We start from the raw sequence: 57671 nt of genomic DNA, 5'->3' as shown, positions 1-57671 counted from the left end.
CCATCAGCACGAGGTCGGTCGCAGTCACGCCTTCCTTGAGCTTGCCGGTCAGCTTGAAGCCGATGACTTCCGGCAGCAGCATGGAGACCGGCTGGCCGAGCATGGCCGCTTCAGCTTCGATGCCGCCCACGCCCCAGCCGAGAACGCCGAGGCCGTTGATCATGGTCGTGTGGCTGTCCGTGCCGACACAGGTATCCGGGTAGGCGATGATCTCGCCGTCTTCTTCCTTGGTCCAGACCGTCTGGCCCAGATATTCCAGATTGACCTGATGACAGATGCCGGTGCCGGGCGGCACGACGCGGAAGTTCTTGAACGCCTGCTGGCCCCACTTGAGGAAGCGGTAGCGCTCGCCGTTGCGCTGGTATTCCAGTTCGACGTTGCGGGCAAAGGCGGTCGGCGTGCCGAATTCGTCGACGATGACGGAGTGGTCGATGACGAGGTCGACGGGAACGAGCGGGTTGATCTTCTCCGGGTCGCCGCCGAGCGAGACCATCGCGTCACGCATGGCCGCAAGGTCGACGACGGCGGGAACGCCGGTGAAGTCCTGCATCAGCACACGCGCCGGGCGATAGGCGATCTCGTTTTCGACCGTGCCCTTGTTGGAAAGCCAGTCGACGACGGTCAGGATTTGCTCCTTGGTGACCGAGCGGCCGTCCTCGAAGCGCAGCAGGTTCTCCAGAAGCACCTTCATCGAATAAGGCAGCTTCGAGACGCCCGCGAGGCCGTTCGCCTCAGCCTTCGGCAGGCTGTAATACACATAGTCGGTGCCGTTGACCGTAAGGGTCGAACGACAATTGAAACTGTCTAGGGATTTGGACACTTTATACCCCGTCTCGTCTGGCGCCAGAAAGCTGACGTACGAACGCCCTTGCGCTGTTTAAGCGCGTTATGGGATGCGGGTACGGTCATTTCCGCTGTCCGTACGCGGAATTCATTCCGTGTTCGGCGCTTGGATGAAATTCACGCCGACCGCTGGCGTGTTGCGGGCGTTATAGATAATTTCTAAGAAACGTTCCAGAGCACCAATAGGCAAATCGGGACAATTTTTTTGCGTTGCGACCAAGGTCGTAAAGGGAAAGTGAACAGTCATGCGGCTCGTCGCCGAAGGGTTGAGCGCCAGGCGCGGCGAAGACCTGATTTTCCAGGACATTTCCTTTGAAATCGCCAGCGGCGAGGCGTTGGTCGTCAAGGGCGCCAACGGCTCCGGCAAGTCCACCCTGCTGCGCGTTCTGGCCGGCCTCCTGCCTGCCGAAAAGGGCTCCGCGAAACTCCTTGCTGCAGCGCAACCGGTGGAGCGTCTGAGCGAGGCTGCGCATTATCTCGGTCATCGTAATGCGATGAAGCGCGAACTGACCGTCGAGGAGAATCTGTCCTTCTGGAAAGCCTTTTTCGGCGATTTCGCCGGCGGTACCGGCGTCTCCGTCGACGAAGCCGCCGAATCGGTCGGCCTGGGCGGCATCGTGCACCTGCCCTTCGGCTATCTCTCCGCCGGCCAGCAGCGCCGCATGGCGATGGCCAAGCTCCTCGTCGCCTGGCGCCCGGTCTGGATCCTCGACGAACCGACAGCAGCCCTCGATGCCGCCGCGGAAGAAATGTTTGCCGGCCTCGTCACCGCCCATCTTCAGCGCGGCGGCATCGCGATCGCCGCGACGCATCAGCCACTGGGGTTGGAGGGGGTGAAGGAGTTGCGGATGACGGGATTTGCCGGGGTGACGGAGGATATGTGGTGACGACGGCGGTTATGGCTACCCCCCTCTGCCCTGCCGGGCATCTCCCCCTCAAGGGGGGAGATTGGCTAGGACCCTCGTTTTCGCTTCAATCGCGACATTTCGGATGGGCGAAACCTCTCCGCGATTCGATCTCCCCCCTTAAGGGGGAGATGCCCGGCAGGGCAGAGGGGGGTGAGCCACAACCGCATTGCCCGGAGACCGGCGCATGATCGCCCTTCTCGCCCGCGACCTCAAACTCTCGGTCCGTGCCGGCGGCGGCGCCTTGATCGGCGTGCTGTTCTTCATGACCGTCGTCGCCGTCATTCCCTTTGGCGTCGGCCCTGACCTCAACCTTCTCGCGCGCATCGGTCCCGCAATCCTGTGGATCGGCGCGCTGCTCGCCTCGCTGCTCGGCCTCGACCGGCTGTTCCAGGCAGAGCGCGAGGATGGTTCACTCGATCTCATCCTGATGCAGGAAACGCCGCTGGTGCTGACGGTCTTCGTCAAATGCGTCGCGCACTGGATCGCGACCGGCCTGCCGCTCGTCATCGCCTCGCCGCTGCTCGGCCTGTTCATGAACATGGACGAGGTGGCGATCGGCGCGACGACGCTGACGCTTCTGGCCGGCACGCCGGCCATCACCTTCATCGGGGCGGCCGGCGCCGGCATTGCCGTGGCGCTGCCGCGCGGCGGGCTGCTTGTCTCCATCCTCGTTCTGCCGCTCGCCATTCCTGTGCTGATCTTCGGCGTCAGCGCGGTCTATGCGGCCATCCAGGAACCGGCGCCCTTTCTCCCGCCCTTCCTCATCCTTGTGGCGCTCAACCTGTTCTTCGCCGTCATCGGCCCGGTCGCGGCGGCTGCGGCACTTCGCCTTTCCAGCGACTGACACAAATGTGATTGCTGCAGATCAATTGAAGCCGAGGGGATTGCGCGTTAAAGAACCATCATGAGCGAACCGAGCCTTGCCATCCGCAAATTCAGCGATCTCGCCAACCCGACGCGGTTTCTGGCGCTGGTCGCCACCGTCTGGCCATGGCTTGCCGGGCTGACGCTCTGTCTGTTCGCGGTCGGGCTCTATCTGTCCTTCACCACCACGGGCGATTACCAGCAGGGCGAGACGGTTCGCATCATGTATGTGCATGTGCCGGCCGCCTGGCTCTCGATGATGTGCTACACGGTCATGGCGCTCTCGGCGCTTGGCACGCTCGTCTGGCGCCATCCGCTGGCCGATGTCTCGGCCAAGGCGGCCGCGCCCATCGGCGCCGCGTTCACGCTCCTTGCCCTCGTCACCGGTTCGCTCTGGGGTAAGCCGATGTGGGGCACCTGGTGGGTGTGGGATGCGCGCCTCACCTCGGTCTTCGTGCTGTTTCTAATGTATCTCGGCCTTATCGCGCTCAACCGCGCCATGGATGACCCGACGCGCGCCGCCAAGGTCAGCGCCGTGCTCATCCTCGTCGGCTTCGTCAACATTCCGATCATCAAGTTTTCCGTTGAATGGTGGAACACGCTGCACCAGCCGGCAAGCGTCGTGCGCATGGGCGGCCCGACCATCGATCCGGAATTCCTGTGGCCGCTTCTGGTGATGGCGATCGCCTTCTCCCTGCTGTTCTTCACGCTGCATATCCTGGCGATGCGCAACGAAATCCTGCGCCGCCGGATCGCCGTTCTGCGCCGCCATGCCGCCCGCGCGGCCGGAGACGCCGCATGAGCCACGCCTTCTACGTAACGGCCTCCTACATCGCCGCCTTTGCCGTCACCTTCGGCCTCATCGGCTGGGTCTTCATCGACCATCGCGGCCGCCATCACGAGCTGGAGCGTCTGGAAGCCGCCGGCATCCGCCGCCGCTCGGCGCGCGCAGAGGAAACCCGATGAGCGAAACGCAAGGCAATGCCGGAGGCGCCGGTAAGCGCACGCGTCTCATCCTCGCCGCGCTGCCGCTTGCGATCTTCCTCGGTCTGGCGCTGATCTTCTGGACGCAGCTCAATTCCGGCCGCGACATTTCGGAAATCCCCTCGGCGCTGATCGGCACCAAGGCGCCCTTCCGCGAGCTCGATCCGCTCTCCGGCGCCACACGGGACGGCGTGCCCGTGCCGGCGCTGACCAAGGAGACCGGCAAGGGCAAGCTGACGCTCGTCAACTTCTGGGCCTCCTGGTGCGTGCCCTGCCGGCAGGAGCATCCTGTGATCCTCGAACTTTCGAAGGATCCGCGCCTCACCGTCGTCGGCGTGAACTACAAGGACGGCGCGGAAAATGCGCTGCGCTTCCTGGGCGAGCTCGGCAACCCCTTCTCCGCCATCGGCCTCGATCCCGTGGGAAAAATGGCGATCGACTGGGGTGTCTACGGCATCCCGGAAAGCTACCTCGTCGGTCCCGACGGGACGATCCTCTACAAGCGCGTCGGGCCCTTCGACGACAAGAGCCTCAAGAACGGCCTCTATCCGGCGATCGAAAAGGCGCTGGGCACGCCCGCGAAGAAGGGCTGACCTCGCCGGTTACGGCAGGGTCTTCGGCGTCATGAAGGCGGTGAGCCACCCGGCACCAGGCGCGACATCGGCCCATCGCTCGCTATCGAAACGGATCACCGCGAGCCCTGCGGTCGGATATTTCGACCGCAGCCGGACGACGGTATCCGCATCGCCTTCCGGCGCCAGCAGCATCGCCAGATCCTCCAAACCCGGATTGTGCCCGATGACAAGCAACGTCCCGCTCCCCTGCGGCGCCGCGTGGATGGCCGCAAGGATCGCGGCCGGTTCGGCCTCATAGATCGAGGCGACGGTCTGCGACGGGCAGGCCCTGCCAAACGCCGGCGTGACCAGCGCCCAGGTCTCGTGCGTGCGCCGCGCGGACGAGACCAGCGCGACATCCGGCTCGAGGCCTACCCCGGCCATATAGGCGCCCATGCGCGGCGCATCGCGGCGGCCACGCTCGGCGAGCGGCCGGTCGTGATCCTCCACGCCGTCGGGCCAGGCGGATTTTGCATGTCGGAGCAGAAGAAGGGTTTTCATCGAGAAGTTCGGCCTTCAAACGCAAAAGGCCGGCATCGCGCCGGCCTTTATTCTTGGGAATTTCGAACGCCTCAGCGGCATTTTTCGATCTGCTTCAGCGCGGCCGAGATGCCCGACAGCGAGTAGGAATAGGCCGTACCGGTGCCGCGGCGCGACTTCGCCTGCACCTGCATGTCCTTGCCGGTCTTCATGGCGTTGACGAGCGCCGGCTCTTCGGCGGCGTTTTCCACCCAGGCCGAGTTGCCCTTGGTGAACATCACGAAGGTGCGGCCGTCGATGACGACGTTGACCTTGGAGTTCTCCTGCAGCGGATAGCCCATCATCGCCTGCGGCTCGTAGCTGATGTTCTGGCCGGGGCGCTGCGAGACGAGGAAGAAGACATCGCCGTGATCGACGCCGGGGGGCGTCTTGTCCTTCGGCACGGACAGAACGTAGCAGACCTTGCCGCCATTCGCCTGATACGAATAGGCACCCCAGGCGTTGAACTGCTGAATGCGCGTCGGCGTCTGGGCCGAGGCAACGCCTGCGGTCGCGATGACGAGGGCGAGGGCGGTTGCGAGCTTTCTTACGAACATGTTTTCCTGCCGGTTGTCTTGCCAGTGATTGCCGGCCGAAGGCAGAAGCCTGCCATGCCGGTGTCGGCCATGCATGATGACGATTTGGTTCATTTTGACTTAATTCAGGTTACCAAACCGTCAACATGCGTTCATTAAACGAGGGTCTTGCGTACCGCACCGGGACAAATTTGCGTTGAAAACCACCGCCACCCTTGCCGGAAAGGCCGAGTGTCCGCAGTCCCCATGCGGTGAGATAGATCCTGTCGAAATTCACTAATGGCAGAACGATTAGGGCAAGAATTTGACCCGCGCAGTTGCGGGTCAAACAGTCACAACCGGATTAGCCCGCAGGCTGCATCTCCGGCTCGTCCTCGAGCGCCTTGTCGGCGGAGATGTAGTGGTCTTCACGGATATGGCCGCGAATGGCGGCAAAGGCAGCCGTCAGCACCGCGATGTCGTCGGAAAAGCCGACAAGCACGAAGAAATCCGGGATACCGTCAAGCGGCAGAACGAAATAGGCAAGTGCTGCCAGGAGGATACCGCGAACCTTGGCGGGCGTGCGCGAATCGAGCGCACAATAGTAGGCAGCAACGAGATCGCGAGAGAACGGCACCTGGCGCATCGCACGTTTCAAAACCGGCCAGAACCGCTTCTTGATGCGGGTTTCCTGACGCTCCTGCTCGTCCTTGTCGCCGGGCAACAGGATCTCGCCGATCTTCACATCATCCATTCAAGGCCTCCCTCGGGTGGCAGCCGGCAAAGCCCGGCGCGAAAACATATGGGGATGTCTTGACGCCGCTTCAACTCTTCGTGCGGAGCGCCGCCGCCTTCTCCATGGCGGTCGCCATTTTGAAATCCAGTTCAGTCAGGCCGCCCGCATCATGGTTCGTCAGGCGGACGTCCACGCGGTTGTAGACGTTGAACCATTCCGGGTGGTGATTGAATTTTTCCGCCGCCAGCGCCGCCTCGGTCATGAAGCCGAAGGCCTCGCGAAACGACTGGAACTTGAATGTCTTCTTGATGGCTATACGATCGTCCGACCGCGTCCAGCCTTCTAGCCCATCCAGCGCTTCGGAAATGGCGGCTTCGTCCAGTTTTTCCTGTTTCATGGCGCCCTCGCTCTTCCGTATCCTACCCTATGAAAACGGCGCCCGAAGGCGCCGTTTTCCTTTGCCCGGAAATACGGTCAAACGAAGAACTGGCCGCCATTTGCCGAAATCGTCGAGCCGGTGATGAAGCCGGCATCGTCGGAAGCGAGGAAGACCACGACCCGCGCGATTTCTTCGGGCTCGCCGAGACGGCCGACTGGGATCTGCGGGATGATCCGCTCGTTCAGCACCTTTTCCGGGATGGCGCGCACCATTTCCGTGCCGATATAGCCGGGGCAGATGGCGTTGACCGTGATGCCCTTGGCGGCGCCCTCCTGGGCGAGCGCCTTGGTGAAGCCGAGGTCGCCGGCCTTGGCGGCGGAATAGTTCGCCTGGCCCATCTGGCCCTTCTGGCCGTTGATCGAGGAAATGTTGATGACGCGGCCGAAGCTGCGGTCGCGCATGCCCGTCCAGACCGGATGGGTCATGTTGAACAGACCCGTCAGGTTGGTGTTGATGACGGCGCCCCACTGGTCGGGCGTCATCTTGTGGAACATCGCATCCTTGGTGATGCCGGCATTGTTGACGAGGATCTCGACGGGGCCGAGATCGGCCTCAACTTTGGCAATGCCCTCGACGCAGGATTCGTAGCTTGCGACGTCCCACTTGTAGACGGGAATGCCGGTCTCCGCCTTGAAGGCGTTGGCGGCATCGTCATTGCCGGCATAACTTGCAGCCACCTTGTATCCCGCCGCCTTCAGCGCCATGGAAATGGCGGCACCGATGCCGCGCGATCCCCCAGTTACCAATGCTACCCTGCTCATGTGGCTCACTCCCCTAGTCTGTTTTTTGAGTCGACCTGACGCCCCGCCGGCGGCAGGTCATGGCAAAGCAGAATGTCAGTCGATGATCAGAGCGTTTCCGCAAAACCGCTACGCGCTTTTGCGGATATTGCTCAGAGGCTCTCGACGCACATCGCCACGCCCATGCCGCCGCCGATGCAGAGCGTGGCGAGGCCCTTGCGGGCGCCGCGACGCTTCATCTCGAAGAGGAGCGTGTTGAGGATGCGGGCACCGGATGCACCGATCGGATGACCGATGGCGATGGCGCCGCCATTGACGTTGACGATATCGGGATTCCAGCCGAGATCCTTGTTGACCGCGCAGGCCTGAGCCGCGAAGGCCTCATTGGCTTCCACGAGGTCGAGATCGCCGATCTTCCAGCCGGCGCGCTCGAGCGCCTTGCGCGAGGCCGGGATCGGGCCGGTGCCCATGACCTTGGGATCGACGCCGACCGTCGCCCAGGAGACGATGCGGGCGAGCGGCTGGATACCGCGGCGCGAGGCCTCGGCCTCGCTCATCAGCAGCGCTGCGGCGGCACCGTCGTTGAGACCGGACGCATTGCCGGCCGTCACGGTGCCTTCCTTGTCGAAGGCGGGGCGAAGTTTGGCCATCTGGTCGAGCGTCGCGCCATGGCGGATATATTCGTCGGCATCGACGGTCACGTCGCCCTTGCGGCCCTTGACGATGAAGGGAACGATTTCATCCCTGAAACGGCCGTCCTTCTGCGCGGCCTCGGCCTTGTTCTGCGAGGAGACGGCAAAGGCGTCCTGCTCGTCGCGCGACAGCTGCCACTGCTTGGCGACGTTTTCCGCCGTCGTGCCCATGTGGTAGCCATAGAAGGCGTCGGTCAGACCGTCCTTGATCATCGTGTCGACCATTTTGAAGTCGCCCATCTTCACGCCGCCGCGCAGATGCGCGCAGTGCGGGGCAAGCGACATGGATTCCATGCCGCCCGCCACGATGATGCTGGCATCGCCGGTGGCGATCTGCTGCATGCCGAGAGCGACGGCACGAAGACCCGAGCCGCAAAGCTGGTTCATACCCCAGGCCGTCGCTTCCTGCGGCAGGCCGGCCTTCATGGCGGCCTGGCGGGCCGGGTTCTGCCCTTCGCCTGCCTGAAGCACCTGGCCGAGAATCACCTCGTTCACCTCGCCCGCCGCAACACCCGTGCGCTCCAGAACCGCCGAAATGACCGTCGCCCCGAGTTCGTGGGCGGGCGTGTTGGCGAAGGCTCCGTTGAAGGACCCGACCGCGGTGCGGGCGGCGCTGGCGATGACGATGGACGGGGTGCTCATGGTGTGCTTCCTCAATTCTGCGACCGGGTGGTCGGTCTTGGAACCGGCCCGGCGCACGAACGGCGCGAGCCGGCGGTTCTCCCGAAATCAAAACTGGCAAAGCGAAGGGGGAGAGTCAAACGGGATATCCGGCCTCGCTAAAATTTCATGTCCGCGACATGCAGCATGAAATTCCATGTTGCGCAGCATTCCTCGCCGCATCGCACAATTCGATTGTCAGCCGCCGTCTTTTTGCGGATACTCTCGCCGACCAAAAAAGAAATGGAAATACGGGGATGAGGAGACCCTAATGGCCAGGAACGACGGTCAGATCGTCATCAAGAAATATGCGAACCGGCGCCTCTACAACACCGGCACGAGCACCTATGTGACGCTCGACGATCTCGCGGTCATGGTGAAGAAGGGCGAGGACTTCACCGTGCAGGATGCCAAATCCGGCGAGGACATCACCCATTCGGTGCTCACCCAGATCATTTTCGAGCAGGAATCCAAGACCGGCAACACGCTTCTGCCGATCTCGTTCCTGCGTCAGCTGATCTCCTATTACGGCGACCAGATGCAGATGGTCGTGCCGAGCTACCTCGAGCACTCCATGCAGGCCTTCACCGAGCAGCAATCGGCGATGCGCGAGCAGATCAGCAAGACCTTGGGCGATACGCCGCTCGGCAAGAACCTGCAGGTGCCGATGGCCCTCATCGAGGAAACGACCCGGCGCAACACGGAACTCTTCCAGCAGGCGATGAAGATGTTCACGCCTTTCGCCGCAGCCGCGCCGCCGAAGGAGACGCGCAAGGCCGAGCCGAAGGATCTCGACGAGCTGAAGGAACAGCTGCGCGCGCTCCAGACCAAGCTCGACAATCTGAGCTGAGAACAGGCCGAGCTGACAGAAACGGCTGGCGCGGGCTCGCCCCGCGCCGCCTCAGAGCCCGATGGAGACGTCGCGGCCCGCCGTGCGGATCGACACCGCAAAGCCTGCGATGACATCGATGAACGTGATCGTCATCAGGATGAAGAAGATTTGCGTCGCCGCCCCCTGCACCAGCAGGAATTCGACGAGAAACACCACGAACAGCACCATCGACAGCATGTGATCGAGCAGCGCGCGCGCGCCCGGCCGCGTGGCCTTCAGGATCTCCACGAAGAGCAGCACGAGGGCGATGAAGATCAGGAGATCGCCTAACGCCATGGTCCAGGTCGTGCCCGAGAGCATGTTGACCGCCAGAACCTCACTGTCGAGAACGGCAACGCCGCCATCGCCGAACAGGCCCGTCATGGCGAGGTTGTAGAGGGCGAAGGGGATGATCAGCAGCGGTATGGCCAAAAGCATCGGCAAAAACTCCGGGTAAGCGCCGGGCTGGCGGCTTTCAGACGGTCTTAGCCCAAGATTCGGCACAAGAAAATGTCGACGCGCCGGAAACGACAGGGCCAAAAGAAAAGGCCCGGGAAAATCCCAGGCCTTGATCTCAGCGGATGCCGAAAGCGCTTATGCGCTTTCCTTCGGCGTCAGAACCTGGCGACCGCGGTACATGCCGGTCTTCAGGTCGATGTGGTGCGGGCGGCGCAGTTCGCCCGAGTTCTTGTCTTCGACGTAGGTCGAACCCTTCAGAGCGTCTGCGGAACGGCGCATACCGCGCTTGGACGGGCTCGTTTTTCTTTTCGGTACAGCCATTTCACTACTCCACTTATCGGGCAAACACATCCTGACGCCACCGAATGGCTGACAAGGATATGTCGTTATTTCGGAAATTTGGCCGGCTTATACACAGCAAAAGCCCGCTTGACCAGTCCTCGTGCCGTTTTTTTCGACTCTGGGCGTCAGACCTCGTCTTCCGGGACGATCCAGGGCTCGGCTTCCGCCGCCGCCTGCCACTTTCGCCAGGCCGGATGCGCCTTCATGCGCGCCATATAGGCGAGTACCGTCTCGTCCTGCGTCAGGCAATAGGCGTCAAAGCGGCTGACCACGGGCGCATACATCGCATCGGCCGCCGAAAACGCGCCGAACAGGAACGGGCCGCCGGAGCGGGCAAGGGCATCCTTCCAGATCGTCTCGATCCGCGCGACATCGTCCGTCACGCCATCCGGCATATCGATGGCGCCCGGCTTGCGGCGGATGTTCATCGGGCAGGCGTTGCGGATGGCGCGGAAGCCCGAAAGCATCTCCATCGAGATCGATCGCGCCTCGGCGCGGGCCGCCGCATCCTGAGGCCAAAGACCCTTTTCGGGAAAAAGCTCGGCGATATATTCGATGATGGCGAGCGATTCCCACACCCGGACCGCACCATGGTGCAGCACCGGCACCTTGCCGGTCGGCGAGAGGTTGCGAAACAGCGGGTTTCCGGCGGCGAAATCGAAGGGGATCACCTTGTCCGTGAAGGGCACGCCCGCCGCTTCCAGCGCGATCCATGGCCGGAAGGACCAAGAGGAATAGTTTTTGTTGCCGATATAGAGGACGAGGTCTGGCATTTGAAGCTCCTTGCAAGCCTCGGACCCTAGGGCTTCAACACGGACGGCACCAATGAAAAGGCCTGAACTCAGTCATAAAGGCATTTGATATAATCGCCCGAGCCGCTCGCCCGCCGCTCGATGAGCCGCGCCAGCCGCTGCAGCCCGCGCCCCGGCTTGCCGGCATTGCGCTCGATCGGATTGGGCAACGAGACGGCGAGAAGGGCGGCCTGGCGGCGCGAAAGCTTGGCGGCGGGCACCTTGAAATGATGCTGGGCAGCCGCCTCAATGCCGTAGATGCCCGGCCCCCATTCGGCGATGTTGAGATAGATCTCCATCAGCCGGCGCTTGCTCCAGACGAAATCCGCCGCAACCGCCAGCGGCAGTTCCATCGCCTTGCGCAGGAAGGAGCGGCCGTTCCACAGGAACAGGTTCTTGGCCGTCTGCATGGGAATGGTGCTGGCGCCGCGCGTCTGCTCACCGGCCAGCGCCTCGTTGACGACGGCGCGCATCTGGCCCCAGTCGACGCCGGCATGGCGGCAATACTGCCCGTCCTCGGACATCATCACCGACTGCACGAGATTGGGCGAGATATCCTCGAACTCCACCCATTGCCGATCATAGCCGCGCAAAAGCACGAGATCGCGCAGCATCAGCGTGGAGACGGGACGGATGAAATCGATCGCATAGAGCACGATCAGCACATAGGGCAGCGCCACGAATGCCATGAGAGCAAGAGTGATCCGTCGCCAGTTCCGGCGCAGGCGGGTCATCCAACCCTCCTTCTCACCGGTCTCTGCCTCCGAATGATCCGTCTCTGCCCGTGTTTCCGGTACGATGTCCAAGTGCCGGCGCCCATCCTTGCGTCGCTGCGCCTTCATACCGTCCCGGCTTGCCAAAAACCAGCGCTCCCCCGCGATTCTTTGCCGCCGTCCCGTCCTTCCCGTTGCCTCTGCCGGACGCCCATGCCAAAGAGCGGCCATGAGCGCACGTCAACAGGAATTCCAGGCCCGCCTGAAGGGCAACGCCGAAGCGGTGGAAACGCTGCTGGCCGACCTGCTGTCCGGCGAAAAACAGCCGGACGAGATCGCCCGCCCCGAACGCCTGATGGCCGCCATGCGCCATGGCGTGCTGAACGGCGGCAAGCGCCTGCGGCCCTTCCTCGTCATCGAATCGGCGGCCCTCTTCCCCGATGTCGCGCGCGAAACGGCGCTGCGCATCGGTGCGGCGCTCGAATGCATCCATTGCTATTCGCTGGTGCATGACGACCTGCCGGCGATGGACGACGACGACCTGCGCCGCGGCCAGCCGACCGTGCACATCGCCTTCGATGAGGCGGCCGCGATCCTCGCCGGCGATAGTCTGCTGACACTCGCCTTCGATATCGTCGCAGCCCCGGAAACGCGCCTGCCGGATGCCACCAAGACGGCGCTCATCCTGGCACTCGCGCGCGCCGCCGGCATCGGCGGCATGGCCGGCGGCCAGATGCTCGATCTGGCAGCGGAGAAAACGGCCCCGGATGAGGACGGCATCGTCACGCTCCAAGCGATGAAGACCGGCGCATTGCTGCGCTTCGCCTGCGAGGCCGGCGCGATCATCGCCGGCGCTTCCGTCGACGAACGGCGGGCGTTGCGCCGCTATGGCGAGACCGTGGGCCTCGCGTTCCAGATCGCCGACGACCTGCTCGATCTCACCGCCGATGCCGCAACCATGGGCAAGGCGACGGGCAAGGATGCCGACCGCGGCAAGGCGACGCTCGTGTCGCGCCGCGGTCAGGCCTGGGCGGAAAGCCGTCTGCAAGAGCTTGTAACGGAGGCCGAGGCGCTTCTTGCGCCGTTCAGCCATCGGGCCGGAATCCTGATCGAAACCGCCCACTTCATTGCCAATCGCAGGAACTGACGTCATGAGCAAATTCTGGTCGCCGATCGTCGCCACGCTCAAGCCCTATGTCGCAGGCGAACAGCCGCGCATTCAAAACCTCACCAAGCTCAACACCAACGAAAACCCCTACGGCCCCTCGCCCAAGGCGATCGCCGCCATGCAGGCCGCCGTCGCCGACAGCCTGAAACTCTATCCGGACCCCTCGGCGCTGGCGTTGCGCCAGTCGATCGCCCGTTTCTACGGCGTCGATGCGGACGAAGTCTTCGTCGGGAACGGTTCGGACGAGGTGCTAGCGCACGCCTTCGTCGCCCTTCTCAAGCACGACAAGCCGCTCGCCTATCCCGATATCACCTACAGCTTCTACCCGACCTATTGCCGACTCTTCGGTATCGAGTCTGTCGAAATCCCGCTGAAGGACGATTTCACCATCGATCTTGCGGATTATGAGCGGTCCTGCGGCGCCATCATCCTCCCGAACCCCAATGCGCCGACCGGCATCGGCCTGCCGCTGTCCGCCATCGAAAAGCTGGTCGCCGAGCACCCGGACCAGCCCGTCGTGATCGACGAGGCTTACATCGACTTCGGCGGCGAGAGCGCGATCCCGCTGACGAAGAAATATGACAACCTGCTCGTCGTGCACACGCTGTCGAAATCCCGCTCGCTCGCCGGCCTGCGCGTCGGCTATGCCATCGGCCAGCGCCCGCTGATCGATGCGCTGGAGCGCGTCAAGGACAGCTTCAACTCCTATCCGCTCGACCGCGTCGCGCAGGCGGGTGCCGCTGCTGCCCTGGACGACCGGGAGTGGTTCGACGAGACACGCGGCAAGGTCATCGAGACCCGCGAGCGCGTCACCGGCGCCTTGCGCCAGCGCGGCTTCGAGGTACTGCCCTCGCAGGCCAATTTCGTCTTCGCCCGCCACCCGGCCCATAGCGGCGAGACGCTCGCCAAGAGCCTGCGCGACCGCGCCGTGCTGGTGCGCCACTTCGCCAAGCCCCGCATCTCGGACTTTCTGCGCATCACCATCGGCACCGCCGAGGAATGCGACCGGCTGATCGCGGCGATCGAAGAGATCGTCTGAAGTCGCAGTCGCCTCTGGCACGGCCCCTCATCCGGCCTGCCGGCCACCTTCTCCCCGCAAGCGGGGAGAAGGAGATATGCCCCGCCGGTTTGGCAAAATTCTGCACCTGCGTGGGGCACATTCCCTCTCCCCGCCCGCGGGGAGAGGGTTAGGGTGAGGGCAAGCCCACGCGCCGGCAGGGACATGTGGTGCAATTCTCCGGCTTGGAGCGGAAAAGCCGATCGATTATCGTTCGCTGAAATAGCAGCGGTGAACCATGACCGACCTCACGCCCTATCTGCCGCAACTCGCCGTCGCCTGGACGGCCTATTTCATCGCGACGGCCTCGCCGGGGCCGGCGATCATCGCGATCATCGCCACCTCAATCAGCCAGGGCAGGCGGGCCGGGCTGGCACTGGCTTCCGGCGTGCTGACCGGTTCCTATATCTGGGCGATCCTCACCGCATCGGGCCTGTCCGCCCTCATCCGCACCTATGGCGAAGCGCTGATCGTCCTGAAGATCGTCGGCGGCTGCTACCTGCTGTGGCTCGCCTGGAATGCGTATCGCGCCGCCCGCAGGAGCGAGGAGACCTACCGCGCCCAGATGGCGGCGATGCCGGCCCTTTCACCGCGCCGGCAGTATCTCAAGGGCCTCGGCATCCACATCACCAATCCCAAGGCGATCTTCAACTGGATCATGCTGACATCGCTCGGCATGCCGCCGGGCGCGCCCGGCGGCGTCATGGCGACCTTCATCGCCGGCTGCATGATCTTGGGGGTCTGCGTCTTCCTTGGCTTTGCGCTGGTCTTTTCGCTCGGCCCGGTGCACCGCGCCTATCTCAAGTCGCGCCGCGCCATCGAAGGCGTGATGGCCGCCTTCTTCGCCTTTGCCGGGTTCAAGCTTTTGACGACACGGCTCTGAGCCGCGCCAGGAAAAGTATCACGCGGTTTTCCGTCCGGCGCGGCGGCTAGAGTTTGTCAGGGAAAAGTGGGAACCGGTTTTCCCGAAAAGACAAACGAAAACAAAAGAATCTAGAGTCTGTCAGGTTCAGAATGAACCTGACAGACTCTAGAAAACTTACTCGGCAGCGGCCTGGCCCTGCCCGTAGCGCTTCTCGATATAGTCGTTGACCAGCGTCTCGAATTCGCCGGCGATATTGGTGCCGCGCAGCGTCATCGCCTTCTTGCCGTCGACATAGACGGGGGCGATGGGGAGTTCGCCGGTGCCCGGAAGCGAAATGCCGATATCGGCATGTTTGCTCTCGCCCGGCCCGTTAACGATGCAGCCCATGACGGCAACCTTGAGGCCTTCGACGCCGGGATATTTTTCCCGCCAGACCGGCATGTTCTTACGGATGTCGTCCTGGATCTTCTGCGCCAGCTCCTGGAAGACCGTCGAGGTCGTGCGTCCGCAACCCGGACAGGCGGCGACGACGGGAATGAACTGGCGGAAACCCATGACCTGCAGAAGCTCCTGCGCCACCTGCACCTCGCGGGTGCGGTCGCCGCCGGGCTCCGGCGTCAACGAGATGCGGATCGTATCGCCGATGCCCTGCTGCATGAGAATGCCGAGCGAGGCGGAGGAAGCAACGATGCCCTTGGTGCCCATGCCGGCCTCGGTGAGGCCGAGATGCAGCGCGTGATCGGAGCGCGACGACAGCATCGCATAGACGGCGATGAGGTCCTGCACGGCGGAAACCTTGGCCGAGAGGATGATGCGGCTCCTCGGCAGGCCGATCTCTTCGGCCAGTTCAGCCGAGAGCAGCGCCGACTGGCAGATCGCCTCGCGCATCACCTGCTGGGCCGTGAGCGGAAAACCCTTGTCCTGGTTCTCGTCCATTAGCCGGGTCAAGAGCTCTTGGTCGAGCGAACCCCAGTTGACGCCGATGCGCACCGGCTTGTCGTAACGGATCGCCGTCTCGACGATGGCCGAGAACTGCCGGTCCTTCTTCTCCTTGAAGCCGACATTGCCCGGATTGATGCGGTATTTTGCCAGCGCCTCGGCGCAGGCCGGGTGATCGGCGAGCAGCTTGTGGCCGATATAGTGGAAGTCGCCGACCAGCGGCACGTCGAGACCGAGACGCTCCAGCCGTTCGCGGATCTTCGGCACGGCCGCCGCACTCTCGTCGCGATCGACGGTGATGCGCACGATCTCGGAGCCGGCGCGATGCAGGGCGGCGACCTGCGCCACCGTGCCGTCGATATCGGCGGTATCCGTATTGGTCATCGACTGGACGACGACGGGCGCACCGCCGCCGACAAGCACGCCGCCGACGTCGACACCGACGGAGCGGCGGCGCGGCTTCGGTTCAAAATCGAAGGAAAAGGACATTTTGGAGCCTCTTGCTCGAAAAGCGGCCAGCGCACGCAGGGCGCGGCCTTTGCCCTCAGGTGGATCAGGAAACCTGGCTTGTCAACTGCAAGGGCGAGCACGCGCGACGATTTGATCGCCGCGCGCGGTCCATCTCAATGGTGCTCGCGCACGTCCGCATGAATCGCGTGGCGCGACAGGAGGAGCACGACGATGAAGAGCACCGGAAGCAGCGTGAAGATGATGGCAAAGCCAGTATGCTCGGCGATGAAGCCGATGATCGACGGTGCGAAGAGCGAGCCGGAATAGCCCATGACGGTGGCGACCGACAGCGCCACGCCCTGCGCGAAGCCCGGCAGGTTGCCGGCCGCGGAAAAGGCGATCGGCACCATGTTGGAAATGCCCACGCCGCAGAGCGCGAAACCGATCATCGCCACATAGGCATTCGGTGCCTGCCCGGCGATGACCATGCCGATGATCGCCATGACCGTGCAAAACCGCAGTGTTTTGACCGCGCCAAAACGGTCGCGCACATGGTCGCCGGCAAAGCGCATGACAGCCATGGTGAGCGAGAAGGCACCGAAGGCAAAACCGGAAAGCGCCAGCGACGCGCCGAGTTCGTCACGCATATAGAGCGCACCCCAATCGAGGATCGCGCCTTCCGGCACCATGGAAAACAGTGCCATGATACCGATTAGCCAAGGCAGCAAGGTCATCGGCAGACGCACCTTCTGGCGCTCCTCGCTCGGATGCGGCGCATCGTGCAACACGAAGGGCCAGATGAAAACGAGCGCGATGATGCCGAGCCCCGTCAGCAACAGCGCATGGCCCATCACACCCATCGTCTCGATGAGGAAACCACCGGTGGACGCGCCGATGAAGGCGCCGAGGCTCCAGAAGGCGTGGCAGGACGACATGATCGCCCGGCGCATCGACTTTTCCACCTCGACGGCATTGCCATTCATCGAGACGTCCATCGCGCCCATCAGACCGCCGAAAAAGAAGATCGCGACGGCACCGACCAGAATGGTCGGCGCAATCGAAAGCAGCAGCATGGTCGTGAGGAAGAGGATCGTTGCGCCCTTCACCGTGCGCGTCGTGCCGAAATGCGCAATCAGGATACCGGCGATCGGCATCAGCACCAGCGAGCCGATGCCGAAGCACATGATCATCAGGCCGAGGCCCGATTCGGAGAGATCGAGGCGGCTGGCGAATTCCGGGATTTTTGGCGCCCAGGCACCGGCAAAGGTGCCGTTCAGCAGAAACAGGCCGGAGACGGCAAGCCGCGTCGAGGGGAAATAGGTCTTTGCGAAGGATTTGCCGGAAACGGCAGTGTCGGGCGTCATCTTGGGAGTTCCATTGCTTGGGAGGGCTAGCTGGCCCGGAAGGTTTCGATGCCGGCGCCTGCCAGCGCTGCGGCTTCCGCGTCGTCCGCATCGGCCTCGATGACGGCGCGCGTAACGCGGGAAAGCGGCACGACCGAATAGGGCGCCGCGGTGGAAAGCTTGTCGTTGGTGACGGCGATGAGCACGGACTTGCTGCGCGAGGCGAGGAAGCGCTTGAATTCGGCATCCTCGAAGGAATAGGCGGTGACGCCCGCTTCCGCATCGATGCCGCAGACGCCGAGCACCAGGATATCGGGGCGGAAGGCCTCCGCATCACGCAGCGCCTTCGCGCCCACCGCACCGCCGACGGCCGGATCGATCACGCCGCCGAGCTGGATCGTCCGGATATCGCGTTCGAGCACAGCAGCTGCAATGGCGGGCGCGTTGGTCACCACCGTCATGTCGGCGCCGACGGGCAGCGCGCGGGCGAGAGCGAGATTGGTGCTGCCGGCATCGAGAAACACATTGGAGCCGGCCGGAAGGAGCGCCGCAGCCGATATTGCCAGCGCCGCCTTGCGCTCGCCACCGATCGCGATGCGCTCGGTCATCGAGACCTGCGACTGCGAGATGCGCAAGGCACCGCCATAGACGCGGCGGCAGAGGCCCGCCGAGGCCATCTCGCGCAAATCCCGCCGGATCGTGTCTTCCGACACGCCGAGCTCCTGCGCCAGCTCCGCCGCGATCACCCGCCCCGAAAGATCGAGCCGCGTGCGAATGAGCGCCTGCCGCTCGCCGAGAAGAAGATCCTGAACCGACACCGCATCACCAAACCATGCATGATTGCGCTATAATGCGCACAATCAGGCATGAACGTCAATGAATGCGGGTGATCACATTTGTTACTTACGGTATCGTGCCCGGATACTCCGTCGCCGAAGGCTCGTTTTCCGCGCCGTCTCCCAGTGCGCGCTGCATGAAGACCGTGTCCAGCCAGCGCCCGTGCTTGAAGCCCGTCGCGGTCATGCGACCGGAATGCTCGAAGCCGGCGGCGCTGTGTACAGCAATAGAGGCCGGATGCGCGCCGCCGATGACGGCCACCATCTGGCGGAAGCCGAGATCGGTGCAGCGGCGGATGAGCTCGGCGAGCAGCGCCTTGCCGACGCCCTTGCCGCGCGCTTCCGGCGCCAGATAGACCGAATCCTCGACCAGCCAGCGGTAGGCCGGCCGCGTGCGGAAGGCCGAGGCATAGGCATAACCGAGGATGAGGCCGGTCTGCTCGACGGCGACGATATAGGGATAGCCCTTGCCGGTGATGGCGGTGAAACGTGCCTCCATCTCGTCGAGCGAGGGCGGATCGATCTCGTAGCTCGCGACCCCGTTCAACACGGATTCGCGGTAGATCTCGGTAAAGGCGGCGATGTCGCCGAGGCCGGCGGTGCGGATGATGAAGCTCATGGAAGCCAACATTTGTTGAACAATTCCGCCGCGTTGTGCGTCCGCCTCTGCCGGAAAGCAAGACGAAAAAGGGGATGGGGTTAATCCCCATCCCCTCCATTCAGGCTTTCAAGTCTTGAGCCGGTCAGGCACCGTAGACGATCAGCAGGTCCTTGGCGTCGATCTGGTCGCCGGCGCGCACCAGCACTTCCGAGATCGTGCCGTCCTTCTCCGCATGCAGCGCCGTTTCCATCTTCATCGCTTCGATGGAGAGCAGCACGTCGCCGGCCTTAACCGACTGTCCGGCAGAAACCGAGACCGTCGAGATGACGCCCGGCATCGGCGCGCCGAGATGGGCGGCATTGCCGTTGTCGGCCTTGCGGCGCACGGCCGAGGTTGCGGCGCGGTTGCGATCCGGCACCTTGATGAGGCGCGGCTGGCCGTTCAGTTCGAAGAACACCTTCACCATGCCCTGCGAATCGGGCTCGCTGATCGCCTGATGCAGGATGACGAGGGAAACCCCCTTTTCCAGCTCCGGCTGGAGCTCCTCGCCCGGCGCAAGCCCGTAGAAATAGGCGGGCGTCGGCAGGACGCTGACGGGACCATAGGTATCGACGGCCAGCGCATAATCGGTGAAAACCTTCGGATACATGAGGTAGGAGGCGAATTCGAAGTCGTCGACCGGGCGCTCCAGCTTGTCCTCGATCGCCTTGCGCTCGGCCTCGAGATCGGCCGGGGGCAAAAGCGAACCGGGAACGGCGGTGTAGGGTTCTTCACCCTTCAGCGCCTTCTTCTGGAGCGCCGCCGGCCAGCCGCCCGGAGGCTGACCAAGATCACCCTTCAACATGGAGACGACCGAATCCGGGAAGGCGATGTCGCGCGCCGGGTTTTCGACGTCGGCGACGGTAAGGTCCTGGCTTACCATCATCAGCGCCATGTCGCCGACCACCTTGGAGGACGGCGTCACCTTGACGATATCGCCGAACATCTGGTTGGCATCGGCATAGGCCTGGGCGACCTTGTGCCACTTGGTCTCCAGACCGAGCGAGCGGGCCTGTTCCTTGAGATTGGTGAACTGACCGCCCGGCATTTCATGCAGGTAGACCTCCGAGGCCGGCCCCTTGAGGTCGCTTTCGAAGGCGGCGTACTGGAAGCGCACGGCCTCCCAGTAGAAGGAAATGCGGCGGATCCATTCCGGATCGAGACCCGGATCGCGCTCGGAGCCGCGTAGCGCTTCGACGATCGAGCCGAGGCAAGGCTGCGACGTGTTGCCCGACAGCGCGTCCATCGCCGCATCCACGACATCGACGCCGGCATCGACGGCGGCCAGCACGGTCGCGGCCGCGATGCCCGACGTGTCATGCGTGTGGAAGTGGATCGGCAGGTCGGTCGCCTCGCGCAGCGCCTTGAACAGCACGCGGGCGGCGGCGGGCTTCAGCAGGCCCGCCATGTCCTTCAGCGCGATCATATGCGCGCCGGCGTTTTCCAGCTCGCCGGCAAGGCTGGTGTAGTATTTCAGGTCGTATTTCGGGCGGGCGGAATTCAGGAGATCGCCGGTATAGCAGATCGTCGCCTCGCAAATGCGGCCCTCTTCCGCCACCGCGTCCATCGAGACGCGCATATTGTCGACCCAGTTCAGGCAGTCGAAGACGCGGAAGACGTCGATGCCGCCTTTGGCCGCCTGGCGCACGAAATACTTCACGACATTGTCGGGATAGTTCTTGTAGCCGACGCCGTTTGCGCCACGCAGCAGCATCTGGAGCAGCAGGTTCGGCGCGTCTTCGCGGATACGGGCGAGACGCTCCCACGGGTCTTCCGTCAGGAAGCGCATGGAGACGTCGAAGGTCGCGCCGCCCCAGCATTCCAGCGAGAAGAGCTGCGGAAGCGCCCGCGCATAGGTGCCGGCGACGCGCGCGATGTCATGCGTGCGCATGCGGGTGGCGAGCAGCGACTGGTGCGCGTCGCGCATCGTCGTGTCGGTCAGCAGGACCTGCTTCTGTCCGCGTAGCCATTCGGCGAATTTCTTCGGGCCAAGTTCGTCGAGCTTCTGCTTGGTGCCATCGGGAATATCGCCGTTGATATAGGGCACGACGGGCTTGGCGACATCCGACGGCGGCTTCGGACGGCCCTTGGCCTCCGGATGGCCGTTGACGGTGACGTCGGCGATGTAGGTCAGGAGCTTCGTCGCACGGTCCTGGCGCTTCACCTGCTGGAAGAGTTCCGGCGTCGTATCGATGAAGCGCGTCGTGTAGGTATTGGTGCGGAAGGCCTCGTGACCGATGATCGCCTCGAGAAAGGTGAGGTTGGTCGCCACACCGCGAATACGGAATTCCCGCAACGCGCGGTCCATGCGGGTGATGGCTTCCGCCGCCGTGCTGCCCGAGGCCGTGACCTTGACGAGCAGCGGATCGTAATAGCGGGTGATATAGGCACCGGTATAAGCCGTGCCGCCGTCGAGACGGATGCCGAAGCCGGCTGCCGAGCGATAGCCGGTAATGCGGCCGTAGTCTGGGATGAAGTTCTGCTCCGGGTCCTCGGTGGTGATGCGGCACTGCAGCGCATGGCCGTTGAGGCGGATATTTTCCTGTGCCGGAACGCCGGATTCGGGCGTGCCGATCGCCTCGCCGTCGAGGATGTGGATCTGCGCCTTGACGATGTCGATGCCCGTCACGACCTCCGTGACGGTGTGCTCGACCTGGATGCGCGGGTTCACTTCGATGAAGTAGAACTTGCCGCTCTCAACATCCATCAGATACTCGACCGTGCCGGCGCCGACATAATTCGTCGCCTGACCGATCTTCAGCGAATAGTTGGCAAGTTCCTGGCGCTGCGCCTCGGTGAGATAGGGGGCCGGCGCGCGCTCGACGACCTTCTGGTTGCGGCGCTGGATGGAGCAGTCACGCTCAAAGAGATGCACGACATTGCCGTGGGTATCGCCGAGGATCTGGCTCTCGACGTGGCGGGCGCGCTCGACGAGCTTTTCGAGATAGACCTCGTCCTTGCCGAAGGCGGCCTTCGCCTCGCGCTTGGCTTCTGTCACCTCGCGAATGAGGTCCTTCGGATCGCGGATGGCGCGCATGCCGCGGCCGCCGCCGCCCCAGGAGGCCTTAAGCATGACGGGATAGCCGATCTCGGCGGCGAGACGATGGATTTCGGCCTCGTCATCGGGCAGCGGATCGGTGGCTGGCACGACCGGCACGCCGACGGAGATCGCCAGATTGCGCGCGGCGACCTTGTTGCCGAGCTGGCGCATGGTGGCCGGGCGCGGACCGATGAAAGTGATACCGGCGGCATCGCAGGCATCGACGAATTCCGGGCTTTCCGAAAGAAGGCCGTAACCGGGATGGATCGCGTCCGCGCCCGAAAGCTTGGCGACACGGATGACTTCCTCGATCGACAGGTAGCTCTCGATGGGGCCGAGATTGCGCGTCAGATGCGGGCCGCGGCCGATCTGGTAGCTCTCGTCCGCCTTGAAGCGGTGCAGCGCCAGTTTGTCCTCTTCCGCCCATATCGCAACTGTTTTCAGACCGAGTTCATTGGCCGCGCGGAACACGCGGATGGCGATTTCGGATCGGTTGGCGACAAGGATCTTGGAAATGGGCAAGTCGAACTCCTCAAGACTTGGAAAACGGGAAATGCTGCACCCGCGAAGAGAATTATTAGCGGCTAATTTCCAAAGTGCAATTTTGTAGTCGTCATGGAACAAAAGATTTGCGCCGCAGGAAATAATCCAGCCGCCCGCCCAGAGCGGTTTTCCGCCGCAGATTGTTTTAAAACAAGCAGTTGATATTCAGGGGTGAAAGGCCCGTCTTACGAGACGAGGCCGAGCCGGAAGGCGATGGCGACGGCATGGTGACGATTGCGCGCACCGAGCTTCTCCTGGATGCCGTTCATGTACCAGTCGACCGTATGGCTGGAAATGCCGAGAACCTTACCGATGTCAGGCGACGTCATGCCTTCGGCCAGAAGGCTCAGCGCCTCCATTTCGCGGCGCGTCAATTCGACGTCGACGATGGCCGAGAGACGCGCCGCCATGTCGGGATCGGCGATATGGATCAGCTTCCAGTAGAGCCGCCGGGCAATGCTGTCGAAAAGGCCAAGCTCGATGCTTTCAAGCTCGACTGGCTTGCCGCACAGGCTGAGACTGCCGACAAGGCCGCGTCGGCCGTGTACGGGGAAGATATAACCATCTTCCAGCCCGTTCTGCCGTGCATCCACCATCATGCGCTCCATGCGCTTGCGGTGCGGACTGGTGCGAAAGGCGCTCAGCGTATCGCGCCAGCGGAAGCCGGTCTGCGCATGGCCGAGATAGCGCACGGTCGGATCCACCTGCATGTAGCGCTTTCGAAGATAGGTTTCCGGCCAATCCTGCGGCCAGCGTCCGGCAAGGATGAGGCTCGACAGGGTCTCGACCGGCTTCGGCGCCTGGTTCAGCCAGTAATAATCGAAACCGTACCGCGTCAGCAGACGCTCGAATTCGGCCGTTGTCTCCTCACGACCGCGCAACTCGTCGATCAGTGCAAGGAACTGCACCAGCAAGTTGATCTTCATATGCCCTGCGCGGGAAGCGCCCCATTCCAATTCGGAGAAATAACCGGCCCTGTTCAGGCCAGTCATGTCCCATTCATGTTACCCCGCATACACTTGGCAGGATCGAATGATGAAAATCAATCGGATAAGGACGTCACGGCGCGCAATTCTCAAGTCATCACGCAACATTTCATAGGAGTCATGAAATTTGCGCGGCCGTGAAGAACTTTCGCCCCTTGCGCTGCTTAATGCCCATAGCGAAGGGATCGAGGGTGCGTGTATCGCACTGCACAACAGGTTTTGCCCGGAAAGGCCGCATTCGTGTCTTTGTTTCAGGTCTATGCACGGGCGCTCAGCTATCTGAGCGTCTATAAGCTCAGGGTTGGCTCGGTCGTTGCCGCCAACGTCGTGCTCGCCGTGATCGCCATTGCCGAACCGATCCTGTTCGGCCGTATCGTCGATGCCATCTCCACCAAGGGCAATGTCACGCCGATGTTGCTGATGTGGGCGGGCTTCGGCCTGTTCAACACCATCGCCTTCGTGCTCGTCGCCCGCGAGGCCGACCGGCTGGCCCATGGCCGCCGCGCCAGCCTCCTGACGGAAGCCTTCGGCCGCATCATTTCCATGCCGCTCGCCTGGCACAGCCAGCGCGGCACTTCCAATGCGCTTCACACGCTGCTGCGCGCCTGCGAGACGCTGTTCGGCCTCTGGCTCGAATTCATGCGCACGCATCTGGCCACCGCCGTGGCGCTCGTCCTGCTCGTGCCGACCGCCTTCATGATGGACTACCGTCTCTCGCTGGTGCTCGTCGTTCTCGGCGCGCTGTATGTGCTGATCGGCAAGGTGGTGATGAACCGTACCCGCGAGGGCCAGGCCTCGGTCGAGAACCACTATCACACCGTTTTCTCGCATGTGTCGGACTCGATCAGCAACGTTTCGGTCGTGCACAGCTATAACCGCATCGAAGCGGAGACGCGCGAGTTGAAGCGCTTTGCCGAGCGGTTGATCAATGCCCAGTATCCTGTCCTCGACTGGTGGGCGCTCGCCAGCGCGCTGAACCGCATCGCCTCGACCATTTCGATGATGACCATCCTCGTCATCGGCACCGTTCTGGTGCAGCGCGGCGAGATCAAGGTGGGTGACGTCATCGCCTTCATCGGCTTCGCCGGCCTGCTCATCGGTCGCCTCGACCAGATGAAGGCTTTCGTCACGCAGATCTTCGAGGCCCGCTCGAAGCTCGAGGACTTCTTCACGCTGGAAGACGCTGTCAAGGAACGCGAGGAGCCGGCAGGCGCCGGCGATCTCGGCGACGTCAAGGGCCGCGTCGAGTTCCGCAATATCAGCTTCGACTTCGCCAATGCCACCCAGGGCGTGCGCGATGTCTCGTTCACCGCCGAGGCCGGCCAGACGGTCGCCATCGTCGGCCCGACGGGCGCCGGCAAGACGACGCTGGTCAACCTCTTGCAGCGCGTCTACGAGCCACAGTCCGGCCAGATCCTCATCGACGGCGTCGATATCTCGACGGTGACGCGCAAGTCGCTGCGCCGCTCGATCGCCACCGTCTTCCAGGATGCGGGCCTGCTCAACCGCTCGATCTCCGAGAATATCCGTCTCGGCCGCGAGGGCGCGACGGAAGAGGAGATCATGGCTGCGGCTGAGGCGGCGGCGGCGAACGACTTCATCGTCTCGCGCCAGAGCGGCTACGACACCCATGTCGGCGAGCGCGGCAACCGCCTGTCGGGCGGCGAACGCCAGCGTATCGCGATCGCCCGCGCCATCCTCAAGAACGCACCGATCCTGGTGCTCGACGAGGCGACCAGCGCGCTCGACGTGGAGACGGAAGCCCGTGTGAAGGCGGCGATCGACCAGCTGCGCCGCAACCGCACGACCTTCATCATCGCGCACCGCCTCTCGACGGTCCGCGAGGCCGATCTGGTGGTCTTCATGGATCACGGCAAAATCGCCGAAATGGGCACGTTCAACGATCTCAGCCACAGCAACGGCCGCTTCGCCGCCCTGCTGCGCGCCAGCGGCATCCTGACGGACGACGACGTGCGCAAGAGCCATACGGCGGCCTGAGCCTTCAAGGCCAGCGGCTTCGGGCTTAACGCCCCTTCTAACCGGCAGGGCCTCGCACGCCCTGCCGTTTTGCGTTGGTGCTGGCGATCACGGCGGCCTGCCAGTCGAGATAGCGCGCATAGACGAAATGCAGCGCGATGCCGGCCAGCGCATAGAGCGTGCCGATGACCGGGTTCTTGCCCGTGACGAACATCATCACCTGCCCGACCATCGCGAGGATCGTTCCGAAGATAAAGACGGCGAGCGAATGCCGGCCGACGGCCACCAGCGGATGAGAGAGCGGCAGCGCCGCCCAGTTCGACAGGACCGGGATCGTCGCCACCAGATAGGCGCCGGCCAGCACATGCAGGAGGCGGGTCGTGGAGAGGAAGGTCTTGTCGAAGCCGGTCAGCACGGCCGGCAGGCCGTAAGAGAAATCGATGTTCCACCAGGAGAACACGACCCACAGCATCGAGACGAAGAGATAGGCGCCAGACAGCGCCGTCAGCAGGGCATTGCGCGGAATGCCTGCCCGCTTCGCCCTGAGCACGCCCACGAAGCCGGTGACGAAGAGGAACTGCCAGGACAGCGGGTTGAGGAACCATTTTCCGTCGTCGAGGAAGTTGGACGGCGCGATCTGCCAGATGCCGGCGCAAAGCCAGAGCGTGCCGGAGACGGCAAGCAAAAGCAGGGCGCTTTGCCGGTAGAGCCAGAGAAAGCCCGGCAGCATCAGGAACAGCACGGCATACATCGAGAGGATGTTGTTGTAGCCGAACTGGTGGCCGAGCAGCACCATGCTGACGACGCCCTGCTCCGTGCGGTCGACGACGGCGCGCAGGTTGATTTCCGAGATCAGGTCCGGCCGCTCGAACCACAGGGCGCCGCCCGCGAAGATCGCGAAAGTCAGGATGCTCGTCATGATATGGGCGACGTAGAGCGTCAGCGCCCGGCGCAGGATGCGCAGCGTGACCGCCAGCCGCTCGCCGACGGCAAAACGCGCGCCGTAGGCAAGCCCCACCGACATGCCGGAAATCAGCACGAAGGCCTCGGCCGAGTCGGAAAAACCGAAATTCTTGTGCGTTAGGTGTTCCAGATACTGGCCCGGAACGTGGTTGACGAAAATCGTCAGGAGGGCAATGGCCCTGAAAACATCGAGGCGCGTGTCGCGTTGCCGCGGCACGGCGCCCGTCAGTCCAGCTTTGTCTGTCATGTCAGTCTGATCCACATCTGGGATCAGAGCAAATAACCCTCGTTTGAAGATTTGATGACGGTGCCGTTCACATTTGCGACCCATCCACCATCGTCACCCCGATCAACGCGGATAGTGACCTTCTTGCCATCAATGGTGAGCGTCGCGCCATAGCCGTTCCAGGAGGAAGGCAGGGCCGGATTGACGAAGAGGCGACCGCCTTCCTTGCGGATGCCGAGGATGCCCTCGACGGCCGCGCGGTAGAGGAGACCCGCCGAGCCGGTATACCAGCTCCAACCGCCCTGCCCGGTGCGCTCGCCTTCACCATAGACGTCGGCGGCGACCACGTAGGGCTCGACACGATAGCGTTCGGCCGCATCCGGATCGAGCGCATGCTTGACCGGGTTGAGGATATCGAAGCAGGCAAAGGCATCGTCCGCCCGGCCCTGGCGCGCCAGAGCCAGCACGACCCAGGTCGCGGCATGGGTATATTGCCCGCCGTTTTCGCGCACACCCGGCGGATAGGCCTTGATGTAGCCGGGATCCTGCGGCGTCTCGGTAAGCGGCGGGGTGAACAGGCGGATGATGCCGTTTTCCCGATCGACGAGATTTTCCAGCACGGCGTCCATCGCCTGACGCGAGCGCTCCGCATCGCCCTCGCCGGAGAGAACGCTCCAACTTTGTGCGATGGAATCAATCCGGCATTCGGCGCTTTCGGCAGAACCGAGCGGCGTGCCGTCGTCGAAATAACCACGGCGATAATAGCTGCCATCCCAGCCCGCCGTTTCCAGCGCCTGCTTGAGGCGGCCGAGATGGCCTTCCCAAGCTTCCGCGCGACCACTATCCCCACGCTCGCGGGCAATAGCGCTGAAGCCGCGCAAGGTGCCGGCCAGGAACCAGCCGAGCCAGACGCTGGTGCCGCGGCCGGCTTCGCCGACGCGGTTCATGCCGTCGTTCCAATCACCGCCGAGGATGAGCGGCAGGCCGTTTTCACCGGTCCGCCTGATCGCAAGATCGAGCGCACGGGCGCAATGCTCGTAGAGCGAGGCCTCTTCGGAGGCGCGGCCCGGCTTGTAGAAGGAATCGTGCTGTCCCTCGGCAAGCGGCTGGCCCTCGATGAAGGCGAGCTTTTCGTCGAGCACGGCACGGTCGCCGGAGGTGCGGCAGTAATAGTCCACCGCATGGGCGAGCCAGACCACGTCGTCGGAGATCGTGGTGCGCACGCCGGCGCCGCTGTCGGGCAGCCACCAATGCTGCACGTCGCCCTCGACGAACTGGCGCGAGGCGGCATTGAGGATCTGCCGGCGGGCAAGTTCCGGCCGGTGCAGCACGAAGGCCAGCGTGTCCTGCAATTGGTCGCGGAAGCCATAGGCGCCGCTTGCCTGATAGAAGGCGGAGCGTGCCATGATGCGGCAACCGAGCGCCTGGTAGGGCAGCCAGTCATTGACCATGCGGTCGAGCGCGGCATCGGGCGTCTTCACCTGCAGCGTGCCGGTGAAGTCTTCCCAGAAGGCCCGCACCGCTGCCATGACGGCATCGAAATCGGCCGCGCGGCTCTTCTCGGCCAGCGCCTTGGCGCTGTCCGCGTCCGCTGTGTCGCCGAGCACAAACAGTAGTTCGCGCTTCTCGCCGGGCTTCAGCACGATATCGACGGACAGTGCCGCGCAGGGATCCCCCATGCCGTCGGCCGCGCTCGAAAGCGCAAGGCCGGTCGCAAGCGCCGCAGGCGAGGCGATATCGCCCTTGCCGATGAAGTCGCGGCGCTTGGCCGTGAAGCCCGCCAACGGCGCATCCACGGCAAAGAAGCTGCTCCGGCCGGCAAAATCGAAGCTGTAGGGATTGGTGGCGAAAAGCGCGCCGCTCTCCTCGTCATGACTGGTCAGCACGAAGGGCGCCGTCTTGGCGGGATTGTTGCCAAGCACCCATTCGATATAGCCGAACACCGAGAGATTGCGTTCCGTGTCGCCGGTATTCTTCACGACGAGGCGCGAATATTTGACCGGATCCTCGGGATCGACCGTCTGCACCAGATCGAGCTCGATACCGTCCTCCCAGCTGCGGAAGGCGGTATAGCCGAGGCCGTGCCAGGTTTCGAACTTCACCGACGGACGCTGCGACAGCGCCGCAAAGGGTGTCATCACCGTTCCGCGGTCACGATCACGCACATAGAAGGCCTCGCCCGGACGGTTGACGACCGGGTCGTTGGTCCAGGGCGTCAGCTGGAAATCGCGCGAATTGCGGCTCCAGGTAAAGCCCGCGCCCTCCGCCGAAACGTGGAAGCCGAATTCCTTGTTGGCGATGACGTTGATCCACGGCTGGGGCGTCGCCGCCCCGCCGCGCAGGCGCACGGCATATTCACGGCGATCGGCGTTGAAGCCACCGAACCCGTTCCAGAAGGTCAGGCCTTCGCCATCGATCGCGACCGGCTCGGCGGCCGCAGGGGCCGCCAGCTTTGGCGTGACGATTTCGGTCTTCGTCTCCTCCTCGCTGCGCGGCGTGGAGAAGAGCGTCGCCATGCGGGTGATCTGATCGGAAAGCGTGCCGTTGCGGGCATGGAAGACCGCACGGGCGGTGGCCAGCAGCGCCTGCCAGGTAGCAACTTCCATCAGATCACGGCGCACCGCGAAGATATGCTGGCGCATGCCGTCGGATTGGCCGCGCAGGCGCAGGTTCTCGCACATCTGGTCGAGCGTATGCTGCATGTCCTGGGCGTAAGAGGAGGCGCGCTCGTTGAGGATGACCAGATCGGCCGTCACGCCGCGGTGGCGCAGATACTCCTGCGCGCGCAGCGCCTCACGGGCGACGTCGAGATCGATATCGTCGTTGATGCGCAGAACGAAGATCGGGAAATCGCCCGAAATCGCCAGCGGCCACAGCGCCGACTGGGCTGTCAGCCCGGTCTGGATCGTGCCGGCATCCGCACGCAGGTGCATGTCGGGATAGGTGAGGTAGCGGCCAAGCGTCTGGAAGCTCGCCGCCTCCTGCGAAGTCACGCCGATATGGCGCATATGCACCTGCGAGCGTGTCCAGGCATGGATCATTTCCTGGTTGAAGCTCTCCGGATGACGGTAGAGGTCGATGGCGGCATCCACCTCGGCGCGACTGGGGGCGGCAATCGTCCAGAAAATGACCTTGACCTTCTTGCCGGCAGGCACGCGCACCACGCGGCGCAAGGCGAGTACCGGATCGAGCGTGAAGCCATCAGTCCCGGAAAGCTGCGCGCCCGGATCGAAGGCGGCAGCAGTCGCGAGCGTGCGGCCACGGCCGATGAAGCGACGGCGGTCCGTCTCGACCTCCGTGCGCCGCGACGGGCCGGCATTGTCGACGATCAGATGGGCGATCGCCATGTCCGGCTCGTTCGGATTGCGCTTGTTGCGCTCGGCGCGAATGACGTCGCCGCGCTTGCCGATCTCGGTGCGGACGAACATCTTCGAGAACAGCGGATGGGCGCTGTCGGCGTCGTCGGTGGAGATGACCGGCTCCATATAGGAGGTCACTTCGATGAAGCGGTCTTCCGTACCGGTGTTGAGCAGCGTCAGGCGGCGGCCCTCGGCATCATGCTCGGTGGCAACGATGACCTCGACCTCGCTGCTCAGCGAGCCGATCGTCTTGACGAATTCCGCCTTGTCGTCGCCGAACTGCGTCTTGGTCTTCTCGCCCTCGATACGCTTGGGTTCCGCCGTGGCGGACCACCATTCGCCGGAGACGGTATCGCGCAGGAAGAGGAAGGAGCCCCAGCGGTCTTCCGTCGGGTCGGGCTTCCAGCGCGTGACGGACTGGCCGTTCCAGCGCGAATAGCCGGAACCGTTCGCCGTCAGCATCACCGAATAGTGGCCGTTCGACAGGAAGACGGTCTCGCGCTCCTTGGCGAAGGGGTTTTCGATGACGCGGATTTCCGGGCGAAGCAGGTCGGCCTGCGTGCTGCCGACGGTTTCCGGCTCGCGCTTGGCATTGATGACCGGAATGTCGCGCGGCGCCTTTTCCTGCAAGAGCAGTTCGGCGGCCTCGATGACCGGGTCGGCATGGAAGCGCTCGCGCAGTGCGCCGTTGAAGACGACGTTGGCGACGGCGGCAATCGACATGCCGTGATGGTGCGCCATGTAGTTCTTCACGACCGCGCAGGTCTTGCCCTCCGGCACGCGGGTCGGCGTGAAGTCGACGGCATCGTGGAAGCCATAGACGCCGAGAGCGCCGAGCTTGCGCAGGCGCTCGAGGTTTGCGAGCGCCTCTTCCGGCGCGTATTGCGCGGCGAGCAGCGAGGCATAGGGCGCGATGACGGCGTTCTGGCCGAGGCCGCGCTTCAGGCCGAGCGTCGGCACACCGAAATTGGTGTACTGGTAGGTCAGCTCATGGTCGCGGGCATTGAAGGCCGCTTCCGAAATGCCCCAAGGCGTGCCGAGACGGCGGCCGTGGTTCATCTGCTCCTTCACCACCAGATTGTTGGTCTGGTTGAGAATACCGCCTTGGCGCTCCTGCATGACGAGCGGCGGCATGAGATATTCGAACATCGAACCGGACCAGGAGACCAGCGCGCCGCGCGAGCCGACCGGCACGACCGGGCGGCCGAGCTTGTACCAGTGCTCGGTGGGCAGGTCGCCCTTGGCGATGGCGAAGAGGCTGGTGAGGCGGGCTTCGGACGCCAGAAGGTCGTAGCAGGCCTCGTCGAGTTCGTTCGTCTCGACGCGGTAGCCGATGGAGAGAAGGCGTCGCTCCGGGCGGAACAGGAAGCCAAAATCCATCGAGAAGGCGATGTCGCGGGCGCGGTCGCGCAGCACGACGAGCCGGTCGCGCAGGCCCTCGATGGAGCCGAGGTCGAAGACGCTGTCGGCGATATGCGCCTCGCAGGTCGCGACCAGCGCGCCCGCCCATTTGGCAAGCTCGCCGCTGTCGACCGACTTGATCTCGTGGTCGAGATTGACGATCAGCTTGTTGACGTCGCGCGCCAGCACCGAGAGGTTGATGACGCGGATCGAGGCAAATTCATGCTCGCGCTTGACGGCGGCGAGCGCGTTGTGGAAGCCGACGATGCGCTCCTCGATGAGGCGGCGCAGCGGGCGCACGGTCTTGCGGTCGTCCGGCAGTTTCTTCAGCGTTTCCGAAAGGATCGAGGCGACGTCGCCGATCCCGTCGAGGCTACCCTGCAAATGCGCCGAGGGGGCTTCCGCCCATTCGCGGCACATCGAGGAAATCGCGATGAGGTGACCGGCGAGGTTGCCGCTGTCCACCGCCGAGACGTAGCGGGGGCCGAGCGTTTCCAGCGTGTTGGTGCGGTACCAGTTATAGAGATGGCCGCGATATTTCGGCATGCCGTCGATGGTGGCGATGGTCTGCTCGAGGCGGCGGACCGTCTCCTCGAACGAGATCCAGCCGAAATCGCGCGCCGAGATGACCGAGAGCAGGTAGACGCCGACATTGGTCGGCGAGGTGCGCTCCGCAAGCACCGGCTGCGGCGTTTCCTGGAAATTGTCCGGCGGCAGGTAGTGCTGTTCGGCGGTGACGAAATCCTCGAAATAGCGCCAGGTGCGGCGGGCATATTTGCGAAGCTCGGTCGCAACATAATCGGACACGACGAGCTGGTCCTCGGTCTCCGCCGTCTGGCTGACATACCAGGCAATGGCCGGCGAGAGCGCCCAGACGAGGGCGAAGGGCACGCCGATGAACGGCAGGCCCGTATCCGAGATCATGGCGAGCGCGACGGAGAGCACGGCGAGCGCCGGCGCCTGCCACATCGCCTTGTAGTGGTCGAGGATGCCGCCGCGTGCGGCGCTGTCGGCCTGGGCGGCCGTGCGCCATTCCAGCATCAGCTTGCGGCTGACGAAGGTGCGGTAGACCGAGCGCACGATGGCATCGGCCATCAGCGCCGCCGCATGGGCGATGAAGGCGATGCGCAGCGCGACCTGCGCATTGGAGGCACGGATATCCGAGATGACCCGATGCACATGCGCGCGCGCGACGATATCACCCCGGCGCGGCATGATGCCCGAGATCAGCGAGAGCGTCGGCGCGACGAAGAGCAGGAAGATCAGCACCAACTGCCAGATCAGCGCCTGGCGCGGCTCCATATAATACCAGCCCATGACGGAGGCGACGAGCCAGCCGATGGGAATGAGGCTGCGGCGCAGATTGTCGTACATCTTCCAGCGGCCGAGCATGGAAATGCCGTTTGCCGGGTTGAAGAGGTAGGGCAGGAGCTGCCAGTCGCCCCGCGCCCAGCGATGCTGGCGCGAGGTTTCCGTGCCGTAGCGGGTCGGGAAGTCCTCGATGAGCTCGACATCCGTCACCAGCGCGCAATGCGACAGCGAGCCTTCGAGCAGGTCGTGGCTGAGCACTTCGTTCTCGCCGATCTTGCCCTTCACGGCCGCTTCGAAGGCATCGACATGGTAGAGGCCCTTGCCGGTGAAGGTGCCTTCGCCGGCGAAGTCCTGATAGACGTCGGAAACGGTGAAGACGTAAGGATCGACGCCCCGGTCGGCGGAGAAGATGCGCTGGAAGGTCGAGGCTTCCTTGCCCGTCGTCAGCGACGGCGTGACGCGCGGCTGGAGAATGCTGTAGCCGGCGGTGACCTTGCCCTTTTCGGCATCGATGACCGGGCGGTTGATCGGGTGGTGCAGCTTGCCGACGAGCTTCGTCACCGCATCGCGCATCAGGCGCGTGTCGGAATCGAGCGTCATGACGTATTTGACATCGGGCGGCACCACATTGGCGCCCGGCAGGAAGGTCGTGTCGCCATCGCCGCGCAGCAGCAGGTTCAGCTCGTGCAGCTTGCCGCGCTTGCGCTCCCAGCCCATCCACGCGCCTTCGGAGGGATTGTAGAGGCGGCGGCGGTGCAGGAGATAGAAGCGCATGCGGCCGTCATAGGCATAACGCGCCGAGAGCGCCGCCATCTCGCGCTTGGCGTATTCGAGAACTTCGAGGTCGGCGGGCGTTTCCTCCACCTGGCTGTCGGTCCAGTCGCTGACAAGCGCGAAATAGATCTCGCCGCGCGGATTGGCGAGATAGTGCACTTCGAGATTGCGCACCAGCTCGTCGACATGGTCGCGCTTGGCGATCAGACAGGGCACGACGACGAGGGTACGTGCATCGTCGGGAATGCCGTCCTTGAACTCGTAGCCGACGAGGCGCGAGGGCGTCACGAAGAAGGTGACCAGCGTGTTGAACAGGCCCGACGCGCCTTCCGAGGCCGGCAGCGCGAAGAGCACCAGCATGATCAGCCAGGCGCCGTTCGGGATATCGAGCTGGTCGAGGAAATAGAAGACCGCGATCATCGCCAGAAGCGTCAGGAGAATGTTCGGCCCGGCAATGGCGAACCAGTCAAGCTTGCGGCCGAAGCGCACGATGCGCTGGACGAGCGAGGGGCGATAGCCGATGCGTTTTTCGAGCAGCTTTCGCTTTTTGCCGACGAGGAAGGCGGCGACATTGGCCTCGTAATCGAGATCCTCGACATGGGCGGCGGCATCCTCCGCCGTCATGGCAAGTGCCGTCTCGGTAACCTCCAGCTCCGTTTTGCCCGAGCGACGGGCATAGCGCTCGATCGTATTGCGGTATTTGTTGCGCGAGCCGAAGTCGAGATCGGAATAGTCCGAGCCCTGGCGCAGCGCCTCGTCGAGGCGGCTGACGCTCTCGAACCAGACCGGCCATTCCGTGTCGTCGACGGTACGCAGGCTCTTGATGAGCGAGCTCATCGTAGCGTTGCCGGAGGACAGGCGGTTGTTTTCCGAGACGATCAACTCTTCAAGGTCGCTGCCGCGGCTTTCGATCCTGCGTTCCAGCCATTGGATGACGGCGCCCGAGGCCTGCAGGCCGTCGCGCAGCCGGTAGAGCAGCTGGGTGACGAAGGTGTTGTCCTCGGCGAAGCTTTCCATGGTGCGCAGATGCGCGATGGCCTTTTCCGGATCGTTGAGACGGACCAGTTCGTCGGCCACCTCGTTCGCCTTGATGCGCATCTTGCGCGAGCGCTCGACGCGGCTGGAAATGCGGCGCAGGTTTTCGAGCAGCACGAAGCGGATGAACGACGGCAGCGCCCAGAGTTCGCCGATCTTCAGAGCATCGATCTTCTGGAAACCCTGTACGAAGGCTGTCAGGCTTTCCTGCGAGATGTTGCTCTGGGTATGGGCGACGTAGAGCCAGGCCAGCACCAGCGTGCGCGGCACCGGCTGCCCGTCGATCTCGACGGTCGGAAGCTGGCGATAGAAACGGCGCGGGAAGTCGCGGCGGACCTCCTGGATGGCCTCTTCGATGACGTAATAATTGTCGAGCAGCCATTCGGCGGCGGGTGTGATCTGCGCGCCCGATTCCACGTCCTTGGCTGTCGCCTGATAGACGCGGAAGATTTCCTTCTCGTTTTCCTTGTGCCTGGCGCGGAATTCAAAAGGCCGGAAACCGGGCAGCGGCGCTGTCTTGTCGCGCGCCAGAGCCGCTCCGCAATCGGCCAGCTCCTCCAGCGTCAGATAAGTGGCGCGGATCGAATCGTTATAGTCGATCTGCTTGGCGTCTGCGTCGCGGGCGGCGTGCGGCGTATTGTGAAGGGACATATTTCTTAATCTGGATCCGGCCATGTTGAACCATCCGGAAAAGGCCTGTGCGCCGGAAGGTTTTTTGCGGGCAGGTTTCGTCTCTGTGCCGCGATCAGCCATGACACCATACGGCGCCCTGGCGGCGCGAATGGTGGAAACATGGCTCAGGCGACACGCTGATTGGCATCCTGGCCGCGTGGTGCATGAAAACGGCATTTTTTAGCCGTAAGGACAGAGACTTGCAACATCTGAGCGTGTCGGGATGGCTCGGCATCGGCCCTCATCTGCGGTTTTGGTGAATCACGCCCTCGCCGCGGGACGAGCGAGGGGCAGGAGGCAGGCGAAGGTTCAAATGCGCCGCGGTGAAAAAAGTTCCAGGCCTGTGCATTGTGTCCTCGTATCCTTGACTTGCCCGCCGCACCAAGCCAGTCTCCGGCCGTCAGGGTCTTCCGAGTCGCAAACGGCTCGGAGGCTAAGAGGGAAGCCGGTGCGATGCTCCAACGAGGATCAAGACCGGCGCTGCCCCCGCAACTGTGAACGGCGAGCCGATGTCGCTCCATGCCACTGGTGTGAACCACCGGGAAGGCGAGACAAAGGCAATGACCCGCAAGCCAGGAGACCTGCCCTGACACGTCTGTAACGTCCATGGGCGGGGTGTCCCAAGGGTGCGCTTGTTGTCACCTTCGGGTGAAATCCATGAGCGTGCGTCCGGTCATCCCCCAATTTTCGATTGGGGAAAAAATGTTTCAATTCACCGAACTCAAGCCATCCGGCACCGGCAAGCCGGAATCCGTCTTCATCTCCTGGCTGCTCTGGCAGCCACGCGGCGCCGACCTCGCGGTCGAGGCGCTGAAGGAGGTGGACAAGCTTGCCCGTTGCCGAAGTGCCGATCCCGATATCATCCGTCTCAAGGCGATGTTCGCCTCGCTTGCCGGGGCGGATGGACCGATGCACTAGGTCACTCGCATAAAGACATATTGACATAAAGATATCTTTATGTGAACTCCGGTGTAGTCTTGCCTGCACCGGAGGGTTTTCCCATGGCCGTTTCCTACCTGGACGATCTGTTCGGCCCAAAACAGCCGAAGCGGGACGGTCGCGCAATCCGCGCCGCCCTCGAAAACGCGGCCCGTGAAAGAATCCTCGTGCTCGACGGCGCCATGGGCACGGAAATCCAGACGCTGAAGCTGGTCGAGGACGATTTCCGCGGCGACCGCTTCGGCGATTGCGCCTGCCACCAGCAGGGCAACAACGACCTCCTGACGCTGACCCAGCCCGGCGCGATCGAGGACATCCATTATCGCTACGCGCTCGCCGGCGCCGACATCCTCGAGACCAACACCTTCTCCTCCACCACCATCGCCCAGGCCGATTACGGCATGGAGGACATGGTCTATGAGCTGAACCGCGACGGTGCCCGCCTTGCCCGTCGCGCCGGCCTGCGCGCCGAGCAGAAGGACGGCAAGCGCCGCTTCGTCGCCGGCGCGCTCGGCCCGACCAACCGCACCGCCTCCATCTCGCCCGACGTCAACAATCCCGGCTATCGCGCCGTCAGCTTCGACGATCTCCGTATCGCTTATGCCGAGCAGCTGCGCGGCCTCATCGACGGCGGCGCCGACATCATCCTGATCGAGACGATCTTCGACACGCTGAACGCCAAGGCGGCGATCTTCGCGACGCGCGAGGTCTTCGAGGAAAAGGGCATCGATCTGCCCGTCATGATCTCCGGCACCATCACCGATCTCTCCGGCCGCACCCTGTCCGGCCAGACGCCGGAGGCCTTCTGGAATTCGGTCCGGCATGCCGATCCCTTCTCCATCGGCCTCAACTGCGCGCTCGGCGCCAATGCCATGCGCGCCCATCTCGCGGAAATTTCCGCCGTCGCCCAGACCTTCGTCTGCGCCTATCCCAATGCCGGCCTGCCGAATGCCTTCGGCCAGTATGACGAGACGCCGGACGAGATGGCCGCCCAGATCGAAGGTTTTATGCGCGACGGCCTGGTCAACGTCGTCGGCGGCTGCTGCGGCTCGACGCCCGACCATATCCGCGCCATCGCCGAGGCCGCGTCGCGCCACAAGCCGCGCGCCATCCCCGATATCCCGCGCCACATGCGCCTCTCCGGTCTCGAACCCTTCACGCTGACGGAGGCCATTCCCTTCGTGAATGTCGGCGAACGCACCAACGTCACCGGCTCGGCGAAATTCCGCAAGCTGATCACGGCGGGCGACTATGCCGCCGCCCTCGACGTCGCCCGCGACCAGGTGGCGAACGGCGCGCAGATCATCGACATCAACATGGACGAGGGCCTGATCGATTCCGGCAAGGCGATGGTCGAATATCTCAACCTCATCGCCGCCGAGCCCGACATCGCCCGCGTTCCCGTGATGATCGACTCGTCCAAATGGGAGGTGATCGAGGCCGGCCTGAAATGTGTGCAGGGCAAGCCGCTGGTCAATTCCATCTCGCTGAAAGAAGGCGAAGAGGCCTTCCTGCACCATGCAAAGCTGGTGCGCGCCTATGGGGCCGCCGTCGTCGTCATGGCCTTCGACGAGACAGGCCAGGCCGACACCAAGGCGCGCAAGGTGGAAATCTGCACCCGCGCCTACACGCTCTTGACCGAGGTCGCCGGCCTTGCGCCCGAGGATATCGTCTTCGACCCGAACATCTTCGCCGTGGCGACCGGTATCGAGGAGCACGACAATTACGGCGTCGACTTCATCGAGGCGACGGCCGAGATCACCGCGACCCTGCCACATGCCCATATCTCGGGCGGCGTCTCCAACCTGTCCTTCTCCTTCCGCGGCAACGAACCGGTGCGCGAGGCGATGCACGCCGTCTTCCTCTACCACGCCATCCAGGCTGGCATGGACATGGGCATCGTCAATGCCGGCCAGCTGGCGGTCTACGACACGATCGAGGCGGACCTGCGCGAAGCCTGCGAGGACGTGGTGCTGAACCGCGTGCCGAAGGCCGGCGGCACCGCGACCGAGCGCCTGCTCGATATCGCAGAGCGCTTCAAGGGTGCGGCGGGCAAGGAAGCCCGCGAGCGCGACCTCGCCTGGCGCGAATGGCCGGTGGAAAAGCGGCTGGAACATGCCCTCGTCAACGGCATCACCGAATTCGTCGAGGCGGATACGGAGGAGGCCCGGCAGAACGCCGAACGCCCGCTGCACGTCATCGAGGGGCCGCTGATGGCCGGCATGAACGTCGTCGGCGACCTTTTTGGCGCGGGCAAGATGTTCCTGCCGCAGGTCGTCAAATCCGCCCGCGTGATGAAGCAGGCCGTCGCCGTGCTGCTGCCCTATATGGAAGCGGAAAAGCGCGCCAATGGCGGCAGCGCCGAACGCCGGAGTGCCGGAAAAATCCTGATGGCCACCGTCAAGGGCGACGTGCACGATATCGGCAAGAACATCGTCGGCGTCGTGCTCGCCTGCAACAATTACGAGATCATCGACCTCGGCGTCATGGTGCCGGCGACGAAGATCCTTGAGACCGCAAAGGCCGAAAAGGTCGATATCATCGGCCTCTCGGGCCTGATCACCCCGTCGCTCGACGAGATGGTGCATGTCGCGACCGAAATGGAGCGCGAAGGCTTCGATATCCCGCTGCTGATCGGCGGCGCGACGACCAGCCGCGTGCACACCGCGGTCAAAATCCACCCCCGCTACGACCGCGGCCAGACCGTTTACGTCACGGATGCCAGCCGCGCCGTCGGCGTGGTCGGCAGCCTGCTGTCTGCCGATATGAAACCCGGTTACGTCGAGACTTTGAAAGCGGAATACCGCAAGGTGGCGGATGCCCATGCCAGAAGCGAGGCCGAAAAGCAGCGCCTGCCGCTCGTGAAAGCCCGCGACAATGCCTTCAGGGCCGACTGGTCCGCCTACCGGCCGAAGAGGCCGTCCTTCCTCGGCACCCGCGTCTGGCAGGACTGGGACCTCGCCGATCTTGCCCGCTACATCGATTGGACACCCTTCTTCCAGACCTGGGAGCTGAAGGGCGTCTATCCGAAAATCCTCGACGACGAGAAACAGGGCGCCGCCGCCCGCCAGCTGTTTGCCGACGCGCAGGCCATGCTGGAAAAAATCATCGCGGAAAAATGGTTCACGCCCAAGGCCGTCGTCGGCTTCTGGCCGGCCGGCAGCGTGGGGGACGATATCAGGCTCTTCACCGATGAGGCACGCGACACGGAGCTTGCGACCTTCTTCACGCTGCGCCAGCAGCTCTCCAAGCGCGATGGCCGGCCGAATGTCGCACTCGCCGATTTCGTCGCGCCTGCCGACAGCGGCAAACCGGATTATCTCGGCGGTTTCGTCGTCACGGCCGGCATCGGCGAGATCGCCATTGCCGAGCGCTTCGAGCGGGCGAACGACGACTACAACTCCATCCTCGTCAAGGCGCTGGCCGACCGCTTCGCCGAAGCCTTTGCCGAGCGCATGCATGAAGTCGTGCGCAAGGAACTCTGGGGCTACGCATCGGACGAGACCTTCGCTCCGACCGATCTCATCGGCGAGCCCTATTCCGGTATCCGGCCGGCACCCGGCTACCCCGCCCAGCCGGACCACACGGAAAAGACGGCGCTCTTCCGGCTGCTCGATGCGGAAAACGAAATTGGCGTGACGTTGACGGAAAGCTTTGCCATGTGGCCGGGCTCCTCCGTCTCCGGCCTCTATATCGCGTCACCCGAAAGCTACTATTTCGGCGTCGCCAAGGTGGAGCGCGATCAGGTCGAGGACTATGCGCGGCGCAAGGGCATGGCGGTCGGCGAGGTCGAGCGCTGGCTGGGTCCGGTGCTCAACTACATACCGGCGACCGCACGGGAAAACGCGGCCTGAGGTTTCAGGCCGTCGCAAGGTTGAGCAGCAGCACCATGGCATAGCTTGCGGACGCCAGCACGCCGAGCGACAGGATGACCGCGGCCGTCACCCGCGGCCCGGCGCGCATCACCCGGCGCAGATCGATGCCGAGGCCAAGGGCTGCCATCGACAGGATCGTCAGCCCCGTTGCCACGCCGTTCATGCGCGCGGCGAGGGCCGCATTGATGAGGCCGAGGCTGCGGGCAACGAGGAGCGCGAGGAAGCCGAGGATGAACCACGGCACAAGCCGATGCAGCGCCGGGCGTTCGCCCCTAGCCTTGCCTGAGACGAGCGACAGCAGGAAGATGACCGGGCCAAGCATCAGCACACGCACCAGCTTGACGAAGGTGCCGATCTGGATGCTGAGCGCCGAGACCGGCGCGGTCGCCGCCAGCACCTGCGGCACCGCATAGACCGTCATGCCCGCCATCACGCCATAACCCGTCGCCGAAAGGCCGAGCAGCGGCACCAGCACCGGCAGCAGCAACACGGTGAGCATGCCGAGCACGGCGGTGAAGGCGATAGAGGAAGCGACATCCTCGGCATCGGCGCGAATGACCGGTGCCGTCGCCGCGATGGCCGAGTTTCCGCAGATCGAATTACCGCAGGCGACCAGAAGAGCGACGGACCGGGAAAGGCCGAGGCCACGCCCGATGGCATAGCTGGCGACAAGGGCGACGCCCACCACCAGCGCGATGGCGCCGATGAGCGGCAGCCCCATTTCCATCACCGCCGCTGCGCTGACGCTGGCGCCAAGCAGCACGATGGCCACCTCCAGAAAATACTTCGCCGAAAAGGCGACGCCCGGCTCGAACGCTTCCGGCCGGCGCAGGAAGAGACGGCAGAGCGCGCCGATGAGGATCGCCAGCACCAGCGCCTCGATCCATGTGCCGCCGGTCAGCCACAGCTCCAGCCGCTCGGACGCCAGCGCAAGGCCGGAAACCGCTGCCGAGGCCAATACGCCCGGCAACAGGGATCGAATTCCAGGATTTTCACAATTATTGGCTGAATTTTCCATGCATCGAGGATGCTCTTGAAAATTCATTCGATCCATCGGTAAATATCGGACATTTCATTCGATTGGATCGAACATATGATGACGCTGGAACAGCTGCGCATCTTCGTCGCCGTGGCGGAGCGAGAGCACCTGACGCAGGCCGCCGATGCCCTCAACCTCACGCCTTCGGCCGCCAGCTCGGCAGTCCGCGTGCTGGAGGAGCGCTACGGCATCGCCCTCTTCCACCGCACGGGCCGGCGGATCGCGCTGACCGAGACCGGCCAGGCCTTCCTGCCCGAGGCGAAGGCGACGCTGGCGCGCGCCGCCAGCGCCGACCTCTTCCTCACCGAGATAGGCGGCCTGAAGCGCGGGCGGCTGACGCTCGCGGCAAGCCAGACGGTCGGCGGCTCCTGGCTTCCGCCGAGGCTGATGCGTTTCAAGGCGGCCTACCCCGCCATCGATATCCAGCTCATCACCAGCAACACCGAGCAGGTGGCCGAGACGGTTCTGGAGGGACAGGCGGAACTGGGTTTCGTCGAGGGAACGGTCGAGCATCCGGCGCTGTCGCAGCGCATCGTCGCCCGCGACCGGCTGGTGATCGTCGCGCCGGTCGGGCACCCGCTCGCCGGCGGCAGGGCCGATGCCGAGGCTCTTGCCGCAGCGCGCTGGGTGCTGCGCGAACCGGGTTCGGGCACACGTAGCGCCCTCATTGCCATGCTGGCAGTGCATGGCGTGCAGGAGGAAGCCCTGGACGTGACGCTCTCGCTGCCCTCCAACGAGGCCGTGCGCAGCGCGGTACTGACGGGCGGCGTGCTGACGGCGGTTTCGCTTGCCGTGGTGGAGGACGACATCGCCGCCGGGCGACTGGCGCCCGTCGGCTTCGACCTGCCGGAACGGGCTTTTCGCCTGCTGCGGCACAAGGAGCGTTATCGCTCGAAGGCGTCCCTCGCCTTTGAGGAAATCCTCGCCTAAAGTCCGTCGCGGCCTCGGAACCGGCGCTGGTAGGCGGGGTCGTAGAGCGAGCTTTCGCGAAAATCCTCCGCCGCCAGCGAGCGGCCGACGAAGATCAGCGCCGTGCGCTCGATCGGCTCTTGCGCCACCTTCGCCGCGATATCGGAAAGCGTGCCGCGCACCACGCGCTCATCCGGCCAGGAGGCCTTGACGACGATCGCGACCGGGCAATCGGCGCCGTAAAGTGGCGTGAGCTCCGTCACCACCTGGTCGAGCGCATGGATGGCAAGGTGGATGGCGAGCGTCGCCCCCGTCGCGCCGAACCCCTGCAGGGTCTCGCGGTTCGGCATGGGCGAGGCGCGGCCGGAAACGCGGGTGAGCACGAGGCTCTGCGCGACGGCGGGAATGGTGAGCTCGCGGCCGAGCGCCGATGCCGCCGCCGCAAAGGAGGGCACGCCCGGCGTCATCGTATAGGCGATGCCGTTCTTCTCCAGCCGGCGGATCTGCTCGGCAACGGCGCTCCAGACCGAGAGATCGCCGGAATGCAGCCGCGCCACATCCTCGCCCGCCGCGGCCGCCTTGACATATTCCGCCTCGATCTCGTCGAGCGACATCGGCGCCGTGTCGATGATGCGGGCGCCGGGCGGGCAATATTGCAGAAGCTCCGGCGAGACGATCGAGCCGGCATAGAGGCAGACGGGGCATTTGCCGATGAGATCGCGGCCGCGCACGGTGATAAGGTCGGCGGCGCCGGGGCCGGCGCCGATGAAGTGAACGGTCATGTCCTAGTCCTTGAGTTTGCCAGCCGGCTTGACCCAGCTCCATTGCGTGACCGGCATGGCCGGCCGCCAGCCCGTCATCTGCCCGACGGGCGATGCGCGGGCGATATCGATGCGGATGAGCGATCCACCGAGCCGGGCATGATGGGCAAGCAGCACCGCTTCCATCTCCGTCGTCACCGCATTGGCGACCAACCGGCCGCCGGGTTTCAGCCCGGCCAGCGCCGCCTCCATCACCCCCGCCTCGCTGCCGCCGCCGCCGATGAAGATCGCGTCAGGCGCGGCAAGCCCCTCCAGCGCGTCAGGCGCCATGCCCTCGACGACCACGAGACCCGGCACGCCAAAAGCCTGCGCATTGCGCCGGATGCGGGCCGCGCGCTCGGCATGGCCTTCGATGGCGATAGCCCGGAGGGACGGGTCGGCCAGCATCCACTCGATGCCGATGGAGCCGGAGCCGCCGCCGACATCCCACAGAAGCTCGCCGCGCCTCGGCGCCAAGGCCGAAAGCGTCAGCGCCCGCACCTCGCGCTTGGTGATTTGCCCGTCGTGCTCGAACAGCGCATCGTCGAGACCCGGAGTGAACGCGAGTATCCGTGCCGCACTGTCAGCCGAAACCTCCACCGCACAGACATTCAGCATGTCTGCATCGGCAAGCGCAAAGCTCTGCGCCTGATGGCTGCTCACCCGCTCCCGCGCCCCCCCGAGCGCTTCGAGAACCGTGAGCGCCGAGCCGCCGAACCCGCTTTCGGAGAGCAACGCCGCCAGCGCCGCCGGGCCGTCGCTGTCCGAGGTCAGCGCGAGGATGCGGCTGTCGGGATGCAGATGCGGGCGGATGAGATCGAGCGGACGACCATGCAGCGAGACACAGACCGTGTCCTGCAAGGCCCATCCCATGCGGGAGGCCGCGAGGCTGAAGGCGGAGGGGGCGGGAAAAACCTGCATCTCCGCCCGCGCGATGCGCCGCGACAGCGTGACGCCGACGCCATAGAAGAACGGATCACCCGAAGCGAGCACGACCACCGGCCGCCCGCGCGCGGCAAGCACCGCCGCGACGGAGCGTTCGAAGGGGCTCAGCCATATATGGCGCTGGCCAGTTATGGCAGCATCCGCCAGTTCCAGATGCCGCGCGCCGCCGAAGACGATCTCGGCGCGGCCGATCGCGGCCTTGGCCTCGTCGCCGAGACCGGCTAGACCGTCCTCGCCGATCCCGACGATGGAAAGCCACGGAGCGGCGGAAACAAGAGGTCGATCAGGCGTGGACAAGCGACGCATCCTCATTCTGGGCGGCACGACGGAAGCGCGCGATCTGGCCGGACGCCTTGGCGAAAAACCCGGTCTCGCCGTCACGCTGTCGCTCGCCGGCCGCACGCTCGATCCCGTCCCGCAGCCCGTGCCGGTGCGAACCGGCGGCTTCGGCGGCGCCGAGGGGCTTGCCGCCTACCTTGAATCGCATGCGATCGATCTCCTGGTCGATGCCACGCATCCCTTCGCCAAACGGATTTCCGCCAATGCCCGCGCGGCCAGCAGTATGACCGGCATCCCGCTGCTGCGGCTGGAGCGGCTCGGCTGGGAAGAAGTTCCCGGCGATCGCTGGACGCGTGTTGCGTCGGTTTCCGATGCGGTGACCGTGCTCGGCGAAGCGCCGCGCCGTGTCTTCGTGACCATCGGACGGCAGGAGGCCAAGGCCTTCGACGCGGCCCCGCAGCACCATTATCTCGTGCGTAGCGTCGATCCGGTCGATCCGCCGCTCGAGGCACCCGATGTCGAATACCTGCTTGCCCGCGGCCCCTTCGCCGTCGAGAACGAGATCGCCTTGCTGCGCGACAAAGGGATCGACGTGATCGTCAGCAAGAATTCCGGTGGAGAGGCCACGCAGGCTAAAATCGCCGCCGCCCGCGCCCTCGGCCTGCCCGTCCTGCTCATCGAGCGGGCGGCGGTCGCGGATGACCACCGCGCCGAAACGGTCGAGGATGCGGTGCGGCTCGTCGATCATTTGCTCGCGTCCTTCAGGAAACGCGGCGTATAAACGAGGTCGCCCAAGCCGGGACGGGCGATGACACGGGTTTCCGGCGAGCCGATGACGACGCAGGTCGCCATGTCCGCGCGGTCAGCATCGGCCTCGCCGAGCGGCATGACGAGCATGCGCTCATCCGGCCGGCCGGCGGCGCGGCCGAAAATGACGGGCGTCGTCGCCGGCAAGGTCTCGCGCAGGATCTCGAACGCCCGGCCAAGTTGCCAGGGCCGCGCCTTGCTGATCGGGTTGTAGAGCGCGATCACCAGCCCCGCCTCGGACACCAGGCGCAGCCGTTTCTCGATGATGTCCCAGGGCTTGAGATTGTCCGACAGCGAAATAGCGCAGAAATCATGCCCGAGCGGCGCGCCGATGCGGGCGGCGACGGCGAGCATCGCGGTGACACCCGGCACGACCGTCAGGTCGACCGACTTCCATTCCTCCGGCCCGGCATCAATGGCCTCGCAAACGGCCGCCGCCATGGCGAAGACGCCGGGGTCGCCGCCCGAGACGACGCAGACATTCACACCCTCGGCGGCCCGCGTCAGCGCCGCCTGTGCACGGTTCAGTTCCTCACGGTTGTCGGAAGCGACCTTGATCTGGTCCGGCCGAAGGTTCAGCCGGTCGATATAGGGAAAGTAGCCGAAGAATTCAGTCGATGCCGCGACGGCGGCAAGCGCTTCCGGCGTCAGCTGGTCCGGATTGCCGGGGCCGGTGCCGATGACGAAGAGTTTGCCCGTCATGCCCGCGCGCTCCAGCCCGGCACGAGCACGAGCGAGAAATAGGGGGCGGTGTCGTCGAGCTTTTCCGAAAGGCGCATGGACTTGCTCGTCGCCATGGTGCCGCGCTCGACATAGATAGCCTCGCCGAGGCGGCCGGCGTCCGAGAGCGCGCGGCGAATCTTCGGCAGGTTGCGGCCGACCTTCATGATGACGGCCGCCTCGGTATCGGCGAGCCGGCGCGACAGCTCTTCCTCACGCATCGTGCCCGGCAGCACGGAGAGCACGTCATCGCCCTGCACGATGGGCAGGCCCGACAGCGACCAGCAGCCGGACATCGCCGTGATGCCGGGAATGACCTCCGTCGGGAAACGGTCTGCCAGCCGCACATGCAGGTGCATGTAGGAGCCGTAGAACATCGGATCGCCCTCGGAGAGGATCGCAACGGTGCGGCCGGCGGCAAGATGCACTGCCACGGCGGCAGCGGAGGCGTCGTAGAAGGCCGTGATCTGGCTCTTGTAGTCGTCGTGATCCTTGTCGATTTCCGTCGTCACGGGATAGTAAAGCGGCAGCTCCACCATGCCGGGCTTCAGCAGGCCCTCGACGATCGCCCGGCCATTGCCCGAGCGGCCGGCCTTGGCGAAATAGGCGAGCACGTCGGCCTCGCCGATCGCCCGCACCGCCTTCAGGGTCAGAAGCTCCGGATCGCCCGGCCCCGTGCCCACGCCGTAAAGTCGTCCCGTCGTCATCGTCATACTCCCGGCCGTGCGAGCGAATTGAGGGCGGCGGCCGTCATGGCGCTGCCGCCGAGGCGGCCGCGCACGATGGCGAAGGGCACGCCGTAGGAATTGTCCGCCAGCGCATCCTTGGATTCCGCCGCCCCGACGAAGCCGACGGGCATGCCGAGGATCGCCGCCGGTTTCGGCGCGCCGTCGCGCAGGAGTTCGAGCAGGTAGAACAGCGCGGTCGGCGCATTGCCGATGGCGACGACGGAGCCGGCCATGCGCTCGAGCCACAGGCGGATGGCGGCCGCCGAGCGGGTATTGTCGATCTCTTTGGCGATGTCGGGCGTGCGCGGATCGCGCAGCGTGCAGACGACGTCGTTGTTGGCCGGCAGGCGGGCGGCGGTGACGCCGCGCGACACCATTTCCGCATCGCAGAAGATCGGTGCACCGGCCTGGAGGGCACCGCGCGCCGAGGAGACGAAATCCGGTGAGAAGACGAAATGCGCTGCCGCCTCGACGAGACCGGCGGCATGGATCATGCGCACGGCGACATCCGCCTCTTCTTCGGAGAAGCGCGCAAGGTCGGCCTCGGCGCGGATGATCGCGAAGGATTTTTCATAGATGGCCGTGCCATCCTTGATGTAGTCGTAATCGGTCATTGTTGGCCTTGATATGCGGAAACGAAAAGGGCGGGCGCGGTGCGGTCGATCAGGCTTTTCGCCGTCTCATGGCCGTCCCGGCGATCGCGCGAGAGGGTGCCGAGACGCTGGATCGCCGGCACGAGGCCGTCGGCGGGAACGGTGGACAGCGCCGGGTCGGACGCCTTGCCGTTGACGACAAGGCCGACGCCCTCGGCCGTGCCGCTCAGCGTGACAGCGGCGCGGGCCGGATGGGCGCAGCCCTTGGGGCAGCCGGAAACATGCACATCGGCGGAACCGTCGAGCAGGTCGGCGGCATGGGCGACAAGCGCATCGGCGGCGGCATGCGTATCGAAACGGGCGGAGGCGCAACCGGCAGCGCCGGCGCAGATCGAAACGGAGCGGCCGGGCGCCTTGGCCGTGCACCAGAAACCTTCGCGCTGCGCCGCATCCTGCGCGGCGGCAATTGCAGACTCGGAAAGGCCGCGCACCAGCAGCGTGCGATGCGGTGCAAGGCGAAATTCCGTGGCACCAAAGGCCGAGAGGCTTCGCACCAGCGCGGCAAGGCGGTCTGCATGCATTTGGCCATAGGCCGGGGAGACGCCGAGAACGGGCCGAGTGTCTATATGGTGGACGCCAATCGGATGGTTCGGGATGGTGGCCGCAATGGGCATTGCTGGCGCATTCAAGCGGGCGGCCAATGCGGACGAATCGAGATCGCGTCCGCGTGTGCCCGCACCGGCCGCAGCCAGCGCCGCCACGACCGTCATCGTGCCTTCAACTGCCGTTTCAGGCGATAGCAAAGCGAGAGGCTGTGCCGTTTCCCGGTCGCCGCCGACCGACAGGCGCCAGGCCACCGCATTGTTCGTCTCGACAGCATCGAGCCTGATATCGGCGACTACATCGGCAAGCGACAGCACGCCGCCGCCATCGACGACGACGGCGAGTTTTGGCGCGAGCATGAGTGCGGCAGCCGCGATAGCATTACGCAAGGCATCGGCGACCGGCGTGGCGTCGGCGATCTCGGAGGGATCGATCCCGGAGAGCGCTGGCGTTTCGATGGCGACACCTGTCTGCGGCACGATGCGGGCGGCCGCAAGACCTTCGGCAAGGCGCGGCACCGTCTCCAGCGTCAGGCCGCGCAGCTGGATATTGCCGCGCGCCGTGATTTCGATGAGGCCATTGCCGGTTTCGCGGGCAAGATCGGCCAGCGCGAGAAGATCATCGGCCGTCAGCGCCGCCGCGACCGGGCGCAGGCGCACCAGAAAACCGTCGCCGGTGCGCATGGGCGCGGCAAGCGACGGGCAGGCGCCCCGCCGCAACGTGCCGGGATCGCAGGCAAGCGCCGTGGTCATGCGGCGCCCTCTTCGCCTTCAGTGGCGGGTCGGCGGATCAGGTAGGTATCCATGATCCAGCCATGCTCCTCGCGCGCCGTGCGGCGGGTTTCGGCGATGGTCTCGGCCATGTCGGAAAGGCGGCCGGACAGCAGGATTTCGTGCGGCGTGCCGAGATAGGCGCCCCACCAGATCTCCGCTTCGGGATCCTCGACGGTGCGGAACGCCTGCACGCCGTCGAGCATGACGAGCGCATCGCGCGCGCCCTCCGGCCAGCCCTCGGAAAGCCGCCGGCCGGTGGTGATCTCTACGGGGAGGCCGATGCGGTTGAGCGCGATGCCGTGGCCGGCGCAAAGCGCCTGCACGCTGGTGATGCCGGGAATGACCTCCATCTCGAAAGCGACACGGCCGGCGGCGCGCACATGCTCGACGATGCGCAAGGTGCTGTCGTAGAGCATCGGATCGCCCCAGACGAGCAGGCCCAGCGTCTGATCGTCGCCCACCTCGTTGACGAGCGTGCGTTCGTAGATCGCGGCGATGGCATGGTGCCAGTCGTGAACGCCGTCCTCGTAGGACCCATCGGCGCGGCGCACCGGCACGGCGTAATCGAGGATTCGGCAGGCGTCATTGGTGAGAAAACGATCGCAGATATCGCGGCGCGCGTCGGCGAGAAAGGCCTTCTCGACGCCCTTGGTGGGGATCAGCAGCACATCCGCCCGGTTCAGCGCGTTGATCGCCTGAACGGTCATGTGCTCGGGATTGCCCGCGCCAATGCCGATGACCAGTATCTTTCTCAAAATCCGTCTCCCGTGCGGCTTGCGCTCCCGGTCTGCGGCCCGGTGTGGGTCCCGCATCCCCTTCCTAATCCCAAATGCGACAGGAAAACAGCCCCCGGATCGCGTCCTTTGCCGGTCTGTTTGAGACGGTCAGGCGGCTTTGCGGCTGGTGAGATAGGCGCGCGGCGAGGTGCCGAGCATGCGCTTGAACATGGTGGTGAAGGCCGGCACGCTCTCGTAGCCGGCGTCGAGCGCCACGCGCGTCACCGGCTCGCCGGCGGCAAGTCTTGGCAGACAGGCGAAAAGGCAGGCCTGCTGCCGCCAGGTGACGAAGCTGACGCCCATCTCCTCGCGAAAAAACCGCGTGAAGGTGCGCCGGCTCATGTGGAGATGCCGCGCCCAGTCGTCGATCTTGGCCATGGGCGAGGGGGTTGCGACGAAATCGCGGCAGAGGCCGGCAAGCCGCCCGCTTGCGGGAAAGGGCAGACCCAGTCGGCGCTCCGGCAGGCGGCCGATCTCGTCGAGCAGCAGCGCCATCACCAGCTCTCCGCGCCCGCGATCCTCCGCAAGCGCGCCCTTGCGCACGGCCTCGGCGAGCAGCTGGCGCGCCAGATCCGTCACCTCGAGCACGGCAGGCTCCTCGGAGGCCGCGCGGCCCTCCGGCGAATAGATATAGACCGAGCGCATGCTGACATCGCTCGCCATCTCGACGGAATGCTCCAGTCCGCGCGGGATGAGCAGCGCATGGCCGGGCGGGATCATCCAGCGCCCGCGGTTCGTCGAAACCAGCACGACGCCGGAGAAGACGCAGAGAAACTGCGTGCGCCGATGGCGATGCGGCGGCACGGTGTAGCCGCCCGGAATATCCGAACTGTGGACCAGAACGTCCTCGTTCGATTGTTCCATGCGGGAAAGGTTGCGGATGTGGTCGTCATCGAGCGCTTTCAGGCGCGCCGGCGTCAATTTTTCCATATTTGGCCCACTCGCGTAAGAAATGGACCTCAGCACAAAAGCAGGCCGCGCGCAATCCTTGTATGGAAACGGCAAATCGCGCCGCCTGCGGCGAACATTTCGAGGCTCCCCATGTCGACAGTCGTCCCGGCCGCGCCCTCCCGCGCCGCCGCCACCACCTATTCCATCATCGTTGCGGTCAGCGCCTGCCACATGCTGAACGACATCATGCAGTCGCTGCTGACGTCGCTCTATCCGCTGCTGAAGGAAAACTACGCGCTCGATTTCGTGCAGATCGGCCTGCTCACCATGGCCTTCCAGGTCACGGCCTCGCTGCTGCAGCCGGCCGTCGGCATCGTCACGGACCGCTGGCCGATGCCCTTTTCCCTGCCGGTCGGCATGGGCAGCACCTTTGTCGGCCTCATCATGCTGGCTTACGCGCATTCCTTCCCGGTCCTGATCCTCGGCGCCTCCCTGATCGGTCTGGGTTCGGCGATCTTCCATCCGGAATCCTCGCGCGTCGCACGCCTCGCCTCGGGCGGCCGCCATGGCCTCGCGCAGTCCATGTTCCAGGTCGGCGGCAATGCCGGCACGGCGCTGGGTCCGCTGCTCGCCGCCTTCATCGTGCTGCCTTTCGGGCAGACGAGCGTCGCCTGGTTCTCCGCCGTCGCGCTTGTCGGCATGGTCATCCTGACCTGGGTCGGCAACTGGTATGCCGGCGAACGCCGCCTTGCCGCCGGCCGCCCCGCCGCCAGCCGTGAACTCCCCCTGCCGCGCGGCAAAGTCGCCTGGGCGCTGGCGGTGCTCGTGCTCCTGACCACCACCAAGAACGCCTATCTCGCCAGTATTTCGAGCTACTTCACCTTCTACACGATCGGCCGCTTCGGGCTCGACGTGCAGCAGGCGCAGCTGATGCTGTTCCTCTTCCTCGGCTCCTCGGCGCTCGGCGTCTTCATGGGCGGCCCAATCGGCGACCGGTTCGGCACGCGCTTTGTCATCTGGTTCTCGATCCTCGGCGTCATTCCCTTCGCGCTGATGCTGCCCTATGCCAACCTGTTCTGGACGGGCGTGCTGACGGTGATGATCGGCCTGATCTTCTCCTCGGCCTTCTCGAACATCGTCGTCTTCGCGCAGGAGCTGGTGCCGGGCCGCGTCGGCATGATCGCCGGCATCTTCTTCGGCTTCGCCTTCGGCGCCGGCGGCCTGGGTGCCGCCCTGCTCGGCGGCGTCGCGGATCGCCACGGCATCGACTTCGTCTTCCAGGTCTGCTCCTACATGCCGCTGCTTGGCATCCTCACGATCTTCCTGCCGCGCCTGCCGGCCAAGCACTGAGACTTTTGCCTCCAGCAAACAAAAACGCCCGGCAGCGATGCCGGGCGTTTTTGTTTGAAGCACATTGCTTTTTAAAGCCGGGCGCCCGCAAAATGGGCGATCTGGGCGCCAAGCTCGTAATAGCCTTCACGCGCGGAGCGGAAGGACTGGGCCGCCGGGTCGGTGACCGGCAGCGGCAGGTCCTTCTCGGCGATCGAACCGGAAATCAGTTCGGCCAGCGTGCGGCCAAAGACGGTGCCGGGTGCAATGCCGCGGCCGTTATAACCTGAGAAGCCAATGACGTTTTCGGCCAGGCGATGGAAGCGCGGCAGGTTGTCCGTGGTCATGCCGATCTTGCCGTACCACTCCGCCTCGAAGGCGACGTCGCCGATTTCGGGGAAAAGCTTCTTCAGTGCGCGGCGCGCCCAAGCCTTGTGGATGCCGGTGCCCGTGCCGCGCAATGCGCCGACGCTGCCGAACACGAGGCGCCCGCGCTTGTCGAAGCGGAAGGAGGAGAGCACGTCCTTGGTATCCCAGGCGCCCTGCTTTTCGGGCAGGATCTTTGCCTGAAGCTCCGGCGAAAGCGGCACGGTGGCGAAATTGAAGTAGGGCAGGTGCACGAGTTCGGCGCGCACCTCGTTCCACGGCGCGACCGTATAGGCATTGGTGGCGACCACGACCCAGTCGGCCGTCACGGAACCGCGCGCGGTGTTGACCGTCCAGCGTTTGCCGTTGCGCTCCGCGCCCGTCACCGGGCTTGCCGTGAAGACCTGCGCCCCCGCCGCAATCGCCGCGCGGGCGAGGCCGCGCGCATAGGCGAGCGGCTGGATCGTGCCGGCGCGCATGTCGAGCAAGGACCCCGTATAGGCGTCCGTACCGACCTTCACCGCGGTTTCCGCCGCATCGAGCAGGCGCACCGGCGCACCGCGGCGCGCCCATTGTTCGGCGCGCTGCTTCAACTCGTCGAGACCGGACTGGCCGACGGCGCAATGCAGGGTGCCGACCGGGTTGATCTCGCAATCGATGGCGTGCTTTGCGACGAGATCGAACACGGCGCGCGGCGCATTGCCGAGCAGTTCAAGCAGCCGGCTGCCGTGCAGCTCACCCAGAACGCCCGGAAGTTCGTCGGGCATCACCCACATACCGGCATTGACGAGGCCGACATTGCGGCCCGAGCCGCCATAACCGATCTCCGCACCTTCCAGCAGGACGACGCGCGTGCCGCGCTCGGCCAGATGCAGCGCCGTCGAAAAACCGGTGTAGCCGCCGCCGACGATGACGACATCCGCCTCGGCCTTGCCCGAAAAGGCGACCGTTTTAGGGGCGGGCGGGGCGGTCATCTCCCAAAGGCCATGGGAGCGCGGGTCGTTGAGCATGGTGGTCTGTCTTTTCGAAAAAGGAGGATGTTTCGCCGCACAATCGGCCATGCGGCCCGCCGACTAAAGCAAAAAAACAGAACGGGGTCATGCACCGCCTGCATGATGACCTTTAAAGCCTATGCCGGAACCTGCTTGGCGATCCAGGCGCGGAACGCCTGGCTGAGCGGATTTTCCAGCTTGCCCTCGGGCACGACGAGATAATAGCTGTTCTCCGTCTCCATCGGCCGGTCGAAGACCAGCGCGAGACGGCCGCTCGCAAGCTCCTGCTCGATGAGATATTTCGGCAGGAGCGCAAAGCCCAGGCCGGCGACGGCCGATTCGATGACCATGGAGAACTGGTCGAAGCGATGGCCGCGATAGGCCGTGTCGGCGGAGGCCCCGTTCAGCTCGAACCACTGCGCCCAAAGCTTCGGACGGGTCGCGAGATGCAGCAGCGGCGCCTTTTCCAGATCCTTGGGGTCGTCGAGCGGCCAGGATTTCAGGAGTTCCGGGCTGGCGGCCGGCAGGATGATTTCGCTGCACAGATAGGAGCAGGCCGCGCGCGCCCAGACGGGCTGGCCGTAGTGGATGGCGAGGTCGAAATTCTCCTCGTCGAAATCGAACGGGGCGGAACGCGAGGCGATGTTGATGATCGTGCCGGGATTTTCCGCGAGGAAACCCGGAATGCGCGGCGTCAGCCAACGGCTGCCGAAGGTCGGCAGCGTGGCGATGGCGAGGCTATGTTCGGAGGACGCGGACGCCATGGCGCGCAGCATGGTCTCTTCCGTCTGGTGCAGGAGCTTGCGTACCTCCGGCAGGAAGCGCCGCCCGTCATCCGACAGCACCACGCGCTGGCGCACACGCTCGAAGAGCAGCACGCCGAGCTGTTCCTCGAGGTCCTTGATCTGGCGGCTGACGGCACTCTGCGTGAGGTTCAGCTCGTGCGCGGCCTGCGTGAAGGAGCCGTGGCGCGCGGCACATTCGAAAGCTTGCAGCGTGGTAACGTCAGGGATTAGCCTTCGACTGAGCTTCATTCTTTCCTCGCATCAACATAGTCAGAACGGTCGCAATCGCTTGGGGAAACGATCCGGTATGATCCGTTTTGAGAATGAACAGGGCCCTCCCACCCTTGTAAGACGAGACCGTTCGCCATGAAAGCAAATTCTTACATTTCCGCCGACAAGATCCGCTCGGATTTCTCCGCCGCCATGTCCGCCATGTATCGCGACGAGGTTCCGGCTTATGGTACGCTGATGTCGCTGGTTGCGAAAGTGAACGACGAGACGCTCGCCGCCGACCCGCATTTGAAGACGCGCCTCGAAGCCACCGATTCGCTGGAGCGCATCTCCGAGGAGCGCCACGGCGCCATCCGCCTGGGCACGCCGGAAGAACTTTCCATGATGCGCCGGGTCTTTGCCGTCATGGGCATGTTCCCCGTCGGTTATTACGATCTCTCCACGGCCGGCGTTCCGGTTCACTCCACCGCGTTCCGTCCGGTCGGCGCCGAAAGCCTCAGTCGCAACCCCTTCCGCGTCTTCACCTCGCTGCTGCGTCTCGACCTGATCGCCGACGAAGCGCTGCGCGAAGAGGCCGCTGCGGTTCTCGCCGCGCGCAAGATTTTCACCGACGAGGCCGTGAGGCTGGTCGAAAAGGCCGAGCGTGACGGCGGCCTCGACGCCGCCGATGCTGCCCGTTTCGTGACCGAAGTGCTGGAAACCTTCCGCTGGCACGACCACGCCATCGTCAGCACCGACATGTACAAGCGCCTGCACGATGCGCACCGCCTGGTCGCCGACGTCGTCTCCTTCAAAGGCCCGCATATCAACCACCTGACGCCGCGCACGCTCGATATCGACAAGGTCCAGGCGCGCATGCCGGAAGAAGGCATCGCGCCCAAGGCCATCGTCGAGGGCCCGCCGACGCGCGAATGCCCGATCCTGCTGCGCCAGACCTCGTTCAAGGCGCTGGAGGAGGACGTGTCCTTCATCGGTGAGGACGGCAGCTGGCAGAAGGGCTCGCACACTGCCCGCTTCGGCGAGATCGAGCAGCGCGGTGTGGCGCTGACCCCGAAAGGCCGCGCGCTCTACGACAAGCTCCTGAACGACACCCGCGCCCGCGTGCGTCCGGCCGCCGACGGCTCCAACGCCGCCGAATACGAGGCAGCGCTTGCCGACGTCTTCAAGGCCTTCCCCGATACGTGGAACGGTATCCGCCAGGCGGGTCTCGGCTATTTCCGTTATTCGCTCACGGAAAAGGGCCAGTCCGTCACCGGCCGCAACGCTGATCTGGAAACCGCCATCGAAGCGGGCCTCATCCAGTTCGACCCGATCGTCTACGAAGACTTCCTGCCGGTCAGCGCCGCGGGCATCTTCCAGTCGAACCTCGGCGACGACGCGACGCAGGATTTCGTCGCAAGCCCCAACCAGGTGATGTTCGAGCGCGATCTGGGCGCCACGGTTCTGGACGAATTCGCCCATTATGCCGGCATCCAGCGCGCCTCGCTTGAAATGTGCCTCGGCATCGTCAACATGGCCGCCGCTGCAGAGTGACGGACGAAAGCATGATCGAGGCAAGCCACATCGCGGACTTGAAAAGCCTGCTCGGCGAGAAGGGTCTTCTCACCGCGCCCGCAGACCTTGCCGCCTATGAGACCGGCGCGCGCTACGACAAGGGCCGCGCCGCCTTCGTCGCACGCCCGGCAACGACCCCCGAAGCCTCCGCCGTGGTTGCCTATTGCGTGAGGAACGGCATCCCGCTCATCCCGCAATCCGGCAATACCGGCCTCGTCTCGGGCTCGACGCCTGACGACAGCGGCCGCCAGGGCGTTCTCAGCCTCGACCGCCTGACCGCCCCCTTCGAACTCGACCGCGTCAACCGCACCATCAAGGCGGGTGCCGGCGTTCGTCTCTCCGACCTCAACGGCAAGCTCGAGGACACCGGCCTGTTCTTCCCGATCGACCTCGGCGCCGACCCGCGCCTCGGCGGCATGATCGCGACGAACACCGGCGGCTCGCGTTTCCTGCGTTACGGCGACGTACGCCGCAACACGCTGGGCCTCACCGTGGTTCTCGCCGATAAGGCCGGCACCGTGCTCGATCTCTCGTCGGACCTGCGCAAGAACAACACCGGCGTTGACTGGAAGCAGCTGTTCATCGGCACCTCGGGCGCCTTCGGCATCGTCACCGAATGCGTGCTGAACCTCGAGCCCGCCCCGAAACAGTCGGCAACCGCCCTGCTCGTGCCCGCCTCGCCCGCTGAGGTCGCGACGCTGCTGGTCGCCATGGAAGACGCGCTCGGCAGCTATCTCTCGGCCTTCGAGGGCATGTCCGGCAATGCCATCAGCGCCGCGCTCGACCACGTGCCCTCGCTGCGCAATCCCTTCCAGGGCGGCATCGTGCCGGATTTCGTCATCCTCGCCGAAATCTCCCGCTCCACGCCGCCGCGCGAAGGCGAGCAGCCGCTCGATGCGGTGCTGGAGGACGTCCTGGCCGCCATCTGGGAGCGCGAGGACGCGCCGCTCGCCGATGCCTTCGTCGGCCCGCCGCATGAAATCTGGGCGCTGCGTCATGCGCTGTCCGAGGGCGTGAAGCATAGCGGGCGATTGATCGCCTTCGATCTGTCCTTCCGCCGGGGTGACATCATGCCCTTCCTCGCCCATATGAAGGCGGAAATGCCTGACCACTTCGAAGACGTGACGATCTGCGATTTCGGCCATATCGGCGATGGCGGCGTGCACTTCAACCTCGTCGTCGCGAAGGACGATCCCCGCCTTGCCGATCCCGATTTCGAGGCGGACCTGCGCGCCTGGGTCTTCACCGTCGCGGTCGAAAACTTCGGCGGCAGCTTCAGCGCCGAACATGCCATCGGCCGCAAGAACCAGGCCTTCTACGACCAATACACCCCGGAAAAAATCCGCGAGCTTGCGGCCGGGCTGAAAACCATCACCTCGCCGGGTCCGCTCGGCGCCATGACCTTCTAATAACATCAGGGAGATACCCCATGACGAAAGTCGACGTGAAAAAGGAAACCGAAGCGCTTCTCGACAAGCTCGGCGTTGCCCGCGGCCTGTGGCAGGGTGGCGACATGGCCTCCTTCAGCCCGGTCAGCGGCGAAGAGATCGGCAAGCTGAAGACCGTTTCGGGCGCCGAGACCGACAAGGCCATCGACGCCGCCCATGAAGCCTTCAAGGCCTGGCGCCTTGTGCCGGCTCCCAAGCGCGGCGAACTCGTTCGCCTGCTCGGCGAAGAACTGCGCGCCGCCAAGGCCGATCTCGGCCGCCTCGTCTCCATCGAAGCCGGCAAGATCACGTCCGAAGGTCTCGGCGAAGTGCAGGAAATGATCGACATCTGCGATTTCGCCGTCGGCCTTTCCCGCCAGCTTTACGGCCTCACCATCGCCACCGAACGCCCCGGCCACCGCATGATGGAAACCTGGCATCCGCTCGGCGTCGTCGGCATCATCTCCGCCTTCAACTTCCCGGTCGCCGTCTGGTCGTGGAATGCGGCGCTGGCGCTCGTCGCCGGCAATTCCATCGTCTGGAAGCCCTCCGAAAAGACGCCGCTGACCGGCCTCGCCTGCCAGGCGATCCTCGATCGCGCGCTGGCCCGCTTCGGCGATGCGCCGGCGAACCTCTCCCAGGTCCTCATCGGCGACCGCACCATCGGCGAAGCCCTCGTCGACAACCACAAGGTCGCGCTCGTCTCGGCCACCGGCTCCACCCGCATGGGCAAGGAAGTCGGCCCGCGTCTCGCCAAGCGTTTCGCCCGCTCGATCCTCGAGCTCGGCGGCAACAATGCCGGCATCGTCTGCCCCTCCGCCGACCTCGACATGGCGCTGCGCGCCATTGCCTTCGGCGCCATGGGCACCGCCGGCCAGCGCTGCACCACGCTGCGCCGCCTCTTCGTACACGACAGCGTTTACGACCAGCTCGTGCCGCGCCTGAAGAAGGCCTATACCAGCGTTTCCGTCGGCAACCCGCTGGAAACCGCGGCCCTCGTCGGTCCGCTCGTCGACAAGCAGGCCTTTGACGGCA

50 protein-coding genes and 1 riboswitch (1 of these 51 running past the window's edge) are annotated in these 57671 nt (G+C 64.6%); of the genes, 19 read left to right on the top strand and 31 right to left on the bottom strand.

What is annotated here, in order from left to right; translation table 11 throughout:
* Positions 1-820 carry part of the coding region annotated (gene acnA, locus ACOZKU_RS20905; protein WP_421580505.1) for an aconitate hydratase AcnA on the bottom strand (this coding region is incomplete at its 3' end). The annotated region extends 1171 nt beyond the left edge of the window, so 820 of the 1991 annotated nt are shown.
* Positions 821-931: 111 nt separating this feature from the next.
* The gene (locus tag ACOZKU_RS20900; protein ID WP_421580504.1) at positions 932-1090 is read right to left on the bottom strand and encodes a hypothetical protein; all 159 of its coding nucleotides are present in this window, start codon (positions 1088-1090) and stop codon (positions 932-934) included.
* Between ACOZKU_RS20900 and ccmA the strand changes: the two genes are divergently transcribed.
* The 5 genes from ccmA to ACOZKU_RS20875 all read left to right on the top strand — a co-directional run bounded on the left by ccmA (position 1089) and on the right by ACOZKU_RS20875 (position 4192).
* Complete coding sequence (gene ccmA / locus ACOZKU_RS20895; RefSeq protein WP_421580503.1) at positions 1089-1730, top strand: heme ABC exporter ATP-binding protein CcmA; 642 nt, start codon at positions 1089-1091, stop codon at positions 1728-1730. The genes ACOZKU_RS20900 and ccmA overlap by 2 nt on opposite strands.
* A 205-nt stretch (positions 1731-1935) precedes the next feature.
* The gene (gene ccmB / locus ACOZKU_RS20890) at positions 1936-2595 is read left to right on the top strand and encodes a heme exporter protein CcmB (RefSeq protein ID WP_421580502.1); all 660 of its coding nucleotides are present in this window, start codon (positions 1936-1938) and stop codon (positions 2593-2595) included.
* Between the two features lie 60 nt (positions 2596-2655).
* The gene (locus tag ACOZKU_RS20885; RefSeq protein ID WP_421580501.1) at positions 2656-3417 is read left to right on the top strand and encodes a heme ABC transporter permease; all 762 of its coding nucleotides are present in this window, start codon (positions 2656-2658) and stop codon (positions 3415-3417) included.
* Positions 3414-3581, top strand: coding sequence for a heme exporter protein CcmD (gene ccmD / locus ACOZKU_RS20880; RefSeq protein ID WP_314089756.1), 168 nt, complete (start codon positions 3414-3416; stop codon positions 3579-3581). The genes ACOZKU_RS20885 and ccmD overlap by 4 nt, the downstream gene beginning before the upstream one ends.
* Positions 3578-4192 carry a DsbE family thiol:disulfide interchange protein gene (locus ACOZKU_RS20875; protein ID WP_421580500.1) on the top strand — a complete coding sequence of 205 codons (615 nt, stop codon included), beginning with the start codon at positions 3578-3580 and terminating at the stop codon, positions 4190-4192. Before ccmD ends, ACOZKU_RS20875 begins: the two co-directional genes overlap by 4 nt.
* Positions 4193-4201: 9 nt before the next feature.
* Here the strand turns inward: ACOZKU_RS20875 and ACOZKU_RS20870 are convergent, their stop codons facing one another.
* The 6 genes from ACOZKU_RS20870 to ACOZKU_RS20845 all read right to left on the bottom strand — a co-directional run bounded on the left by ACOZKU_RS20870 (position 4202) and on the right by ACOZKU_RS20845 (position 8496).
* Positions 4202-4714 (bottom strand): SixA phosphatase family protein, encoded by a 513-nt coding sequence (locus ACOZKU_RS20870; protein WP_421580499.1) that lies wholly within the window; start codon positions 4712-4714, stop codon positions 4202-4204.
* A gap of 71 nt (positions 4715-4785) precedes the next feature.
* A complete protein-coding gene (locus ACOZKU_RS20865) occupies positions 4786-5289 on the bottom strand; it encodes an invasion associated locus B family protein (RefSeq protein ID WP_314089762.1) in 504 nt (167 codons plus the stop codon).
* Positions 5290-5611: 322 nt separating this feature from the next.
* Positions 5612-6001, bottom strand: a complete 390-nt coding sequence (locus ACOZKU_RS20860) for a YkvA family protein (protein WP_314089764.1) — start codon at positions 5999-6001, stop codon at positions 5612-5614.
* Positions 6002-6071: 70 nt separating this feature from the next.
* Complete coding sequence (locus tag ACOZKU_RS20855; protein ID WP_421580498.1) at positions 6072-6380, bottom strand: 4a-hydroxytetrahydrobiopterin dehydratase; 309 nt, start codon at positions 6378-6380, stop codon at positions 6072-6074.
* A 77-nt stretch (positions 6381-6457) separates the two neighbouring features.
* Positions 6458-7183 (bottom strand): beta-ketoacyl-ACP reductase, encoded by a 726-nt coding sequence (locus ACOZKU_RS20850; RefSeq protein ID WP_421580497.1) that lies wholly within the window; start codon positions 7181-7183, stop codon positions 6458-6460.
* Between the two features lie 131 nt (positions 7184-7314).
* Positions 7315-8496, bottom strand: a complete 1182-nt coding sequence (locus tag ACOZKU_RS20845; RefSeq protein ID WP_421580496.1) for an acetyl-CoA C-acetyltransferase — start codon at positions 8494-8496, stop codon at positions 7315-7317.
* Positions 8497-8785: 289 nt separating this feature from the next.
* On the opposite strand from ACOZKU_RS20845, the gene phaR reads away from it, so the two are divergent.
* A complete protein-coding gene (phaR, locus tag ACOZKU_RS20840; RefSeq protein WP_314089772.1) occupies positions 8786-9364 on the top strand; it encodes a polyhydroxyalkanoate synthesis repressor PhaR in 579 nt (192 codons plus the stop codon).
* Between the two features lie 51 nt (positions 9365-9415).
* Here phaR and ACOZKU_RS20835 read toward each other — a convergent pair whose 3' ends face one another.
* The 4 genes from ACOZKU_RS20835 to mtgA all read right to left on the bottom strand — a co-directional run bounded on the left by ACOZKU_RS20835 (position 9416) and on the right by mtgA (position 11783).
* Positions 9416-9823: a hypothetical protein gene (locus ACOZKU_RS20835; RefSeq protein WP_421580495.1), complete on the bottom strand. Its 408-nt coding sequence runs from the start codon at positions 9821-9823 to the stop codon at positions 9416-9418.
* A gap of 156 nt (positions 9824-9979) precedes the next feature.
* Complete coding sequence (rpmF, locus tag ACOZKU_RS20830) at positions 9980-10165, bottom strand: 50S ribosomal protein L32 (protein ID WP_024271259.1); 186 nt, start codon at positions 10163-10165, stop codon at positions 9980-9982.
* A 146-nt stretch (positions 10166-10311) separates the two neighbouring features.
* Entirely contained in the window at positions 10312-10959 is a 648-nt protein-coding gene (locus ACOZKU_RS20825) for a glutathione S-transferase family protein (RefSeq protein ID WP_421580494.1), read from the bottom strand.
* A gap of 68 nt (positions 10960-11027) precedes the next feature.
* Positions 11028-11783, bottom strand: coding sequence for a monofunctional biosynthetic peptidoglycan transglycosylase (gene mtgA / locus ACOZKU_RS20820; protein WP_421580493.1), 756 nt, complete (start codon positions 11781-11783; stop codon positions 11028-11030).
* 136 nt (positions 11784-11919) lie between these two features.
* Between mtgA and ACOZKU_RS20815 the strand changes: the two genes are divergently transcribed.
* The 3 genes from ACOZKU_RS20815 to ACOZKU_RS20805 all read left to right on the top strand — a co-directional run bounded on the left by ACOZKU_RS20815 (position 11920) and on the right by ACOZKU_RS20805 (position 14798).
* A complete protein-coding gene (locus ACOZKU_RS20815; RefSeq protein WP_421580492.1) occupies positions 11920-12837 on the top strand; it encodes a polyprenyl synthetase family protein in 918 nt (305 codons plus the stop codon).
* Between the two features lie 4 nt (positions 12838-12841).
* Positions 12842-13897 carry a histidinol-phosphate transaminase gene (gene hisC / locus ACOZKU_RS20810; protein ID WP_421580491.1) on the top strand — a complete coding sequence of 352 codons (1056 nt, stop codon included), beginning with the start codon at positions 12842-12844 and terminating at the stop codon, positions 13895-13897.
* Positions 13898-14153: 256 nt separating this feature from the next.
* Positions 14154-14798: a LysE family translocator gene (locus ACOZKU_RS20805; protein WP_421580490.1), complete on the top strand. Its 645-nt coding sequence runs from the start codon at positions 14154-14156 to the stop codon at positions 14796-14798.
* 156 nt (positions 14799-14954) lie between these two features.
* On the opposite strand, the gene ispG is transcribed toward ACOZKU_RS20805, so the two are convergent.
* From ispG to ACOZKU_RS20775, 6 genes are all read right to left on the bottom strand, one after another.
* Positions 14955-16208: a flavodoxin-dependent (E)-4-hydroxy-3-methylbut-2-enyl-diphosphate synthase gene (gene ispG / locus ACOZKU_RS20800; RefSeq protein WP_314089787.1), complete on the bottom strand. Its 1254-nt coding sequence runs from the start codon at positions 16206-16208 to the stop codon at positions 14955-14957.
* Positions 16209-16342: 134 nt separating this feature from the next.
* On the bottom strand, positions 16343-17533 hold the full coding sequence (locus ACOZKU_RS20795; protein ID WP_421580489.1) for an MFS transporter: 1191 nt from the start codon (positions 17531-17533) through the stop codon (positions 16343-16345).
* 26 nt (positions 17534-17559) lie between these two features.
* Entirely contained in the window at positions 17560-18330 is a 771-nt protein-coding gene (locus tag ACOZKU_RS20790; protein WP_421580488.1) for a DeoR/GlpR family DNA-binding transcription regulator, read from the bottom strand.
* Between the two features lie 85 nt (positions 18331-18415).
* Entirely contained in the window at positions 18416-18967 is a 552-nt protein-coding gene (locus tag ACOZKU_RS20785; RefSeq protein WP_421580487.1) for a GNAT family N-acetyltransferase, read from the bottom strand.
* 124 nt (positions 18968-19091) lie between these two features.
* Positions 19092-22550 (bottom strand): pyruvate carboxylase, encoded by a 3459-nt coding sequence (pyc, locus tag ACOZKU_RS20780; RefSeq protein WP_421580486.1) that lies wholly within the window; start codon positions 22548-22550, stop codon positions 19092-19094.
* Between the two features lie 206 nt (positions 22551-22756).
* Positions 22757-23497, bottom strand: a complete 741-nt coding sequence (locus ACOZKU_RS20775) for a LuxR family transcriptional regulator (protein ID WP_421580507.1) — start codon at positions 23495-23497, stop codon at positions 22757-22759.
* 300 nt (positions 23498-23797) lie between these two features.
* Between ACOZKU_RS20775 and ACOZKU_RS20770 the strand changes: the two genes are divergently transcribed.
* Positions 23798-25555 (top strand): glucan ABC transporter ATP-binding protein/ permease, encoded by a 1758-nt coding sequence (locus tag ACOZKU_RS20770; RefSeq protein WP_314089799.1) that lies wholly within the window; start codon positions 23798-23800, stop codon positions 25553-25555.
* A gap of 37 nt (positions 25556-25592) precedes the next feature.
* On the opposite strand, the gene ACOZKU_RS20765 is transcribed toward ACOZKU_RS20770, so the two are convergent.
* Together ACOZKU_RS20765 and ACOZKU_RS20760 are read right to left on the bottom strand one after the other, a co-directional pair.
* Complete coding sequence (locus tag ACOZKU_RS20765) at positions 25593-26744, bottom strand: OpgC family protein (RefSeq protein ID WP_421580485.1); 1152 nt, start codon at positions 26742-26744, stop codon at positions 25593-25595.
* A 23-nt stretch (positions 26745-26767) separates the two neighbouring features.
* Positions 26768-35254 (bottom strand): GH36-type glycosyl hydrolase domain-containing protein, encoded by an 8487-nt coding sequence (locus tag ACOZKU_RS20760; RefSeq protein WP_421580484.1) that lies wholly within the window; start codon positions 35252-35254, stop codon positions 26768-26770.
* A gap of 22 nt (positions 35255-35276) precedes the next feature.
* Between ACOZKU_RS20760 and ACOZKU_RS20755 the strand changes: the two genes are divergently transcribed.
* The 3 genes from ACOZKU_RS20755 (at position 35277) to metH (ending at position 40068) form a co-directional block, all read left to right on the top strand.
* The gene (locus ACOZKU_RS20755) at positions 35277-35459 is read left to right on the top strand and encodes a hypothetical protein (RefSeq protein ID WP_314089805.1); all 183 of its coding nucleotides are present in this window, start codon (positions 35277-35279) and stop codon (positions 35457-35459) included.
* A gap of 202 nt (positions 35460-35661) precedes the next feature.
* Positions 35662-35878: riboswitch (cobalamin riboswitch) on the top strand.
* Positions 35879-35977: 99 nt separating this feature from the next.
* Positions 35978-36193 carry a hypothetical protein gene (locus ACOZKU_RS20750; RefSeq protein WP_421580483.1) on the top strand — a complete coding sequence of 72 codons (216 nt, stop codon included), beginning with the start codon at positions 35978-35980 and terminating at the stop codon, positions 36191-36193.
* Positions 36194-36276: 83 nt separating this feature from the next.
* Positions 36277-40068, top strand: a complete 3792-nt coding sequence (gene metH / locus ACOZKU_RS20745) for a methionine synthase (protein WP_421580482.1) — start codon at positions 36277-36279, stop codon at positions 40066-40068.
* A 4-nt stretch (positions 40069-40072) separates the two neighbouring features.
* Here metH and ACOZKU_RS20740 read toward each other — a convergent pair whose 3' ends face one another.
* On the bottom strand, positions 40073-41107 hold the full coding sequence (locus tag ACOZKU_RS20740; RefSeq protein WP_421580481.1) for a YeiH family protein: 1035 nt from the start codon (positions 41105-41107) through the stop codon (positions 40073-40075).
* 78 nt (positions 41108-41185) lie between these two features.
* Between ACOZKU_RS20740 and ACOZKU_RS20735 the strand changes: the two genes are divergently transcribed.
* Positions 41186-42058: a LysR substrate-binding domain-containing protein gene (locus tag ACOZKU_RS20735; RefSeq protein ID WP_421580506.1), complete on the top strand. Its 873-nt coding sequence runs from the start codon at positions 41186-41188 to the stop codon at positions 42056-42058.
* On the opposite strand, the gene cobM is transcribed toward ACOZKU_RS20735, so the two are convergent.
* Together cobM and cbiE are read right to left on the bottom strand one after the other, a co-directional pair.
* Complete coding sequence (gene cobM, locus ACOZKU_RS20730; protein WP_421580480.1) at positions 42055-42819, bottom strand: precorrin-4 C(11)-methyltransferase; 765 nt, start codon at positions 42817-42819, stop codon at positions 42055-42057. The genes ACOZKU_RS20735 and cobM overlap by 4 nt on opposite strands.
* 3 nt (positions 42820-42822) lie before the next feature.
* Positions 42823-44088: a precorrin-6y C5,15-methyltransferase (decarboxylating) subunit CbiE gene (gene cbiE / locus ACOZKU_RS20725; protein WP_421580478.1), complete on the bottom strand. Its 1266-nt coding sequence runs from the start codon at positions 44086-44088 to the stop codon at positions 42823-42825.
* On the opposite strand from cbiE, the gene ACOZKU_RS20720 reads away from it, so the two are divergent.
* Positions 44072-44842, top strand: a complete 771-nt coding sequence (locus ACOZKU_RS20720) for a cobalt-precorrin-6A reductase (RefSeq protein WP_421580476.1) — start codon at positions 44072-44074, stop codon at positions 44840-44842. The two genes, cbiE and ACOZKU_RS20720, sit on opposite strands and share 17 nt — an antisense overlap.
* Here the strand turns inward: ACOZKU_RS20720 and ACOZKU_RS20715 are convergent.
* From ACOZKU_RS20715 to ACOZKU_RS20690, 6 genes are all read right to left on the bottom strand, one after another.
* Positions 44806-45570, bottom strand: coding sequence for a precorrin-3B C(17)-methyltransferase (locus ACOZKU_RS20715; protein WP_421580475.1), 765 nt, complete (start codon positions 45568-45570; stop codon positions 44806-44808). The genes ACOZKU_RS20720 and ACOZKU_RS20715 overlap by 37 nt on opposite strands.
* The gene (locus tag ACOZKU_RS20710) at positions 45567-46295 is read right to left on the bottom strand and encodes a precorrin-2 C(20)-methyltransferase (protein ID WP_421580473.1); all 729 of its coding nucleotides are present in this window, start codon (positions 46293-46295) and stop codon (positions 45567-45569) included. The genes ACOZKU_RS20715 and ACOZKU_RS20710 overlap by 4 nt, the downstream gene beginning before the upstream one ends.
* 2 nt (positions 46296-46297) lie before the next feature.
* Complete coding sequence (locus ACOZKU_RS20705) at positions 46298-46930, bottom strand: precorrin-8X methylmutase (protein WP_421580471.1); 633 nt, start codon at positions 46928-46930, stop codon at positions 46298-46300.
* Positions 46927-48264: a precorrin-3B synthase gene (gene cobG, locus ACOZKU_RS20700; RefSeq protein WP_421580469.1), complete on the bottom strand. Its 1338-nt coding sequence runs from the start codon at positions 48262-48264 to the stop codon at positions 46927-46929. The genes ACOZKU_RS20705 and cobG overlap by 4 nt, the downstream gene beginning before the upstream one ends.
* Positions 48261-49040: a precorrin-6A synthase (deacetylating) gene (cobF, locus tag ACOZKU_RS20695; protein WP_421580468.1), complete on the bottom strand. Its 780-nt coding sequence runs from the start codon at positions 49038-49040 to the stop codon at positions 48261-48263. Before cobF ends, cobG begins: the two co-directional genes overlap by 4 nt.
* Before the next feature lie 129 nt (positions 49041-49169).
* Entirely contained in the window at positions 49170-49991 is an 822-nt protein-coding gene (locus ACOZKU_RS20690; RefSeq protein ID WP_421580466.1) for an AraC family transcriptional regulator, read from the bottom strand.
* 111 nt (positions 49992-50102) lie between these two features.
* On the opposite strand from ACOZKU_RS20690, the gene ACOZKU_RS20685 reads away from it, so the two are divergent.
* A complete protein-coding gene (locus ACOZKU_RS20685) occupies positions 50103-51302 on the top strand; it encodes an MFS transporter (RefSeq protein ID WP_421580464.1) in 1200 nt (399 codons plus the stop codon).
* Between the two features lie 71 nt (positions 51303-51373).
* Here the strand turns inward: ACOZKU_RS20685 and ACOZKU_RS20680 are convergent, their stop codons facing one another.
* Together ACOZKU_RS20680 and ACOZKU_RS20675 are read right to left on the bottom strand one after the other, a co-directional pair.
* Positions 51374-52657, bottom strand: a complete 1284-nt coding sequence (locus ACOZKU_RS20680; RefSeq protein WP_421580462.1) for an NAD(P)/FAD-dependent oxidoreductase — start codon at positions 52655-52657, stop codon at positions 51374-51376.
* Between the two features lie 119 nt (positions 52658-52776).
* A complete protein-coding gene (locus ACOZKU_RS20675) occupies positions 52777-53673 on the bottom strand; it encodes a LysR family transcriptional regulator (protein ID WP_314089837.1) in 897 nt (298 codons plus the stop codon).
* A 117-nt stretch (positions 53674-53790) separates the two neighbouring features.
* On the opposite strand from ACOZKU_RS20675, the gene hglS reads away from it, so the two are divergent.
* The 3 genes from hglS to ACOZKU_RS20660 form a co-directional block, all read left to right on the top strand.
* On the top strand, positions 53791-55188 hold the full coding sequence (hglS, locus tag ACOZKU_RS20670) for a 2-oxoadipate dioxygenase/decarboxylase HglS (RefSeq protein WP_421580460.1): 1398 nt from the start codon (positions 53791-53793) through the stop codon (positions 55186-55188).
* 11 nt (positions 55189-55199) lie between these two features.
* A complete protein-coding gene (locus ACOZKU_RS20665) occupies positions 55200-56618 on the top strand; it encodes an FAD-binding oxidoreductase (protein ID WP_421580458.1) in 1419 nt (472 codons plus the stop codon).
* A gap of 20 nt (positions 56619-56638) precedes the next feature.
* Positions 56639-57671 (top strand): aldehyde dehydrogenase family protein (locus ACOZKU_RS20660; protein ID WP_421580457.1); only part of this gene is annotated, 1033 nt, incomplete at its 3' end.

It is taken from the genome of Shinella sp. M31 (assembly GCF_049199205.1).
Classification (GTDB): domain Bacteria; phylum Pseudomonadota; class Alphaproteobacteria; order Rhizobiales; family Rhizobiaceae; genus Shinella.
The sequence above is the reverse complement of the archived record's forward strand: the minus strand, read 5'-3'. Positions and strand labels throughout refer to the sequence as shown.

Coding starts and splice junctions, on each gene's coding strand:
- ccmA (WP_421580503.1), top strand. CDS start 1,089: ATGCGGCTCGTCGCCGAAGGGTTGAGCGCCAGGCGCGGCGAAGACCTG.
- ACOZKU_RS20900 (WP_421580504.1), bottom strand. CDS start 1,090: ATGACTGTTCACTTTCCCTTTACGACCTTGGTCGCAACGCAAAAAAAT.
- ccmB (WP_421580502.1), top strand. CDS start 1,936: ATGATCGCCCTTCTCGCCCGCGACCTCAAACTCTCGGTCCGTGCCGGC.
- ACOZKU_RS20885 (WP_421580501.1), top strand. CDS start 2,656: ATGAGCGAACCGAGCCTTGCCATCCGCAAATTCAGCGATCTCGCCAAC.
- ccmD (WP_314089756.1), top strand. CDS start 3,414: ATGAGCCACGCCTTCTACGTAACGGCCTCCTACATCGCCGCCTTTGCC.
- ACOZKU_RS20875 (WP_421580500.1), top strand. CDS start 3,578: ATGAGCGAAACGCAAGGCAATGCCGGAGGCGCCGGTAAGCGCACGCGT.
- ACOZKU_RS20870 (WP_421580499.1), bottom strand. CDS start 4,714: ATGAAAACCCTTCTTCTGCTCCGACATGCAAAATCCGCCTGGCCCGAC.
- ACOZKU_RS20865 (WP_314089762.1), bottom strand. CDS start 5,289: ATGTTCGTAAGAAAGCTCGCAACCGCCCTCGCCCTCGTCATCGCGACC.
- ACOZKU_RS20860 (WP_314089764.1), bottom strand. CDS start 6,001: ATGGATGATGTGAAGATCGGCGAGATCCTGTTGCCCGGCGACAAGGAC.
- ACOZKU_RS20855 (WP_421580498.1), bottom strand. CDS start 6,380: ATGAAACAGGAAAAACTGGACGAAGCCGCCATTTCCGAAGCGCTGGAT.
- ACOZKU_RS20850 (WP_421580497.1), bottom strand. CDS start 7,183: ATGAGCAGGGTAGCATTGGTAACTGGGGGATCGCGCGGCATCGGTGCC.
- ACOZKU_RS20845 (WP_421580496.1), bottom strand. CDS start 8,496: ATGAGCACCCCGTCCATCGTCATCGCCAGCGCCGCCCGCACCGCGGTC.
- phaR (WP_314089772.1), top strand. CDS start 8,786: ATGGCCAGGAACGACGGTCAGATCGTCATCAAGAAATATGCGAACCGG.
- ACOZKU_RS20835 (WP_421580495.1), bottom strand. CDS start 9,823: ATGCTTTTGGCCATACCGCTGCTGATCATCCCCTTCGCCCTCTACAAC.
- rpmF (WP_024271259.1), bottom strand. CDS start 10,165: ATGGCTGTACCGAAAAGAAAAACGAGCCCGTCCAAGCGCGGTATGCGC.
- ACOZKU_RS20825 (WP_421580494.1), bottom strand. CDS start 10,959: ATGCCAGACCTCGTCCTCTATATCGGCAACAAAAACTATTCCTCTTGG.
- ACOZKU_RS20815 (WP_421580492.1), top strand. CDS start 11,920: ATGAGCGCACGTCAACAGGAATTCCAGGCCCGCCTGAAGGGCAACGCC.
- hisC (WP_421580491.1), top strand. CDS start 12,842: ATGAGCAAATTCTGGTCGCCGATCGTCGCCACGCTCAAGCCCTATGTC.
- ACOZKU_RS20805 (WP_421580490.1), top strand. CDS start 14,154: ATGACCGACCTCACGCCCTATCTGCCGCAACTCGCCGTCGCCTGGACG.
- ispG (WP_314089787.1), bottom strand. CDS start 16,208: ATGTCCTTTTCCTTCGATTTTGAACCGAAGCCGCGCCGCCGCTCCGTC.
- ACOZKU_RS20795 (WP_421580489.1), bottom strand. CDS start 17,533: ATGACGCCCGACACTGCCGTTTCCGGCAAATCCTTCGCAAAGACCTAT.
- ACOZKU_RS20785 (WP_421580487.1), bottom strand. CDS start 18,967: ATGAGCTTCATCATCCGCACCGCCGGCCTCGGCGACATCGCCGCCTTT.
- ACOZKU_RS20775 (WP_421580507.1), bottom strand. CDS start 23,497: ATGAAGATCAACTTGCTGGTGCAGTTCCTTGCACTGATCGACGAGTTG.
- ACOZKU_RS20765 (WP_421580485.1), bottom strand. CDS start 26,744: ATGACAGACAAAGCTGGACTGACGGGCGCCGTGCCGCGGCAACGCGAC.
- ACOZKU_RS20760 (WP_421580484.1), bottom strand. CDS start 35,254: ATGTCCCTTCACAATACGCCGCACGCCGCCCGCGACGCAGACGCCAAG.
- ACOZKU_RS20755 (WP_314089805.1), top strand. CDS start 35,277: ATGTTGAACCATCCGGAAAAGGCCTGTGCGCCGGAAGGTTTTTTGCGG.
- ACOZKU_RS20750 (WP_421580483.1), top strand. CDS start 35,978: ATGTTTCAATTCACCGAACTCAAGCCATCCGGCACCGGCAAGCCGGAA.
- metH (WP_421580482.1), top strand. CDS start 36,277: ATGGCCGTTTCCTACCTGGACGATCTGTTCGGCCCAAAACAGCCGAAG.
- ACOZKU_RS20740 (WP_421580481.1), bottom strand. CDS start 41,107: ATGGAAAATTCAGCCAATAATTGTGAAAATCCTGGAATTCGATCCCTG.
- ACOZKU_RS20735 (WP_421580506.1), top strand. CDS start 41,186: ATGACGCTGGAACAGCTGCGCATCTTCGTCGCCGTGGCGGAGCGAGAG.
- cobM (WP_421580480.1), bottom strand. CDS start 42,819: ATGACCGTTCACTTCATCGGCGCCGGCCCCGGCGCCGCCGACCTTATC.
- cbiE (WP_421580478.1), bottom strand. CDS start 44,088: ATGCGTCGCTTGTCCACGCCTGATCGACCTCTTGTTTCCGCCGCTCCG.
- ACOZKU_RS20715 (WP_421580475.1), bottom strand. CDS start 45,570: ATGACGGGCAAACTCTTCGTCATCGGCACCGGCCCCGGCAATCCGGAC.
- ACOZKU_RS20710 (WP_421580473.1), bottom strand. CDS start 46,295: ATGACGACGGGACGACTTTACGGCGTGGGCACGGGGCCGGGCGATCCG.
- ACOZKU_RS20705 (WP_421580471.1), bottom strand. CDS start 46,930: ATGACCGATTACGACTACATCAAGGATGGCACGGCCATCTATGAAAAA.
- cobG (WP_421580469.1), bottom strand. CDS start 48,264: ATGACCACGGCGCTTGCCTGCGATCCCGGCACGTTGCGGCGGGGCGCC.
- ACOZKU_RS20690 (WP_421580466.1), bottom strand. CDS start 49,991: ATGGAAAAATTGACGCCGGCGCGCCTGAAAGCGCTCGATGACGACCAC.
- ACOZKU_RS20685 (WP_421580464.1), top strand. CDS start 50,103: ATGTCGACAGTCGTCCCGGCCGCGCCCTCCCGCGCCGCCGCCACCACC.
- ACOZKU_RS20680 (WP_421580462.1), bottom strand. CDS start 52,657: ATGCTCAACGACCCGCGCTCCCATGGCCTTTGGGAGATGACCGCCCCG.
- ACOZKU_RS20675 (WP_314089837.1), bottom strand. CDS start 53,673: ATGAAGCTCAGTCGAAGGCTAATCCCTGACGTTACCACGCTGCAAGCT.
- hglS (WP_421580460.1), top strand. CDS start 53,791: ATGAAAGCAAATTCTTACATTTCCGCCGACAAGATCCGCTCGGATTTC.
- ACOZKU_RS20665 (WP_421580458.1), top strand. CDS start 55,200: ATGATCGAGGCAAGCCACATCGCGGACTTGAAAAGCCTGCTCGGCGAG.